A 57671-nucleotide genomic window follows, 5' to 3' on the forward strand; every position below is an offset into this window, starting at 1 on the left:
CCCGCACTGTGCCGCGGCTGCGAAACCCCATCACCGAGGAGCACCCGTCGTGAGCTTCAACCGCACCGAGCTCGTCCAGGCCGTCGCCGAGAAGGCCGGACTGACCAACGCCGACACCGACAAGGCGCTCAAGGCCCTGCAGGAGGTCGTGGTCGAGCAGCTCGCCGCCGGCGGCAGCGTCTCGATCCCCGGCTTCCTGGCCGTGGCCCGCGCCGACCGCGCGGCGCGCACCGGCGTGAACCCCCAGACGGGCGAGAAGCTGGAGATCCCCGCGGGCTACCGCGTGAAGATCACGGCCGGGAGCGCCCTCAAGCGCGCCGTCCAGGGCTGAGTCGACCGACGGCCCCGTGCCGCACCTGCGAGGGTGCGGCACGGGGCCGTCGTCGTTCCCGCCTCAGACGGTGCGGTCGTCGCCGTCGGGGTCGGCGCGCTGGGCGATGACGTGGGGGAGCACCAGCCAGGCCACGACGATCGTGAGCAGCACCGCGCCACCGGCGACGATGCCCGCCGTGCGGGTCAGCACGACGTCGAACAGCAGCATCGTCGCGCCCGTGAGGACCAGCGCCAGGGCCGCGAGCCCCGCGCGGGCGAACCAGTGGCCCGCGTCGACGAGCTGCGGCTTGAGACGACGTCGGAACAGCAGCCGGTGCAGGCTCACCGGCGCGACGATGAGGATCGTCGCCAGCACGGCCAGGAGCACCAGGACGAGGAACACGTCCTGCTGGTACGCGTCGAGGTCCGAGAAGCGGGCCTGGAACGGCAGGGTCAGCAGGAAGCCGGTGAGGATCTGCGCGCCGGTCTGCGTCACCCGCAGCTCCTGCAGCAGCTCGGCCCAGTTGCGGTCCATCCGCTCGACGAACGTCTCGTTGCGGTCGTCGTCGGTCGCTCCGGTCGGGGCGTCCGACGGCCGGGCGTCTGCAGGCCGGGCGTCGTCGCCGGTGCGGTCCATGTGGGGTCTCCTGTCGGTCGGCTGCACGGATCATGCCGCTCGCCGGCCCGTCCTGCACGACGAGGACCCTCGAGGGCGACCGGTCGGCGAGACTGGGGACGTGACCGAACAGCACGCTCCCGTCGTCCACCACTTCGCCTCGGACAACTACGCCGGCGCGCACCCCGAGGTGCTCGCAGCCGTCGCCGCGGCCAACGTCGGGCACGTGCCCGCCTACGGCGACGACCCGTGGACCGCGCGCCTGCAGGACGTCGTGCGCGCCCAGCTCGGCGACCAGGCCGTCACCTACCCCGTGCTCAACGGCACGGGCGCCAACGTCCTCGCACTCCAGGCCATGCTGCCCCGGTGGGGGGCCGTGATCTGCACCGAGGCGGCGCACGTGCACACGGACGAGAACGGTGCGCCCGAGCGTGTCGGAGGGCTGAAGCTGCTGACCGTCCCGGCCCCCGACGGGCGCCTGACACCCGAGCTGGTCGAGCGCCAGGCCTGGGGGTTCGGCGACGTCCACCGCGCGCAGCCCGGCGTGGTGTCCCTCACGCAGGCCACGGAGCTCGGCACGGTGTACACGCCGGAGGCGGTCCGGGAGCTGTGCGACCAGGCGCACGCCCTGGGCATGCGCGTCCACATGGACGGGTCACGGCTCGCCAACGCCGCCGCCCACCTGGGCCTGCCGCTGCGCGCCCTCACGACGGACTGCGGCGTCGACGTGCTCTCGCTCGGTGGGACCAAGAACGGCCTGCTGCTGGGGGAGGCCGTCGTCGTCCTGGACCGGGAGGCGGTCACGGGCGTGGAGTACCTGCGCAAGGCGGACATGCAGCTGACGTCGAAGATGAGGTTCGTCTCCGCCCAGCTCGTCGCGCTGTACGAGGGTGACCTGTGGCTGCGCTCGGCGGGACGCGCGAACGCGATGGCCGCACGGCTCCGTGCGGGCATCGACGCGATCGGGTCCCTCGAGGTCGTGCAGCCCACCGAGGCGAACGCGGTCTTCGTCCGCCTGCCCGCGCACGTGGCGGCAGCCCTGCGGCGGCGGTGGCGCTTCTACGACTGGGACGCGACCGACGGCACCGTGCGCCTCATGTGCGCGTTCGACACCACGGAGCAGGACGTCGACGAGCTGCTCGCAGCCCTGGCCGAGGCCCTGGACGACGCGTCGGCCCTCGACGGCGGGGCGCCCACCCCGGCGTGAGCACGCCCGGCCGCCGTCCCCGAGGAGGGAACGGCGGCCGGACGTCATGGTGTCGGGTCAGCCCACCGTGCAGGGAGCACCGTTGAGCGCGAAGCCGCTCGGGGTGCCGGCCGTGCCCCCGTGCGACGCGTTGAAGCCGATCTCCGCGGTGCCGCCCGCGGCGAGGTTGCCGTTCCACGCGGCGTTCGTCACGGTCACGGCGGTCCCCGACTGGGACCACGTCCCGCCCCAGCCCTGCGTGACGCTCACCCCGGCCGGTGCGGTGAAGGTGAGCTTCCAGGACGTGAGCGTGCTCCCGGTGTTGGTCAGGCGCACCGAGCCCGACAGGCCCGAGCTCCAGGAGCTCGCGGTGTAGGTGACGGCGCACGCACCGACCGCGGGACTCGCCGTGGCCGACGGCGTGACCGACGGCGTCGCACTCGGTGTGACCGTCGGGGTGGCGCTCGGCGTCACGCTCGGCGTGACCGACGGCGTCGGGGTGGCGGTGGGGGACGGGGTCACGGTCGGGCCCGCGCCGTTCACCTGCGACAGCGACGTGCCGGTGGTGCTGCCCACGCCACCGAGGGGGACATCGTGGTCCAGACCGACGAACTTGCCGCCGTCCTGCCACAGCGCCGGCTCGAGCAGCGCGTACTTCTCCTCGTCCCAGGTGGCCCAGTCGTAGCCGAGCAGGCCGCCCGTGTCACCCGAGTTCGGGTTGAGCACCCAGAAGGTGTGGCTCAGACGGCGGTCGGTGATGAGGTCGCGCAGCGCGAGCATCCACTTCTCGTTCGGCCCGCCGTCCATGAAGCCGCCCCACTCGCCGATGAGCAGCGGAGCGGTGTTCTCCTTGTGCAGGTACAACCAGTTCGGGTCCCACACGTCGCGCTCGAGGCTCGCCCGGTCGAAGTCGCCCTCGAACCACGGCTGCAGGTGCACGAGCGGTCCGTAGTCGTGCGGGGAGTACACGAGCTGGTCCTGGTTCGCCCCCAGGTCGATCGGGAAGTCGCGCACGCCGCGCAGGTTCCCGCCCCACCACATGGTGTGGTAGTCCGTGAGTCCCGTCGAGGTCCAGGAGACCCCCTCCTTGGGGTAGACCTCGATGCCCTCGACGAAGACGAGCCAGTTCGGGTTGATCGCGAGGATCTTGCGTGACGCCGTCTCCGCGAAGTGCTTGAAGTTGTCCTTGTCCGTCGAGCCGTCCCACTTGGCGCGCTCGGTGGACCCCTGCGTGCCGTGGGGCTCGTTCTTGATGTCCGCGCCGATCATCGTGTCGTTGGTCCGCCAGCGGGTCGCCGCCCACTCCCAGCCCTCGTACACGTCCTCGGTGGTGATCGACCCCTTCCACCACACCGGGTGCACGTGCCCGGAGTTGTCCGCCTCGGCGCTGTGCACGTCGAGGAAGACCTTCAGGCCGTACTCCTCGCACATCGCGAGCCACTTCTCGAAGATCTGCAGGCTGTTGAGACCCGCGAGCTCGGGGTTCGCGAACTCGTTGACGTTGGGCTTGGTGAACGTGCCGGCCTTCCACTCGAGCAGCAGCTCGGTGGAGATCGGCACCCGCACCACGTTCATGCCGCGGTCGGCGATGCCCTTGGTGAGCGTGCGCATGTCGGCCGACCACAGCCCGTGGAAGATGCGCTCGTCGGCGTTGAAACCGAACCAGTTGACCCCCGTGAGCCACACCTCCTTGCCGGAGGAGTCGACGATCTTGTTGCCCTGCACGTGCAACCAGTCCGGGGTGGGCGCGGCCTGGGCGGGTGCTGCGGACAGTGCGAGGGGCAGTGCGAGGGCACCGGCGGCGACGACACCACCGAGTGCTGTGCGCAGACGGCGCACGTGCGAGCTGGACACGGTTCTCCTGGTTGGTCGGGCGTGAAGGGGTGGGGGAGCGAGGGGTGGTGGGCCGACGAAGGGGCCCTCCCGGACTGGTCCAGGAGGGCCCCTTCGTCACGTCAGGCGTTCACGACGCCCGGATGGTGCACCTCAGGAGCAGGTGGCACCGTTCAGCGTGAACGACGTCGGGGCGTTGTTCGTCCCGGAGTGCGAGCCGTTGAAGCCGATGTCCACCGAGCCACCCGGTGCCAGCGTGCCGTTCCAGGCCGCGTTCGTGGCCGTCACGGTCGAGCCGGACTGCGACCAGGTCGCGCTCCAGCCCTGCTGGACCTGCTGGCCGTTGGCGAACGTGAACTTCAGGTTCCAGCCGCTCAGCGCGGTGGTCCCGCGGTTCGTGACCTTCACCGAGGCCGTGAAGCCGGTGTTCCAGCTGTTCGCCGTGTAGCTCACCGAGCAGGACGCCGTGGGGTTCTGCGTCGGCGTCGGGCTCGACGTCGGCGTCGGCGTGACCGTCGGCGTGGGCGTCACGGTGGGCGTCGGCGTGACCGTAGGAGTCACGGTCGGCGTCGGCGTCGCCGTGGGCGTCGCGGTGGGCGTCGGCGTCGGCGTCGTGTCGCTCGTCGGGATCGCCGGGTAGGCGTTCTTCACCAGGGTGACGAACTGCGTCTCGAACCACTTGCCGGAGACCGGCGCGTCAGGGGTCGCGCCCGTCAGCAGGTTGGAGAGCTTCGGCGAGTTGAACGTCGGGTCGCACATGCGGTCGAAGCTCTTGCCCTCGTCGTTCGGGATCTCCTTCGAGGCCCCGTCCGACTCGCCCGGGGGCTTGATCCAGACGTACGCGTCCAGGTGCGACGCGGACGGAGCGCCGGCCGGCGTGGCCACCGGGAGCTCACCGATGCCCGCACCCAGCGGGTTGCACCAGGCGCCACGGTGCGTGCGCCGGTCGATGCGCGACTCGTCGACGTACGTGTCGACGTTCGTGCTCGTCGAGGCGGCCGTCGGACGGTTCGGGCCGCCCCAACCGTTGCGCGAGGTGTCGATCAGCATGCCGGTCGAGGCAGGGAAGCCCTCGGCGACGAGCAGGCGGTGCAGCTGCGCCGTCCACGCGTGCTCACCGAAGTCGGTGTTCCACTCGTAGAACTTCGACGAGCGGACCGGGACGCCCCCGACCTGCTGGTTCGGGTCCGTCAGGAACGGCTCGGCGAGCGGCGTGGTGTTCGCCGTGTTGGTGACGAAGCCGTCGATCGACGCGAAGCCCTTCTTCGTGGTCTTGGCGACCTCCGCGAAGAGCTTGGCCGCCGGGCCCGCGTTGGTCTCCCACCCGAGCCAGCCCGAGTGGGCCGCGTCGATGTAGGTGTAGACGTTGTCCAGCGTCTTCAGCTCGTCGAGCGCGTACTTGACGCCCTCACGGTAGAAGGGGCCGGCCGTCTGGCAGGCAGCCTCGGAGTTGTTCGTGATGAGGTTCGGCAGCGAGTCGGGCTCGATCGTCGCCGCGATCCGCAGGCCCTCGTACTTCGAGTCCGACAGCAGGTCGACGATGGGGTCGATGTACTCGGTCTGGTACCGGGTGAGGCCGGCGGCGGTGGCGGGGAGCTCACCGTTCGACGCGAGCGCGTAGCAGTCGCGGCCGGGCAGGTTGTAGATGACGAGGTTGAAGACGAGCGGCGTGCTGCCGGTCTTCTGCTTGAGGGCCTCGTCGAGGTGGAACTTCAGGCCGGGGCCGTCCGCGTTGCCCGTGATGGCGCTGGTGCGGTCCATCCAGACAGCGGTCGGCTGCTTGGCGACCGTGCGCATCCGGGCCGCGAGGGTCGGGTCACCGGCACGTGTGGCAGCGCTCTCAACCGTCGCTGCCCAGTTCGGGTTCACGTACTGCTTGGCGCCGGCGTAGGGGTTGTCGACGTGGGCCTCGGCCGCGGTCGCGGTCGAGCTCATGAGCGTCATCGGCACTGCGACGAGCGCCGTTGCCGTCGCGGCGGTCGCGACGGCGCGCAAGCGCCGCCCGGCCGTTCGATTGCCGTGTGTGGACACGGGTGTCCTCCGGGGGGTCGGTCGGTCGTACCCGGCCCTCGGCGGCGACGGGTACGAGCCGCCGGGGACTCCAGTCCTCGACGACTGCTGCGGAATCCATCACGGTCCGTCTCCCAGCGGAGCGGGGCAAATCGTTTAGGCCCACCCCCGTTACCGAATCGTGACCTTCTCACGAGCCTGCCATCGACGGTGAAATGCCTGGTCACGGCCATGTGGCCCGACGGCCGGGCGTCTCGGCGACCGCAGTCCGCCCCGGGGCCGAGGCGCGCCTCGCGGCCTCACCGCGAGCGCGGCCCGGTGCTGCCGCGCACCGCCAGTCCGCCCACCTCGATCTGGCGCACGGGGGTCGGCTGCGAGTCGAGGATCGTCAGGACGGCCTCGCCCACGGCCGTCCCGAGGTCGGCCTGCACGGACGGCAGCGCGGTGATCGAGGGGGTCGCGAGCCGGCAGAGCGGGGAGTCGGACAGCGCCACCACCGACACGTCCCAGGGCACCGCCAGACCCGTGCGCCGCGCGACGTCGAGCGCCGCGACCGCCATGTGGTCCGTGTCGAACACGACGGCCGAGGGCGGGCGGTCACCGGTCAGCAGGCGCCGGCAGGCCGCCGCGGCCTCCTCCGGGGAGCCGCCGGTCGGCTCGTGCACGAGGGTCGCGCCGCCGGTGTCGAGCGCACGCTCCATGCCGGCGATGCGGGACCTGGTCCGCTGGAGCGATGCCGGTCCTGTCACCGAACCGACGTGCCGGTGGCCGAGCTCGATGAGATAGCGCCCCACCCGCTCGGCCGCCTGCTCGTCGTCGACCCGGACGTTGGCGACCTCACCGGGCACGTCGCCGGCGCCGACGACCACGGCCGGGATCCGCAGCCGCCGGAGCGCGTCGAGCCGGGGGTCCTCGGTCCGGACGTCGGTGACCACCATCACGTCGAAGCGACGCTCGGCCCACCACTCGCCGTAGAGCGTCACGGCAGCCGGGAGGTCGTCCACCACCTGCAGCACCAGCGCGAGGCCGCGCGTCGCCAGGACGTCCTGGAGCGCGACGACGAACTCCAGGACGTGGGCGCCGTACCCGACCGCCCCGGTGAGCCCGCGGTCCACCACGAGCCCCACGGCGCGCGGCCCGCTGCGCATCGAGCGCGCAGCGGCGCTCGGTCGCCAGCCGAACTCGTCGGCGACGCGCAGCACCCGTTCTCGGGTCGCCGCCGAGACGCCGGGACGGCCGTTGAGCGCGTAGGACACGACGGCGATGGACACCCCCGCGGCCTTGGCGACGTCGGTGATCGTCGGTCGGCGGGCGCCAGGGCCGCCGAGGACGGGCTGGGCTCCGGTCGTCGGAGAGACAGCATCTTTGCCTGTGTCATGTGCAGGAGTGACCACGATCACCTAGTGTTGCGCCCGATGTGGGTGAAATGCATCAGCTCGACTCCGACGGCGTGGGCGAGGTGTGGAAAATGATGACAGTCCGACGCGGGGTACCCGCCACGGTGCGTCGGACGATCGGCGTCCTGTCCCCGGTGGTCGGGGGCTTCTACTTCGGTGCAGTGATCGCCGGTGTGGCGCGTGCCGCACGCGGCGTGGGGCACCGGGTGGTGGCGGTCCAGACGTACCCGGCGGGGCTCGACCGCGAGCGCTACCCCGAGGAGTCGGTGCTCGACACGCCGGTCGCGCTGGGCGCGGTCGACGGCCTCGTCGTGATCGGCAAGGCCCTCAGCCCCGAGCGGCTCGCCGCCGTCCGGGAGTGGGGCGTGCCGGTCGTGCTCATCAGCGAGGACCCGGCGCACCCCGACGACCCCGTGGTGGTCCCGGACAACGTCGGAGGCGTCCGGGCCGCCGTGGAGCACCTCATCTGGCACGGCCACACCGCCATCGGCTTCCTGGGCAACCTCGGTCAGCGTGACATGCGCGAGCGCTTCGCGGCGTACCGCACCACGTTGGCCGAGCACGGGATCGAGTCCGACGACTCGTGGTGGTACGAGGCGTCGGACAACCAGGAGCAGGGCGGCGCCGACGCCGCGGGCCGCATGCTCCAGGCGGGCACCCCGACGACGGCGGTCATCGCGGCGACCGACCGCAACGCCGTGGGCTTCCAGCGCGCGCTGCGCTCGCACGGCCTCGTCCTCCCGCGCGACCAGGCCGTCGTGGCCTTCGATCACGCCGACTCCGGCGCGCGTGTCAGCCCCCGTCTGTCCACGGTCGACGCGCACTTCGGGCGTGTCGGTGAGCACGCCGTCGGGCTGCTGCTCGCCCGCATGCGCGGTGACGACGTGACGCCGGGCGAGCACCGCGTGCCCTCGTCGCTCGTCGTCCGCGAGTCCTGCGGCTGCACCGAGATCACGTCGCCCGGGGGTGACCTGGTCAGCGGGGACGTCTCGGGCGTCGAGCTGCTGCGCCGGCTGGCGGAGTCGGCCTTCGCCGGCCCTGCCGGCTCTGCGGTGTCGCGGCGCGCCGGACCGGACGCTCGCGAGGCGTGGTGGCGTGCGGTCGAGGAGCCGATGGAGGTCGCCGCGGAACGGGGGATCTCACCGGCACCCGCCGCGCTCGGACGGCTCTCGGACCTCACGGCCGCGCTGCAGCCGCACCCCGAGGCGCTGGAGCAGATGGTCGCGGTGCTGCGGACGGTCGAGTCCCGCCGGGTCGAGCAGCTGGTCGAGGGTCGGGCCGCGAACGCCGGTGCCGTCCGGCGCGCCGTGACGGACGTCCTGCTGGCCGTGACCAAGGGCTGCACGCGCGCCATGCTGGCGCGCAGCGGGCAGCTGGAGCGCACGATCGTCGACCAGTACGAGGTCGACATGGACCTGCTGCGGGGTGACGGGGCGAGCCCGCGGGCGCTCGGTTGGCTCCCGCGCGGCGTGCGCGGGCACGCGTGCCTGGGGCTCTGGGTGGGCAACGACCGCGGACCGGGTGACCGTGAGATGGAGATCGTCGGCGTCCACGACACCAGCGGGACGCTGTCACGGCTCGTCGGTCTGCGGACGACCGCCAGCCAGTTCCCGCCCGCCGCACTCACGCGAGCGGGCACGGTGGGCTCCAACGAGCTCACCTTCGTCGTGCCCGTGACGTTCGGGGGCAGCGACTGGGGGCTGCTGGCGATCGACGGGACCGTCGAGACGCGCGCCACCCAGCCGCGTGACCGTTTCAACCACTGGGCGGCGCTCCTGGCGGTCGCGCTGGACCAGGAGCGCCTGCTGGGCTCGCTGCGGGAGCAGCGCAAGGCCCTCGAGCAGGCGGCGGCGCGCGAGCGGGCGCTGGCGGACACGGTCCGTGAGAGCGAGGAGCGGTACGCACTGGCGTCGATGGCCGCGCACGACGGCACGTGGGACTGGGACGTGTCCGCTGGTGCGGTGTACTACTCGCCGCGCTGGAAGCAGACGCTCGGCTACGCGGAGGACGTCATCGGTGACCAGCCCTCGGAGTGGCTCGAGCGTGTCCACCCGGCCGACCGCGACGAGCTCTCGGCGGCGATCGCGGCGCAGCTCGCCGGGTGCGGCGCACCGCTCGAGCTCGAGCACCGGGTCCGCACGCAGTCCGGTGACTACCGCTGGATGATGTGCCGGGCCGTGACCGTCCTCGACGACGCCGGTTGTCCCGCACGGCTCGTCGGCACGCTCGTGGACGTGACGGAGCGCAAGGAGGCGGAGATCGCGTTGCAGCGCGACGCGCTGCACGATCCCGAGACGGGCCTCGTCAACCGGCTGCTCTTCCTCGACAGGCTGGGGGCGGCGCTGCTGCGCTGCCGACGCTCGTCGGGGTACGACTGCGCGGTGGCGCTGGTGCGTGTGGTGGACGGTGGCGCGCTCTCACGGGACGACGACCACGCGCCGGACGTGCACCGCGAGGTCGTGCGCCAGCTGCGCCGGCCGCTGCGTGAGGGTGACACGACGGCACGCACGGGGGAGGACGACTTCGCGATCCTGGTCGACGACGTGGGGCCCGGGGGGATGCCGGACCGGTTGACGGAGCTGCTCGAGCGTCTGCGGCGCGAGATCGGCCCGCGCATCTCGATCGGCGTGCTCGGGTCGATCCGTGGCATGAGGGACGTCAGCGAGGTGCTGCGGGAGGCCGACATCGTGCTCCTGCGCGGACAGACGCGCAGCGACCCGCGGAACACAGCCGTGCGCTGAGAGGCACCGGGGACGACGAGAGGGGCACCACCCCGCAGGGTGGTGCCCCTCTCGTCGTGCGGACTGCGGGACGGTCAGGCGTGCGCGCGGTGCACGCGCTCGCCGCGCGACGGACCACGCGAGGCCTGCGGGCCGGTGTCGAGCCGGATACGCAGCGGGCGTCCTGCGACACGGGTGCGTCCGAGGCGGTCGACGACCTCGGCGGTCAGGCCGTCGGGGATGTCGACGAGCGCGAAGCTGCCGAAGATGTCGATCTTGCCGACGTCCTTGCCGGTGAGGCCGCCCTCACCGGTCAGGGCACCCACGAGGGCGCCGGGCTGGAGGCCGTCACGCTCGCCCACCGAGACCCGGTAGCGCGGACGCCCGCTGGGACCCGTCGTGCCGGGCCGTCGGCGGTTGCCGGCGACCTGACCGCCGCGGGTGTCCTCCGCGCGGGTCTCCCGCGCGCGGCGCACCGCGTCGTCGAGGTCCTCGACCTCGGAAGCCGCGCCGGGGCCGTCGTCGCCGACGGCGAGCGCGGTGACCGCGGTGAGGAGGTCGATCGGGTCGAGCTCGGGGTGCGCCGCGAGGTGCTCGCGCACGGCGTCCCGCACGACGTCGAGCCGGCCGGCAGCCATGCGCTCGTCGGTCCGCGTGAGCAGCGCCGTCGCGCGGTGGGCGCTGACCTGCGCCGGCGTGGGGATGGCGATCTCGATCAGCGGCGTGCGCGTGGTGCGCTCGATCTGCCGCAGCCGGGGGCGCTCGCTCGGCGTGACGAACGTGAGGGCCTCGCCCGACCGGCCGGCGCGGCCGGTGCGTCCGATGCGGTGCACGTAGGCCTCGGGCTCGCGCGGCAGGTCGAGGTTCACGACCAGTCCGATGCGCTCCACGTCGAGGCCGCGCGCGGCCACGTCGGTCGCGACCAGGACGTCGAGAGCGCCGGACCGGAGCCGCTCGACGATCCGCTCACGGTCGGACTGCGCGACGTCGCCGCTGATGTGCGCGGCCGCGATGCCGCGCTGCACGAGCGCGTTGCCGATCTCCTCGGCCGCCTCGCGGGTACGGACGAAGACGATGGCCGCGTCGGCGTCGCTGACGGCGAGCACCCGCGCGAGCGCGCCGGCCTTGTGCCGGTAGGGCACGACGGCGAAGGTCTGGCGCACGGACTCGACGGTCGAGGACTGGCGCGTCACGGAGACCGACACGGGGTTGACGAGGTGCTGGTCGGCGACGCGCCGGATCTGGCTCGGCATGGTCGCGGAGAACAGCGCGACCTGGCGGCCCTCGGGCGTGCCCGAGAGGACCTTGTCGACGTCCTCGGCGAATCCCATCCGCAGCATCTCGTCGGCCTCGTCCAGCACGAGGAAGCGGACGTCCTGCAGCCGCAGGGTGCGCCGTTCGATGTGGTCGATGACGCGTCCGGGCGTGCCGACGACCACCTGTGCGCCGCGCGCGAGCGCCCGCTGCTGGGGGAGGTACGGCGAGCCGCCGTAGACGGGCACGACCTGCAGGCCCGGCATGTCGGCCGCGAACGTGGTGATCGCGTCGGCGACCTGCATGGCGAGCTCACGCGTCGGCGTCAGCACGACGACCTGCACGGCCGCGATGGCGGGGTCGATCGACTGCAGCAGCGGGAGCCCGAAGGCCGCGGTCTTGCCGGTGCCGGTCTGCGCGACGCCGACGACGTCGCGACCCGCGAGCAGCGCGGGGATCGTCTGCGCCTGCACGGGGGTGGGGGCCGCGAAGCCGAGGCGCTGCACGGCGGAGAGGATCTGCGCGCTCAGGCCGAGGTCGGCGAACGTCGTCGCGGCGGCGTCGGGGGTCGTGGGCAGGGCAGCAGGCAGGGGGGTGGGCATGGATCACCGTTCGGTGGCAGCGGGGGAGAGCCGGGACGTCGGTACGACGACCAGGACGTCGCTCACCCCGAACCAGACCACGCACCGTCGATGACGGCGCACGCAATGTGCACGAGAAGGCAGGTGGTTGCCGGACGAACCGGCTGACCGCCCTACGAGAGGGGATGCGACACGACTCCAGATGTCCTGGACACCCTACCCGCTGACGCGCCCGGCGGGGCGGCGCCGAGGCGTGACCTCCCGCACACGGAGGTCGGACCGGCCGGGTACGACCTCTCACCCCAGGCCACGCGCTCGTCCCTCGATCACCGGGCACGTGTCCTGCACGACGACGAGGCCGGCTTGTCGGGCACGGGCCACCGCCTCGTCGTCGTGCACGCCGAGCTGCAGCCAGACGGCACGCGCACCGACGGCGATGGCCTCGTCGACGACGGCGCCCGCGCGGGAGCTGTTGACGAACACGTCCACGACGTCGGGTGCCTCGGGGAGGTCCGACAACCGGGCGTAGCCCGGCGCGCCGTGGACGGTGTCCGCGCCCGGATGGACCGGCACGATCGTGTGCCCGAGCTCCTGGAGGTAGGCCGACACCCCGTACGCCGCCCGGGCCCGGTTGCCGGACAGCCCGACGACCGCCCACGTCGCGGGCGTGCGCAGCAGCGCGTCGATCACACCGGACTCGTCCATGGCACGAGGCTGCCACCACTCGGCGGCCGCGTCGCGGGACGCACGTCCGGGTGACAGGTGGAGCGCGGGCCGCGTCGCGACCGGGCCGGCCGCAGCGCGCGACATAGGATCGCCGCCAGGACGACGACGGGGGAGGGTGTGGTTCAGGACGTGGTGGTCAGCTCGCGCGTGCTCACCGTGCCCAACGCCATCAGCCTCGCGCGGCTGCTCATGGTGCCGGTGTTCGCGTGGCTCGTCGCGCAGGGGCACGACGCGTGGGCTCTCGCGGTGCTCCTGCTCTCGGGTGCGAGCGACTGGCTCGACGGCGTCCTGGCGCGGCGGATGCACCAGGTCACGCGCCTGGGCCAGATGCTCGACCCCGCCGCGGACCGGCTGTTCATCCTGGTCACGCTCGTGGGCCTCGCGTGGCGCGGTGTGGTCCCGTTGTGGCTCGTGGCGGTGCTGGTCGCCCGGGACGTCGTCCTCGCGGCGATGCTGTTCGCACTCGCGCGGTCCGGGTACCCGCCGCTGCGCGTGCACCTGGCGGGCAAGGCCGGCACCTTCGCCATCATGTACGCGTTCCCGCTCCTGCTGCTCTCGGAGTGGCCGGCGCCCGTGGGCGTCGTGGCCGGTGTCCTGGGGTGGGCGTGCGCCCTGTGGGGGGTGGCCCTGTACTGGTTCGCGGGCGTGCTGTACCTCACCCAGGCGGCGTCCGTCATGCGCCGCGACGCGCGGGCGGCACGCGCGGCGGAGGTGGCGTGAACCCGCGGCACGCCGTGCCCGTGCCGGCGCGCGCGGCGGACGAGTCGATGACGCTCATCAACGAGGTGTACCGCCAACCGCTCGAGCCGGGCTACCGGGAGGTCGCGGAGCGCCGTGCGGCGGGGACCGCACCCCCGCGCACGATCCGGGGAGGCGCTGCGCTGCTCGTGCTCGCCCTCCTGCTCGGGGCGTTCGCGACGACGTCAGCCGTCGCCCTGCGGCGCCCGGTGCCCGCTGCTCTGGAGGCCCGCGCACTGCTCGAGGCGGAGATCCGTGAGGGCACCGCCCGGGCGGACGAGCTGAGGCACGCGAACGCGGCCATGTCCGCGCAGATCGCCCAGCTGCAGGGTGACGCGGCCTCCACGGACGACCCCGAGCTGTTCGCCCAGCTGCAGAGGGACGCGGTGGCGGCGGGTGTCGTCCCCGTGACCGGCCCCGGTCTGCGTCTGGTGCTGACCGACGGTGACCCCTCCGACGGCACGGCTCCGGACGACGGCAGCGAGCTCGTCCAGGACGCCGACCTCCAGGTCCTCGTCAACGGCCTGTGGGCTGCCGGCGCGGAGGCTGTGACCGTCAACGGCGAGCGCCTGACCTCCACCACGGCCATCCGCAGCGCCGGCGACGCGGTCCTGGTCGACAGCACCGCGCTGAGCAGCCCGTACACGGTCGAGGCGATCGGGGACGCCGCGACGATGCAGACGCGGCTCGCGCGGATGTCGGCCGGGCAGCACCTCGCGTCACTCGCGCAGTACGGCATCGAGGTCCGCGTGAGCGCCCAGCGCGAGCTGCAGCTGGCCGGCCGCGGTCAGCTCACGCTGCGGTCGGCACAGGTGCTCGGTGCCCCAGCGGCGGACGTCGAGTCGGCGGCCGGCTCCGGCGACGCGTCGTCCGCAGCCACGGCGCCGGACGGGCAGGTCCTTGGGACAGCGACGCCGGATGTGGCAGGGTCAGGGCGACACGACGGAGAGGAGTCCCGGTGATCGCAGTGATCGGGCTCGTGCTCGGCGTGCTCGCAGGGCTGCTCATCGAGCCGACGGTCCCCGCCAACCTCCAGCCGTACCTGCCCATCGCCGTGGTCGCCGCGCTCGACGCGCTGTTCGGCGGGTTGCGCGCGTACCTCGACGGGATCTTCGACGAACGGGTCTTCCTCACGTCGTTCCTGTCCAACGTCGTCGTGGCGGCGCTCATCGTGTTCCTGGGCGACCAGCTGGGCGTCGGTTCGCAGATGACGACGGCCGTGATCGTCGTGCTCGGCATCCGCATCTTCTCCAACGCCGCGTCGATCCGCCGGCACCTGTTCAAGGCATGAGCAGCGCCGACGGGCCCCGTCCCGACCCGTCGGGAACTCCGGGCACCGACGCAGAACCCGGTGACGGCCCGGTGATCGACCCCCGCGACCCGCTGGGTCTGGGCGACCTGCCGCTCGACGACGTGGACGCCGGCGAGCGGTCCGCTCCGCAGGTGGCCCGCGAGACGACGGACGAGCAGGACGCGCCGGTGCAGGACGTGCCGGCGGTGCAGGATGTGCCGCAGTCCGACCAGCCCGGCGAGCCGCCGGAAGGCGACGGACGCGACGACCGCGCGCAGGACGACGACCCCTCCGAGCCGGCACCGGACCACGACGCGGTCGACGAGCCCGCTCAGGCGCCCTCGTCCGCAGACTCGTCGGCGCGTCCGGCCCGGTCCGGCTGGGCACGGCTCGGGCACGCGATGCGACCCCGCACGACGCAGGGCCAGCTCATCACCGCGGGCCTGTGCGCGCTGCTGGGCTTCGCCCTGGTGGTCCAGGTGCGGCAGGCCACCGACACCCAGCTCGGTGCGTTGCGCCAGAACGACCTCGTCCGGCTCCTGGACGAGACCACCACACGCACCGACGAGCTCGAGCAGGAGTCGCTCGACCTGCAGCGGGAGCGCGACGAGCTGCTCTCGGGGTCCGACCGGCAGCAGGCCGCCCTCGACGCCGCCCGTCGCACGGCCGCGATGCAGGGCATCCTCACGGGGCGGCTGCCCGCGACCGGACCCGGGGTGCGCATCACCCTCACGGAGCCGGACGGGGAGATCCGGCCCGCCACCATGCTGCACGTGCTCGAGGAGCTACGGAACGCGGGCGCCGAGGCGATGGAGCTCAACGGGCACCGCATCACGGCGAGCAGCGCCTTCACGGGCAGCCGTGGCGCGGTCGAGCTCGACGGTGTCATCATCCGGGCCCCCTTCCGGTGGTCGGTCATCGGCGACCCCGACACGATCGCGCCGGCGCTGGAGATCCCCGGCGGCGCCCTGGTGCGGGTGCGGGCCGACGGCGGCCGCGGCACCGTCGAGAAGTCCGACCGGGTGGACGTCACCGCAGTCCTGACCCCGCACGAGCCCGTGCACGCCTCCCCGGCGTCCGACGAGGGGTGAAGTTCCTGCGTCGGCGGGACGTCGCGTGGGGGAGGGGCACGCTCCGGCCGAGGCCGTGTCACCCGACCAGCGGTGTGCGCGTGCTGCGGATGCCCGCCGACACCGCATAGGGTGAGTCCCGCAAGGCTGGGTCGACGGCGAGCGCGCTCGCACGGGGTGCCCGCGACCGACACGGGAGGTGCGCATGAGCGACGATCGAGGGGCGCCGGACGGCGGTCTGCCGGCCTACCGGGGCGACGGTCCGGACACGACGGTCAGCTTCGGCTCGTTGGAGCCTGCGGAGTCCGAGGCGCCTGCGGTCGGTCTGAGCAGCGACGAGGCCGCGGCGGTGCAGGCACTGCCCCCCACCTCCGCCCTGCTGCTCATGCAGCGCGGGCCGAGTGCGGGCGCGCGCTTCCTGCTCGACGCGGAGCGCACGACGGCGGGGCGCAGCACCAGCGCCGACATCTTCCTCGACGACGTCACCGTGTCACGCAAGCACGCGGAGTTCGTGCGTGACGGGCAGCAGTTCGTCGTGCGTGACATCGGCTCGCTGAACGGCACGTACGTCAACCGGACGCGTATCGACGCGGTCGCGCTGCGCCCCGGGGACGAGGTGCAGATCGGCAAGTACCGGATGACGTTCCACCCCAGCCCTCACCGTGCCGCCTCCTGAGCGCGCCGTGAGCGCAGCGGCCGAGCAGGTCCCTGTCGCGACCACGCCCGAGCCGTGGCCCCGGGGGATCTCGCGTCGCGCCTCGATGCGCATCTCGGACGTCCTGGCGGCCCTGCGCATCGAGTTCCCCGCGGTGACGACGTCGAAGCTGCGCTTCCTCGAGGAGCAGGGGCTGGTCGACCCGGTGCGCACGCCCGCGGGCTACCGGCAGTACTCGCCTGCGGACGTGGAGCGGCTGCGCTTCGTCCTGGTGCAGCAGCGGGACCGCTACATGCCGCTCAAGGTCATCGGGGAGCGTCTGGCCGCGCTCGACGCGGGGGACGACGAGGAGTCGCCGTCGCGCGCCCGTCTCGCGACCCGCGACGGCGTCGCGCCGACGGCCGACCCGCTGACCGCCGAGCGGCTCGCGCACGATGCCGGCGTGGAGGTCGAGCTCGTCGCCGAGCTCGTGGCGCAGGGCGTGCTGCGGCCGGGGCCGCGCGGCGTGTTCGACCCGTGGGCCCGCGAGGTGGTCACGGTCGCGGCGTCGCTGGCCGACCACGGCATCGACCCGCGCCACCTGCGGACCTTCCGGGCGTCGGCGGACCGGCAGGCCGACCTCGTCGAGCAGGTCGTCGCGCCTTGGCGTGGGCAGCGCAGCGTCTCGTCGCGCGCGCGTGCGGGCACCCTCGCGGCCGAGGTGGGGGAGCTGTGCGCGCGGATGCACACCGCGCTGATCCGGTCGGCGGTCCACGACCTCACCCCGTGACGGTCGCCAGGGGTGCCACATGCCACCGGACGGGCTCCCGGCAGACGCCGCGCCCCGAGCGACGTAGCGTGTCCGTGTGGGCGTAGAACCCGAGATGGTCCCGGTGGAGGTCGTCGGTGTGCGCACGCACCTGGCCGACGACGAGATCGTCGTGCTGCTCCTGGATCCCGACGCCGCTCTGCTGGTGCCGATCCTCATCGGCCCCTCGGAGGCGTCGGCGATCGCCTCGGCGCAGGCAGGGATCGTCCCGCCGCGGCCCATGACGCACGACCTGCTGCGCGACGCGCTGCAGGCGGCCGGGGCACCGGTCGACCACGTCGAGATCACGCGGCTCGAGGACGGGGTGTTCCACGCCGCACTGGTCCTCGCGTCGGGCCGCCACGTGGACGCGCGGGCCTCCGACGCCATCGCGGTCGCGCTGCGGTTCGCGTGCCCCGTGCTGTGCTCGGCCGAGGTCGTCGCACTGGCCGGCGTCGAGATGCGGCCCGCGGCGAGCGAGGACGACATCTCCCAGTTCCGTGAGTTCCTCGACCACGTCTCCGCCGAGGACTTCGAGACCGGGCAGGACCCGGGACCGGAGGGTGGCCCGCGAGACGTCTGATCCGATCGGGTGAAGAAGCTCGATCTCCACCTGAAGGTGAGACACCACGCACGACACGCCGGGCCGCGTTCGTTGCGCCCCCGACCGCGCAGGCCTAGCGTGGCGGAAGAACCAGCAGAGTGCGGCCGCCTCACGGCGCCGTCGAGGGAGGGCCCCGTGATCCGCAACGAGAGTGCCGACGACTCCGGCACGATCCCGCAGCACGCGCAGGGCCTGCTGTTCGACGACGACCTGCCGGACCTCGACGTCACGACGGGGTACCGCGGTCCCACGGCGTGCCGCGCGGCGGGCATCACCTACCGGCAGCTCGACTACTGGGCCCGCACCGGGCTGGTCGAGCCGTCCGTGCGCCCTGCGACGGGTTCCGGTACGCAGCGGCTGTACTCGTTCCGCGACATCCTCGTGCTCAAGGTCGTCAAGCGGCTGCTCGACACGGGTGTCTCGTTGCAGCAGATCCGCGCAGCGGTCGGGCACCTGCGTGAGCGCGGGGTCGAGGACCTCGCGCAGATCACCCTGATGTCCGACGGCGCGAGCGTGTACGAGTGCACCTCGCCGGACGAGGTCATCGATCTGGTGCAGGGGGGCCAGGGCGTGTTCGGCATCGCGGTCGGGCGCGTCTGGCGTGAGGTCGAGGGGACGCTCGCGGAACTCCCCAACGAGCGGGCCGACGACGACGCCGCCCCGGTGGCGTCGTCCACGCACGACGAGCTCGCGATCCGACGCCAGGCCCGCACCGCCGGCTGACGCCGAAGGCGGGGGACCGCTCCGCAGGGAATCCTGCGGAGCACCTGACGCACGCCTGGCCGGGATCACGTCAGGGCGACGTGGGCGACAGGTCGTCAGCGACGCGGCGCGCGCATCGCCCGGTCGAGCAGCTGGTCGAACACGTCGGCGAGCTCGGCGGCTGCGGCACCGGGCCAGACGTGGACCGGCTGTGCGGCGCCCTGCGCCTGCTGCAGCGCGGCACGCTCCGGGATGCTCGGGGTCAGCACGAGCGGGCCGTAGAGCGTCTGCAGCTCCTGCAGGCGGTACGCCTGCTCCACCGAGCGCGCCCGCACGCGGTTCACCACGATGCCCAGCGGCTGGAGCGACGGCGCCGGGCCGCGACGCAGCTCGTCGATCGTGCGCATCGCCCTGCCGACCGCCATGACGGCGAACAGGCCGGGCTCCGTCACCACGACCGCACGGTCGCACGCCGTCAGGCCCGTGCGCGTCAGCCCGCCCAGCGACGGGGGACAGTCGATAAGGACGAGGTCGTACCCGTCCGCCCACGACAGCGCCTGGCGCAACCTGTCGGCGTCGGAGTCGTCGATCCGGTCGTGCAGCACGGAACGCTCGGACCCGACGAGCACGTCGAGCCCGTGGTCCGCCCAGGACGACGGCGCGGTCGCCGCCTCCACCGCCTGCGGCGACGGGGCGTCGAGCACCATCGACACGTCACCCCGGCTCGCCGTGGTCCCCAGGGCCATGGTCGAGTCCCCTTGGGGGTCGAGATCGACGACGAGGGTTCGCAGACCGCGTTCCAGGGCCGCCGAGGCGAGCCCGAGAGTCACGGAGGTCTTACCCACGCCGCCCTTGAGGCTGCACACACCGACGACCAGCACGCGGACACCGTAGTCGGATGAGGTGCCGCTCACGAAACGGGCGCCCGACACGCGGACGGCGAGGGTCCGATGCGTGCGCTGCGGGCGCCTCGTGTGTCCTGATCTGCGGCGGGATGGCCGATTCGGCGCCCAGGAGGCGGTCGGCCCTCGCGCCGGCACGACCGGCCGGTCGCCGGGACACGTGCCGCGGGCTAGCGTGGTCGCGCCGTGAGGAGGCCGACATGACCGAGTCGTTCGATGGCGCGCAGGTGCCGGAGCTCGAGTACGACGAGACGATCCCGCCGCGACCCGAGGAGGACGTCGCCGACGCCGCGCGGGCCACCCCGGACCGGGCGGGGCACGGGGGAGACGGAGCTCTCTCGCTGGGCGACGACGTGCTGCAGGCCGACTCGCGCGGCGCCGCGGACGAGTGGCCGACCGGGCACGGGGTCGCCTGAGGCGCGTCGCGCCGGGCCCCGTGGGGCAGATGCGGCATGCTGGTCCGGTGCTGATCCGACACGTCGACGAGGACGACTGGCCGACCGTGCGTGACGTGCGCCTGCGGGCCCTGCGCGAGTCGCCGGACGCCTTCGGGTCGTCGTTGGCGCGCGAGGAGCGGTTCGCCGAGTCGCACTGGCGGATGCGGCTGCGCACCAGCACCACCTGGGTGGCGCTGGACGACTCAGGGGAACCGCGCGGTCTGGTGACCCTCATCCAGGAGCCGGGGTCACCCGAGGACGACCGGCACGTCGTGTCGTTGTGGGTCGCGCCCGAGGTTCGCCGGCAGGGGATCGGCTGGTCCCTGCTGGACGCCGCGGTGCGCGGGGGAGCGGCGCAGGGGGCGGCGACGGTCTCCCTGTGGGTCGTCGACGACAACGCGTCCGCGGTCGACCTCTACGTCCGGGCCGGCTTCACGCGCACCGGTGAACGGCAGGTGCTGCCGCGGGACCCCGACCGGACCGAGGAGCGCTACGTGCGCCACACCGATCCCGGGGGCCTGGCCGGCTGACGGCTCAGGCCGGACGGCTGGCCCCGGCCGCGCCGATCGCGCGCCCGAGGTCTCGCCGTCAGCGGGCCGAGCGGTACTGCTCCGTCAGGGGGCACTGGAACGGGTCGCGCGCCGCGAGGCCGACCGCGTTCAGGTGCCGGATGACGATCCCGTACGACTCCAGCAGCGACGTCTCGGTGTAGGGGATGCCGCGCTCGGCGCAGAACGCCCGGACCGTCGGCTGCACCTTGCGCAGGTGCGGGCGCGGCATGCTCGGGAACAGGTGGTGCTCGATCTGGTAGTTGAGGCCACCCATGAACAGGTCGGTCAGCCGGCCGCCGCGCACGTTGCGGCTCATGAGCACCTGACGGCGCAGGAAGTCGATGCGCGAGTCCCGCGGCACGATGGGCATGCCCTTGTGGTTGGGCGCGAAGACGGCGCCCATGTAGAGGCCGAACAGCCCGAGCTGCACGCCGAGGAACGCGAACGCCATGCCGACGGGGAGCACCCAGAAGACGAGCGCGAGGTAGCCGCCGATGCGCGCGGTGACGAAGGCGATCTCCACGGGGCGCCGCTTGACGGGCCCGCGTCCGAAGATCGTCTTGACGCCTGAGATGTGCAGGTTCAGGCCCTCGAGCAGGAGCAGCGGGAAGAACAGCCAGCCCTGGCGCTGCGTGAACCACCCGACGAGCCCGGAGCGCGGCTCCTTGAGGTCCTCGGTGTGGAAGACGAGGGCACCGGTGCCGATGTCGGGGTCCGCTCCGACCTGGTTCGGCTTGGCGTGGTGCCGGGAGTGCTTGTGCTGCCACCACCCGTAGCTCATGCCCGCGTACAGGTTGGCGATCACCAGGCTGGCCCAGTCGTTCCAGCGCCCGGAGTCGAAGATCTGCCGGTGCGCGGCGTCGTGGCCGAGGAACATCACCTGGCCCAGCACGACCGCGAGGACCGCGGCCGTGACGAGCTGCCACCAGGACGGCCCTCCGATCACGAGGGCCGCGACCAGGCCGGCCAGCAGCAGGGTGAGCACGACGAACCGCGTCCAGTAGTAGGCGTGCCGTCGACGCAGGAGTCCCGCGGCCTCGACGGTGCGGGTCAGCGCGGTGAAGTCGCTGACGACGCGATCACGGACCCGTCCACCCTCGCGGACCGCGGTCGCGGGCAGCTGCTGCATGTCCACGGCGCCTACCTCGTCCAGGTCATCGTCGCGGGGCCGCCGAGGCGTCCGGGGGCGGGGGAGCACTGGGCAGGCATGAAGCCCTCCTTCGGGTGCGCGATGCGGGTCCGCGGGACGGTCGTCGTCCTGGACGGGCCCGATCGTACGGGTGCGTACGGCAAACCGCCCACAGGGTCCGGTGGATTCACTCGGGTGTGGCAGGGGCGGCCGTGACGGCCCGCGCCGCGCCGTCACCCCGCCGCGCGCGTGCGGCAGACGACGAGGTCACCGGGCGTCGTGGACCGGGCGATGCCGCCACCAGGAGACTGCCTCAGGACGCGACCGGCAGGGGTGTGCAGGCTGCAACCGGCACCTCGGGGTGCCAAGGTCGGTCGTCCTCGCGCGGTGAGCCAGCGCGGCGGCGTCAGCCCGCACGTGCGGGCTGGCCCGGGCCGTTGCTGAGGCGCTCCCGCGGCGCCTGCCGTGGCCGCGGTCGTCCAGCGCGTGGAGCGACTCTCGTCCTCACGCAGGCCGTGACCCATCTCGGCTGGTGCACCGGGGAGTGGGTGGTCGACCCCGTCGTGGCGTCGGGTGCACCGAGCAGGCACCGTTTTGACATAATGCACATTATCGGCGTTGGGGACGTGCGTCCGGGAGCGGTGACGCTACAGCCGCACAGGACCGCTAGAGCGCCGCAGCGAGCGCCCTGGCGCGCTCGGCGATCGCGTCGACGTCGGCCGGCAGTCCCGGTTCGAACGGCAGCGCGAGCCGGTCCTTGCTCTTGTCGCGGTAGCGCGGGATCACGTGCAGGTGGAAGTGGAAGACGGTCTGCCACGCGACGGGCCCCGAGCAGTTGAGCAGGTTGACGCCGTCGGCGCCGAGCTCGGACAGGACGGCCCGGGCGATCCGCTGCGCCGCCAGCGTGGTGGCGGCAAGGTCCTCCGCGGGGATGTCCAGCAGGTCCACGCTGTGCCGCTTCGGGATGACCAGCAGGTGGCCGTCGAGCCCGGGTCGATGTCCATGAAGGCGAAGGTCGTCGCGTCCTCGGCGACCTTCGCGCACGGGACCGTCCCCGCCACGATGCCGCAGAACACGCACTCGGGCGTCGATCCAGTGGTGTTCGTCACGTCAGGGATGCTAGCGGGCCGACGTTCCCGTGGGGTGGCCGTCTGTGCTCGCCGACCCGCGTCGCGGCGACGCGTGCAGCACGGGACGACCTGCGCGGTGAGCCGACCACAGGCCAGCCCTGCGAGGGGCGCGCCCACAGATGTGGCGGAGACCCACCGCGGCCTGCCCGTCGGCCAGCACCCTCGAGTCATGGACAGCGACGACTCCCCCGGCTGGGCCGCACCGGGGCCGGACGACGACCTCCCCGCACTGCCGACGCACCCGTTGCGCGACGTCGACGACATCCTCCAGGTGATGCTGTCGCTCGTCGGTCCGGAGCGTGCCGGTCCCCCGGCGCTCTGGCTCGTGCTGCTCGACGTCCACGGCATGATGCTGCCGGTCGTGCTGCCGCTCGTCGGTATCCCGCTGCAGCCGGACCCTGCCCAGGTGCGTCAGGTGCTTCTCGCGATGAGCGACATCCTGACGCACGACGCCCCCGGCGGTTCGATCGCCGTCGCGATCGTGCGTGCCGCCGGGGGTGATCGGGGCGCGTTCGAGCGCGCGTGGGAGCACGCGCTGCGTGCCGCGAGCGACGACCGTGGTCTGCGGGTGAGCGCCGTCGTGGCGATCGGTGAGCACCGCGCACGCGTCCTGCCACCGTGAGCGTCCAGGTGCGACGGCTCCCGCCCGCTACCCGGCGTCAGACCGGCCCGGGCGACGCGTCGTCGATGGCGGCGAGCTGCTCGAGCGTCGGCTCCCACAGCGCGGCCGCGACGTTCGCGCGCACCTGCTCGGGCGTGCGCGCACCGGAGATGATCGACGCGACCCCCGGCTGTGCCGCCAGCCCACCGAGCGCGACGGTCGGCAGGTCGACGCCCCAGTCGTCGGCCAGCGCGGCCAGCGCCTCGATGCGGTCGAAGTCGGCGGCGGCGAGTCGGTGCGGCATGCGCGAGAGCCGGCTGCCCGCGGGTGCGTCCTGCCCCCGTCGGTACTTGCCGGTCAGCAGGCCGGAGGCGAGCGGGACGTACGGCAGGATGCCGACGCCCACGTGCTCCGCGGCGGGGACGAGGTCTGCCTCGACGCTCCGGTCCAGCAGGTTGTACCGGTTCTGCGCGGAGACGAACGGCGACGTCCCTGCCGTGCGGGCCGCCCAGTCGGCGTCGACGACCTGCCAGGCCGCGAGGTTCGACGAGCCGAGGTACCGGACCTTGCCCTCCACGACGAGCTCGTGCAGCGCTGCGAGCGTCTCCTCGACCGGGGTCGCCGGGTCCGGGCTGTGCAGCTGGTAGAGGTCGACGTGGTCGGTGCCGAGACGACGCAGCGATCCCTCGATCGCTCGTCGGACGTACCGGCGTGACCCGCGCGCACCCCAGTCGGCGCCGTTCAGTCCCCCGGCGTCGAGACCGAACTTCGTCGCGACCACGACGTCGTCGCGACGACCCTTCAGCGCGGCGCCGAGGAGTTCCTCGCTCTGCCCGGGCACTCCCCCGTACACGTCGGCGGTGTCGAAGAGCGTGACGCCCGCGTCGAGCGCCGCGCCGACGACCTCGCCCACCTGTTCGGGTGGGAGCGTTGCGCCGAACGTGTTGCACCCCAGGCCGGCCGTCGAGACGGCCAGACCGCTGTCGCCGAGCCGGCGGATCGTCATGGTCATGCGCACCAGCCTAGGCAGACGGGATGACGTGGCACTGCCGCTCACCCGTGCGGACCACGGCACGGACCAAATCCCTGTGAGTGGGGCTCCCCTCCCCCGGCCTGGCGCGCGACCGGTCCGCGTTCCTGCCACAGTGTGTGTTCACCAGACCTTCACGGCGGGACGGAACATCGCAGTCCCCGACCACGTTGGAGCATCAGGCAGCAGATCGATTCGATTCACGACCCGGCACGGCTCGGCACCCCGAGCCGACGGGACGACACGGCACGGAGGTCCACCATGGCCAACAGGTCCCTGCGCGGCATGCGCATCGGGTCCCACAGCATGGAGACCGAGGAGGGCGTCGACTTCGCCCCTCGGCTCCAGGCTCACTACGACTGCCCCAACGGGCACACCATCATCCTGCCGTTCTCGGTGGAGGCCGACGTCCCCGTCGTGTGGGAGTGCCGCTGCGGTGCCGAGGCTCTCCTGCGGGACGCCGACCAGCCCGAGGCGAAGGCCGGCAAGCCGCCGCGTACGCACTGGGACATGCTCCTGGAGCGCCGCACGGTCAACGAGCTGCAGGAGCTGCTCGACGAGCGTCTCGGCCTGCTGCGCGCCGGCAAGCTGCGCCGCAGCGCCTGACGCACGGGCTCGCGCCCGCTGGAACACGACGACGCCCCGGTGGTCAGCCACCGGGGCGTCGCTCTGCGTGCAGGCTGATCCCCTGCCGCCAGGTTCTCCTGCGACTCAGGCGGGGCCGTCGGGACGCTGGTCGCGCGGCAGCCGCGCCGCCCCCACGATGCCCGCCAGGACGATCCACACGGCCAGCACGTCGGCCGTCAGCGCGGGCCAGTCCCCCGCTCGCGTCGCGGGCGTCAGCGACTCCCGCAGCGGCAGCGAGGCCACCATCTGGTCGGCCGTGAACAGCTCGGTGCGCTGCATCACGGCGCCGTTGGGGGCGATCATCGCGCTGACCCCGACCGTCGAGATCTGCACGGTGGCGCGACCATGCTCGATGGCCCGGAGCCGCGACATCGCCAGCTGCTGCGTCGACTCGTCCGACCACCCGAACGACGCGTTGTTGGTCTGCACGACCAGCAGCTCACCGCCCTCGGCCACCGACTCCCGGACGATCGCGTCGTACGCCACCTCGAAGCAGATGACGTCGCCGATCACGACCGTGCGCCCGAGGCGGGGCGAGTCGACCGGCACCACCCCGGGTTCGGTGCCCGGCAGCATGTCGCGCGTGACGAGGTCGACCGCGTCGGAGAAGTGGCGCACGAACGAGCGCATCGGGATGTACTCGGCGAACGGCGCGGGACGTTGCTTCGAGTACGTCGCGACGGGTCCCACGCCCGGCTCCCACAGGACGGCGGTGTTGTAGCGGCCGCCGGACTCCGGGTACTGCACGGTGCCCACAAGCAGCGGTGCGGCGACCTCCTGCGCGACGCCGTCGATGAGGCCGGCGGCCTCCTCGTCGACCTGCGGGTCGATGTCCGTCCCGTTCTCGGGCCACAGGACGACGTCGAGGTCGCCCGGCGCCACCTGGTCCAGCAGCGCGCGCGTCCCGGCGACGTGGTTGTCGAGGACCTGGCGCCGCTCGCCGAACGCGTCGAGCCGCCCGGGGTCGGGGACGTTGCCCTGGACGGCACCGACACGAAGCGTCCCTGTCTGCGCGACCGTGTCGAGCGGGATCAGCAACGAGGCCAGGATGACGCCGCCTGCGGCGGCGAGCGCACCCAGGGTCCGCCCCAGCGCGAGCTGCCGGGCGGCCAGCACCGCCCTCGCCAGCAGCACGCCGAGGGCCGCCACGACGCCGGAGAGCAGCGGGGTCCCTCCCAGCCACATGAAGGCGGCGAGCGGCGAGTCCGCCTGGGAGAAGGCGAGCCGCCCCCAGGGGAAGCCTCCGAACGGCCACGTCGAGCGCAGCTCCTCGGCGCCGACCCACAGCAGCACGAACGCGAGCAGCTGCCACGCGCCGCTGCGCCACACCGCGTGTCCCCTGCGGGCCCACGCCCAGGCGGCGCCGAACAGGGCGACGTACGACGCCTCGAGCACGGTCAGGGCGAGCCACGGGACGGGTCCCACGGCGTCGTCGGCCCAGGTGATCATCGGGCCGAAGCAGGCCAGTCCCCAGACGAGTCCCACGAGCGCGTTCCAGCGCGCCGAGTCCCGGCGCAGCGCGAGGTAGAGCAGGGCCATGCCCACCGGGGCGAGGGCCGGCCACCCGGGGTCCGGGAAGGCCAGCCGCGTGACCCAGCCGCCTGCGGCGGCGAGCACGAGCGTCAGCCAGCGTGCGGACGGCGGGAGGGGCACCGCAGCAGGTTACGTCAGCGACAGGCTGAGTCGGGTTGGCGGACTGCGGCGCGCTGTCCGGGAACCCCGGCGCACCGCGGCACGACCGTGTGGACCGCGGCGTGCACCGCACTGGACGCGCCGACGGCGGTGCCGACTGCCTCGCCGGACCGACCTGCCGGACCGCACGGCCGGCCCGACCGACCGGCCCGCGCGCCCTTCGTACCGGCGAGGACGAGTCCTGCCGTTTTCTGTTGAGCGCGCGGACCCGGTCGGAGCTCGGACCGTGCGACACCGGTCAGCGGTACGTGTGGATCCCCCGGTGCCCGCAACGACGGGCCACTGCGAAACTACCCCCCTGGCCCTTCGTGTCAAGGGGACGTCCGGCCTGGTCAGGAGGATCGACCCAGGCCACAGCGTCCGCTTCGACCGATCAGGGGACTCTTCACCCGGCGTGTCGTCCGCGTGTCGCGATTCGGTGCGACCGGGACGATTCGCCACCGCCCGCGATCGCCGCCGATATTTCACCCGCCGTCCGGCGAGCGGCGCACGTCAGGCCAGCACGTCGTGCAGGACGACCCCGGCGCGCACGGTCCGCAGGCACCGGGGCGCGGGCTCGTCGGGGCCCAGGTCCGGCAGCAGGGGGCTGCCGGCACGCGGGTCCGCACTCCACGTCGAGGTCCGCGACGCCTGGACGACGAGGTGCTCCGCCTGCCACACGGCGAGGTGCGCCGGCGCACCGACCCGCAGCTCGCCGGCGCCGCTGTGATCCAGCCCGGCGAGCCGCCACCCACCACGGGTCGCGGCGCGGAACGCTGCCCGGACCGAGATCCGCTGGTCGGCCTCGTGGTGCGCCGAGGCGCCACGCACACCGGCCCACGGGTCGAGCGGCGTCACGGGCGCGTCGGAACCCAGTGCGAGGGGCACACCCGCCGCTGCCAGGTCCGCGAACGGGTTGAGGGACGCGGCCCGCCCGCGACCGAGCCGCCTCGCGTACGTGCCGTCCGGCCCACCCCACAGGGTGTCGAAGGCAGGCTGCACGGACAGTCGCAGGCCCAGGAGCACCATCTGCGCCAACGAGTGCGCGTCGACCATCTCGGCGTGCTCCACGCGGTGACCCGCGGCCGCGATCGCCGCCGTGCCCTCGACGTCCGCAGCGGTGCGCATCCCCAGCAGGAGCTCGTCCAGCGCGCGGTCGCCGATGACGTGGAACGCCGCGTGGCTCCCGGCGCGCGTCACGGCCGTGACGTGGTTCGCGATCTGCTCGGCCGACAGCTGAAGCGAACCCGAGGTGCCGGGCGCGTCGGCGTACGGCTGGCGCAGGGCGGCGGTCCGTGAGCCGATGGACCCGTCGACGTTGAGGTCGCCCCCGATCCCCGTCAGGCCCGGCAGGTCCGCCAGGAGCGCGCGGGCGTCGTCCACCGTCACGCACTGCTCGGCGCGGTACCCGATGACGAGCGGCAGCCCCGAGGCGGCGTCCGCGGTGGTCGTCAGGAGCTCACGCAGCCCGTCGCGGGTGTCGACGTGGGGGGCGGACTGCTCGTGGACGGAGACGATGCCCTGCGCCGCGGCCCGTGCGAGGGCGTCGCGGTACAGCTCGCTGCGTTCGTGGGGGCCGACGGCCCGCGCCACGTCGCGCGCGGCGTGGTGCGCGGCACCCGTGACGCGGCCGTCGTCCGACCAGCCGGGCAGGTGCCGCAGCCCGGCGAGGTCGGCCAGCGCGCTGGAGACCACGGCGGAGTGCACATCGACGCGCGCCAGGTAGACCGGCAGGCCCTGCCCGGCGACGTCGAGCTCCTGCCGGGACGGGGGCCGTCCTTCGGGCCACGTGGTCTCGTCCCACCTCGTGCCGTGCACGACGCGGCGGTCCCCCGGGGCGCGGGTCGCTGCCACACGGGCGACGGCGTCCAGCGCCGCGGCCGCGCTCGATACTCCCCCGGCCGCCGTCAGGTCCAGCCCCGCAGCGGCCAGGGCGGTCTCGAGGAGGTGCACGTGGGCGTCGACGAACCCGGGCGCCACCAGCGCGCCCCGCAGCTCGACGACCTCGTCGACGCCGGCGACGAGGCCGTCAGCGGTGTCGTCCGAGCCGAGCCAGGCGATCACCCCGTCGTCGACGAGCAGCGCCTCGGCGAAGGGGTCCGTGGGAGAGTGCACGACGCCGTGCCGGTAGAGGGTCGAGGTCACATCGGCCCACGATAGAGCCACCCGGACGCTCGTGGCGTGCGCGGGTCGGACAGGTGTCCGACGCCACTTTCCCGCTCAGACCGCCGAGTACGCCACGACGCCGCGGCGCAGTGCGGTCACCGCGCGGTCGGCCGTGGTGCGGAGCCGGGCCGTGGGCGCCGCGCCCGAGATCTGGTCGAGGACGTCGATCACCTGCTTGCACCACCGCACGAAGTCCCCGGCAGCGAGGTCGGACCCGCGCAGGACGGCGTCGAGGCTGCGACCCGCGGCCCACCGGTGGATCGGTTCGACGAGCCCGAAGTCGAGGGGCTGGATCGTCTCGAGCCGCGCGTCGTGCTCGAGGTCCTCGAGCTCCGACCACGCCCGGACCGCGGCGTCGAGCGCCCGCCCGAGCCTGCTGTCCGGTCCGCCGGGCACCCGCGCCTCGGTGTCGTCGTCCCGACGCGACCGGTACACGATCGTGGAGACCGCCGCGGCGAGCCCGGGCACGTCGAGCTCGTCCCACACGCCGCGGCGCAGGCACTCCGCCAGCACCAGGTCGTTCTCCGCGTACAGGCGGCGCAGCCAGCCACCGTCCTGCGTGACCTGCAGCGCGCCCGACTCGTCCGTCGTGAGGTACCCGAGCGTGCGCAGCACGTCGCAGATGCGGTCGAACACGGCCGCGATGGAGCCGGTGCGTCCCGCGATCCGCCGCACGAGGGCGGCGTGCTCGTCCCGCAGACGGGCCCAGCGCTCGGCCCACCGCGCGTGGTCCTCCCGCTCCGGGCACCGGTGGCACGGGTGCGCGCGCAGCTCGCGACGCAGCGCCTCGAGCTCGGCGTCGTCGGCGGCCGCCGACCTGCGTTCCGCGCGCCGGCCGGCCGCGCGCGCGGGTGCCGGCGCGAGGTCGAGCTCGTCGAGCCGGGAACGCAGCCGCGCCGCCAGGTCGCGCCGCGCTGCGGGCACCCGGACCTCGAACCGGCCGGGGACCTTGAGCCGTCCGACGGTGCGCAGGCCGGTCCCCACGTCCGCGACGGTCAGCCGGCGGACCTGGCGGTCCGTGGTCAGGACGGTCGGGCGCGGCCCGTCGAACCCGCCCTTGCCGCCGGGGTCGACGACGACCGCGTGCTCCGGGCGCCGTCCGGCGGGGATCTCCACGACGTCACCGACGCGCAGGCCCTCGAGGGTGCGGGCGACGTCGGCGCGCCGTGTCGCGGCCTGGGCCTTCGCCAGGCCGCGCTCGCGGTCGGTGATCGCCCGGCGCAGGTCCATGTACTGGCCGAAGTCGCCGAGGTGGCACGACATCGCCTCGGCGTAGCCCTCCAGCGCTTCGGCGTGCGTCTGCGCCTGACGTGCCAGCCCCACCACGCCGCGGTCCGCCTGGAACTGCGCGAACGACGTCTCGAGGACGTCGCGGGCCCGCTCGCGCCCGACCTGCGCGACGAGGTTGACGGCCATGTTGTAGGTGGGGCGGAACGAGGAGCGCAGCGGGTACAGGCGCCGTGAGGCGAGCCCGGCGAGCTGCACGGGGTCCAGGGCGCCGTGCGCGACGACGACGGCGTGCCCCTCGGTGTCGATGCCGCGACGGCCCGCGCGGCCGGTGAGCTGGGTGTACTCCCCCGGCGTCACGTCGACGTGCTGGCTGCCGTCCCACTTCACGAGCTTCTCGAGCACGACGGAGCGGGCGGGCATGTTGATGCCGAGCGCGAGGGTCTCGGTGGCGAACACGACCTTCACCCAGCCGCGGGAGAACAGGTCCTCCACCGTCTCCTTGAACAGCGGCAGCATGCCCGCGTGGTGTGCGGCGACGCCCCGCACGAGCCCTTCGACGAACGCGTCGTAGCCGAGGATCTCGAGGTCCTCCGGCGGGATCGCCGCGCACCGCTCCTCGGCGACGCGCCGGATGTCGGCCCGCTCCGCAGGGGTCGTCAGACGCACGCCGGCGGTCAGGCACTGCTGCACCGCGGACTCGCAGCCCAGGCGCGAGAAGATGAAGACGATGGCGGGCAGGAGGCCGGCCTGGTCGAGCTCGTCGACGACCACGAAGCGCGGCGCGGGGCGCACGCCCGTGCCGGGCCGGTGGCCGCCGCGTCCGCGGTCCCCGCGGTCGCGTGGCCCGCGGCGCTCCCGCTCCCCCGGCGGCTGGCGGCGCAGCAGGTGGGTGAGGTCGGGGTTGATGGGCGGGTCCACGCCCGGTGCGGTGGGGTCGACGTGCCCGGCGTACAGGTCGAGGAGCCGGTCGCCCACCAGGACGTGCTGGCCGAGCGGGACGGGACGGTGCTCGCTGACCACGACGGTGGTGTCGCCCCGCACCGTGGCGAGCCAGTCGCCGAACTCCTCCGCGTTGGACACGGTGGCGGACAACGAGACCAGCTGCACGTCGTCGGGCAGGTGGATGATCACCTCCTCCCACACGGGCCCCCGGAACCTGTCGGCGAGGTAGTGGACCTCGTCCATGACGACGTACCCGAGCCCGTCGAGCGCCGCGGAGCCGGCGTACAGCATGTTGCGCAGCACCTCGGTGGTCATCACGACCACGTCGGCGTCGCCGTTGACGGTGGTGTCCCCGGTCAGAAGCCCGACTCGTTCGGCGCCGTGCAGGCGGGCCAGGTCGGCGTACTTCTGGTTGGACAGCGCCTTGATGGGCGTCGTGTAGAACGCCTTGCGGCCGGACGCGAGTGCCAGGTGCACGGCGAACTCGCCGACGACGGTCTTGCCGGCGCCCGTGGGTGCGGCGACGAGGACGCCGCTGCCGCGTTCCAGTGCGGCGCACGCCTCGATCTGGAAGTCGTCGAGGGGGAAGTCGAGCCGTGCACGGAACTCGGCGAGGCGGCCGCGGTCGGCGGCGGCACGGCGTCGGGAGGCGGCGTAGCGCTCGGCGGGCGACGGCTCGGACGGCGACGGCGGCGGGGCCGGCTCGGGCGCGTCGGGCACGACGCGTGGGGTGCTGCGGCGACGTGAGGGCACGGGACAACCCTAGGCACGTGGGATCACCCGGGCACCCGACACGTCGCTACCCGAGCAGAAGGAGCGCCCCCGGGACGACCTCGACCAGCAGGGGCAGGCTGCCGAGGCGCTCACCGTCCGCGAAGGCGGCGGGCGGTGGCGGGCCCAGGTCCGGTGCGGGCTCGACGACGACCCGGCGCCCGCGCAGGACACGCACCCGCGGGTCGTCGACGTGCCGGCCGCGGTAGATCCGCGGGAAGATCCCGACGGCCTCCCTGCGTGAGAACGGGCCGGCCAGCACGACGTCGAGCAGCCCGTCGTCCGGGACGGCGCCGGGCGCGATCGGCAGCCCGCCGCCGAACCACGGGGTGCTCGCCACGGCGACCAGGGTGCCGGCGGACTCCCACGTGGTGTCGTCGACACGGACGCGGTACCCGTACGGGCGGAACGCCGCGAGCTCGGGCACCAGCGCACGCAGGTAACGGGCGTGCCCGTGCGGCCACGTCAGTGCGTTCGCGCGGGCGTTGACGGCGGCGTCCAGACCGCAGGACAGGACACCGGCGTACCACCGCGCCGTCTCGCCGTCGGGTGGGCCCGCGCGGACGGCGTCGACGCGTCGGGGCCCGGCACGCAGCGCCCTGTCGACCACCGCGACGGCGCGGTCGACGTCGCCGCGGGGCAGGCCGAACGACCGTGCGACGTCATTGCCGGTGCCGACCGCGACGATGCCGAGCGGCAGGTCCGTGCCCGCGACGACCCCGACGCCGAGGTGCACCATGCCGTCGCCCCCGACCACGACGAGGGCGTCCAGGCCGTCGGTCGCGGCCTGCCGCGCGCGGTCCGTGGCCAGTGCGAGGGTGGGCGCGGACAGGTCGTGCACGTCGTGGCCGGCACGACGCAGGAGCCGGTGCGCGCGGCGTCCGACGCTTCCGCCGCGCCCCGTGCCGGCGACCGGGTTCACGACGAGCCCGACGGTGCTCATGCGGTGCCCGGTGCGGCGGTGTCGTCGCCGGCCATCGTGCCGTCGAGCCGCGGCAGGCCCTGGGCGACGAGCTTCCGGTCGATCCGCCGGTCGTGCAGCACGCACACGCCGAGAGCGGCGAAGAAGAGCAGGCACATCGGTATGGCGACGGCCAGCATGGTCATCGCGTCGGGTGTCGGTGTCGCGATGGCGGCGAACACGAACGCGACGAGGACGGCCCAGCGCCACCCCGCGAGCCACGTGCGGGCGCGGACCAGGCCGACCAGGTTGAGGGCGACCATGACGACGGGGAGGAGGAACCCGACGCCGAAAGCCAGGACGACCCGCATGACGAAGCTCAGGTACAGCTGCGCGTCGACCCAGTTGACGGTCTCGGGCGGGACGAAGTCGGCGAACAGGTGCACCGCGTTGGGCAGGGCCCACCACGCGAGTGCCGCACCGGCGAGGAACAGCGGGACGGCGACGGCGACGAACCCGACCGCGTAGCGACGTTCCTTGGACGTCAGCCCCGGGGTGATGAAGGCCCACAGCTGGTAGATCCACCAGGGGGCGGTGAGGAGCACACCGAGGAACAACGAGACCTTGACCTGCATGTCGAACGCGGTGGCCACGCCCTGGAAGTTCAGGGCGACCTGCCGCCCGCGTGAGTCGGCGATCTCGACGATCGGCTGCTGGAGGAGGTCGAACACGGGCTCGTACAGGAACCAGCCCCCGACGCCGCCGACGACCAGTCCGAGCGCGATGAGCACGACGCGTCGGCGTAGCTCGCGCAGGTGCTCGCGCAACGGCATGCGGCCGTCGGGCTCGGCGCCGCGCCGGGGCTTCCGGCTCACGCGCGACTCAGGGACGCGGCGGGGCGGGCGGCCCGGCCGGCGGCGGCGGCGGCACGTCGGTCCCGGGGCCGGCCACGGGACCCGGGCCGGCAGCGGGGTCATCACGCTTGCCGTCGTCGGTGAGGTCCTTGACCTCGTTCTTGAAGATCTTCATGGACTGGCCGATGCTCTTCGCCAGGCCCGGCAGGCGGTTCGCCCCGAACAGCAGCAGGACCACCACCAGGACGATGATCACGTGCCAGGCACTGATGTTCCTGCCCATGACGACCCCTCTGTGATCCGGTGTGTTCCTGTGCCCGCGAGTCTATGTCGTCGCTCCGGCGTGCCGGAGCACCTCACCTCGCGGGAAGGCCGCGGCGGCAGGTCCGCCGATATCAGCCGAGCCAGCGGGTGGACGCGTCAGCGACCGTCGCACGGTGCCTGTCGCGACGCCGTGCGCGTCGCTCGCGTCGAGCGGCGCGCAGCTGCTCGACGCGGTCGCGCAGCGCGTCGGCGTCGGCGCCCAGTGCCGGGCGCACCTCGAGGTGGGCCGCGCGCGCCTGCTCCTCGAGCTCGGCGGCGCGGTTCGCGAGCCGCTGTGCGGCGTCACCGGCCCGGACCAGCTCGTGCCCGAGCGCGACCGCCGAGCGCCAGAGCCGCCGCCCCACCAGGAACGCCCCCGCGAGGGTCGCCAGCACCAGGACCGTCCACACCGTGAACCAGAGCACGTCAGGACTCCCCCGTCGTCGTGCCGAGCAGCGGGCCGTACGCGTCGAGCGCCGCCCGCGCCGTGGCGGCCGTGTCCCGCGCGACGTGCGCCGGGCGGACCTCGAGGACCTCGTCGGCGACCTGCAGGAGCAGGTGCCGCAGCCACGCGGGCTGCACGACGCGCAGGTCGACCTCGAAGGCCCCGTCGTCGAGCTCGCGCGTGCGCTCGACGGGCACGGTCTCGGCGACCCACCGAGCCCGTCCCGCCAGCCTGACCGTGACGAGGTCGCCCGACGCGTCGGGCTGGAAGTCGACGTCGTCGTCGGCGAGCGGGTGCTCGTCCGCAGGGGTGTCCAGGACCGTCGCCTCGACGATGCGGTCGACGCGGAACCTGCGCTCGGCGTCCGCAGCCAGGGACCAGGCCACCAGGTACGAGTGCTCGTCCCGCGTGACCAGCCGGACGGGGTCGACCTCGCGCTCGGTGAGGACGTCGGACGCGTCGACGTACCGCAGGCGCAGCCGGTGACGGCCTGTCAGGGCGGTCCCGATCGCCGCAGCGACGGCGGGCACGGCGCCGACCTGGAGCTCGACGTCGACCGGTGCCCCGGCAGCCGCGTCACCGGTCGCGGCCTGCACCTTGGCGAGCACCGAGTCGAGCGCCGCGGCACGCTCCGCGTCGAGCGTCGGGCGCAGCGCCGTGAGCGAACGCAGCGCCGCGAGGAGCGCGACACCCTCCCGCGGCCCCAGCCGCAGGGGCCGGGTCACACCACGGCCCTCCGTGAGCCGGACGACACCCTGCTCGTACGACGAGGCGTCGAAGTCGATGAGGTCGTCGGGCAGGTAACCGGGCGTGCCCGTGACCCACAGCGTGTCGATGTCGGCCATCACCTGCTCGGGCGTCACGCCGAACTGGGCCGCGACCTGGTCCACGGGAACGTCCTCGTGCCGCTCGAGGTAGGCGATCATCCCCAGCATCCGCACCAGGCGGTCGCTCGCGCGCTCAGGCACCCCGGGCCTCCTCGACGTCGGAGTCACGGCGATCCGTGGGGCCGGCCGCGTCGGTGCCCGGTGGCCGCAGCGCGTCCAGCGTCGCCGCGACGCGCAGCATCCCGACGACCGCGTCGCGCACCTGCGGCGGGTCGAGGACGACCACGGCGTCCCCGTAGGCGACGACCTCCTCGGCCAGCTCCCAGTCCAGGCGGTAGGGCACTGCCACGAGATCACGGCCCTCCAGGACGAGGTCGGCGCCGGCAGGCAGCGGGCGGTCCGTCGGGACGGGTGTGGCACGTGCCCGCAGCGCCTCCGCCCGGTGCGGTGTCACCGCGAGCAGGGCCGTGCGCTCCGGCCCGTCGCCCATCCACGCGTGCGACGCGTCGGCCAGCTCCTGCGCGGTCGGTGCGTCGAACGCGCCCGGGCCGCCCAGGGGCCGGACGGCACCGCGGATGCGGCTGAGCCGGAACGAGCGGCTCGCGTCACGGTCACGGTCCCGCGCGAGCAGCACCCAGCCCCCGCGGCGGGCCAGCAGCTTCCACGGCTCGACGCGCCGCTCGCGCACCTCACCGGTCGTCGCTGCGTGGTACGTGAACCGGACGGCCTGCCGGTTCTGCACGGCGTCCACCAGGGGCGCGAACGCGTCTCCCCCGGCCCGCACGCGCGGGGCCAGCCCGGCCACGAGGTCGTGCACCTCGGGGGCCGCGCCCACCGCGCGCAGCTTGGTCAGGGCGCGCGTCGAGTCCGCGCGCAGCGACTGGTCCTGCCACACCTGCGCCGCCAGCGCCAGGACGCCCAGCTCGGCGGCCGTCAGCTCGATCGCGGGCAGCGACCAGCTCGCCGTGTCGATGCGGTACCCGATGTCGTCACCGTGCCCGGCGTGCGTCACGGTCAGGACCGGGATCCCCAGCTCGCGCAGGGTGTCCTTGTCCCGCTCGAACATCCGCTCGAAGGCCTCGTCCGAGCGGGCGTCCCCGTACCCGGCGACGGAGGTGCGCACCTGCTCCTTCGTCATGCGGCCAGGGGTGTTCACCAGGGCGATGACGAGGTTGAGCAGGCGCTCGGCGGGCGGGATCGCGGGAGGCATCGAGCACCACGGTAGTCGTCACCGGTGCCCTCGCGGGCGCGGACGGCGCACGGCACGCCGGTAGCGTGGGCGCGTGATCGCATGGCGTGCGGGAGTGGTGACGGAGTGCCGGGCCCGGTGGGACGGTGCCTGCGAGTCGACGGTGGCGCTCGACGGTGAGGACCGCACGGTCCGTGCGCTGTCCTACCCGCACCTCGTGGGCGAGGTCGTCCCGGGTGCGCACGTGCTCCTCAACGCGACCGCGCTCCTGCGAGGACTGGGCACCGGGGGGTACGCGCTCGTCGTGGCACGCACGGACGCGCTGGTGCCCGACCCGCTGCCCGGCCCGGGCCACCTCGTCAAGGCCCGCTACACCCCGCTGCAGGCCATGGTGCTCGGCGTGGACGACCAGGAGTCGCCGCACCACGACGTGCTGCGCGACGCCGACGACCTCGCAGGGCTGCCCGTGGTGGTCGCGGACCTGCACTCGGCGCTGCCTGCGGTGATCGCCGGCGCCCGTGCCGCGGCCGCGCGCCTGGGCCGGGAGGCGCCGCGTGTCGCGTACGTCATGACCGACGGAGGTGCGCTGCCCGCGTGGTTCTCGCGCGCGGTGGACGGCCTGCGCACCGCCGGGTGGATCGCGGCGTGCGTGACAACGGGTCAGGCGTTCGGCGGCGACCTCGAAGCCGTCACGGTCCACACCGGGCTGCTCGCCGCGCGGCACGTCGTCGGCGCGGACCTCGTGGTCGTGGCGCAGGGCCCGGGGAACCTCGGCACCGGCACGCGGTGGGGCTTCTCGGGCGTCGCGGCCGGCGAGGCCCTCAACGCGGCGGGCGTGCTCGGGGGGCGTCCCGTCGCGTCCCTGCGGGTGTCCGGGGCCGACGCGCGCGAGCGTCACCTGGGCGTGTCGCACCACTCCCTGACGGCGTACGGCCGGGTCGCGCTGTCCCCCGCCGACGTGGTCGTCCCGGTGTTCTCCGGCGACCTGCCCGGCACGCCGCAGGACCTCACAGCCGATCCGGAGCCCGCCGCGTGGACCGCGCTCGCGGACCGCGTCGCCGGTCAGGCCGCCGCGCTCGCGGTGCCGCAGGGCCGCCACACGGCCGTGGCCGAGGTCGCAGGCACGGACCTGCTCGACGCGCTGCGGAGCTGCCCGGTGCGGCTGTCGACCATGGGGCGCGGCCTGGACGCCGACCCCGCGGCGTTCCTGGCGGCCGCCGTCGCGGGCGTGCACGCCGTCACGGCCGACTGACGCGCCCTTCCTTGCGGGGTCGCGTCGCGGCACGTGCCCGTCGCGCGCCGTGCGCTGCCGTCAGTCGTCGGCGGCGGTCGCGGTGCGTCGGGCGACGAGCGTCGCGAGCCGACGCGCCTCGCGCTCGGCGCGCTCCCCGTCGGAGCGCTGCACGCCCATGACGGCGATGGTGTCGCCGTCTGCCAGGTCCAGCTGGACCCAGGGGCGCCCCTGACCGAACCGCACGGAGACCACCTGCGCCCACGCGACGTGCGTGGTGATCAGCAGGTTGCGCACCCGCAGGCCGGTGTCGTCCGGGACGGCGCTCACCGACGCCTGCCGCCAGCAGAACCAGGCGATCGCCAGGGCGAACAGCATGAAGCCGATCTGGTCGAGGGTCGCCAGGCCCGGCATCGTCGCGACCAGCACGAGCGTCAGCACGACGACCGCGGCCGCCACGGCGAGCGACACGACCCGTGCGAGGCGGGGTCGGAACGGGGCGGCGAGGTCGTCGTCGGCCGTCATGTCAGACCCGGCACGCCAGGATCGAGGTGACGAGGATCGCGCGCGCGCCGACGTCGTACAGGGAGTCCATGACGCGGTTGGTCTGGCTGCGCGGCACCATGGCACGCACGGCGGCCCACTGCCCGTTGTGCAGCGGTGACACGGTCGGCGACTCCAGGCCCGGGGTGATGGCCACGGCCGCCTCGACGAGCTCCAGCGGCACGTCGTAGTCCATGAGGACGTACTCGCGGGCCGTGAGCACGCCCTGCAGCCGCCGCGTCAGGATGTCGAGGCCCGCGGGCTGGTCGACGTCGGCGCGGCGCACCAGGACGGCCTCGGAGCGCAGGATCGGCTCGCCGAAGACCTCGAGCCCGGCGGCGCGCAGCGTCGACCCGGTCTCGACGACGTCGGCGATGACGTCCGCGACGCCGAGCTGGATGGCGGACTCCACGGCTCCGTCGAGCCGCACGATGGCCGCCGGCTCGATGCCGCGCTCGCGCAGGTAGGCGCCGACGAGCTCGGAGTACGAGGTGGCGACCCGCAGGCCGGCCACCTGCCGGGCGTCGGTCAGGCGCCCGGCGGTGCCGGCGAACCGGAACGTCGAGCGGGCGAACCCCAGGGGCAGGTGCTCGACCGCCGACGACGCGGAGTCGATGAGCAGGTCCCGGCCCGTGATCCCGACGTCGACGGTCCCGGCGCCGACGTACACGGCGACGTCGCGCGGACGCAGGAAGAAGAACTCCACGTCGTTGTCCGGGTCCGGCAGAACCAGCTCACGGGAGTCGCGGCGCTGGCGGTAGCCCGCCTCGCGCAGCATCTCGCAGGCGGGCTCCGACAGGGAGCCCTTGTTGGGGACGGCGATCCTCAGCACGGTGTCCTCGGTGGTTCGGTGGTGGCGGTCGGGGGCGTGACGGTCGGCGGCGCCGTCACAGGTGCGTGTACACGTCCTGCAGCGTCAGGCCCTTGGCGAGCATGAGCACCTGCAGGTGGTACAGCAGCTGCGAGATCTCCTCGGCGGCACGCTCGTCGGTCTCGTGCTCGGCGGCCATCCAGACCTCGGCGGCCTCCTCGACGACCTTCTTGCCGATGGCGTGGACACCGGCGTCGAGCTCGGCGACGGTACCGGACCCCGCGGGGCGGGTGGCGGCCTTGTGGGACAGCTCGGCGAACAGCTCCTCGAACGACTTCACGCGCCGAGCCTAGACGCCCGTCCGACCGCCGGTGCACACGCGTCCGTCACGCGTCACCCCAGGTGCGCAGGGTCAGGGCGGTCGCGACCGCCGCCTGGGCCGCCTCGGCACCCTTGTCCTCGTGCGACCCGGGCAGGCCGGCACGGTCCAGCGCCTGCTGCTCGTCGTCGCACGTGAGCACCCCGAAGCCCACCGGCACCCCGGTGCGCAGGGCGACCTGCGTCAGACCCCAGGTGGCGGCCTGGCACACGAAGTCGAAGTGGGGGGTCCCGCCGCGGATCACCACGCCGAGCGCGACGACCGCGTCGGCCGTGCCCGCGGCGCGCTGCGCGGCCACGGGCAGCTCGAACGAGCCGGGGACGCGCACGGTCGTGACGTCCTCGACCCCGGCCTCGGCCAGTGCGCGCTGCGCACCGGCGACCAGTCCGTCCATCACCTCGGTGTGCCAGCTGGCCGCCACGACGACGACCCGCAGGCCGCGGCCGTCCAGGTCCAGGGTGGGTGCGCCTGCGCCGCTCATGCCAGCTCCTCCAGAGGGTCGAACGTGTGGTCGGTGGTGTCGGCCCCCGCGGGTGCGGGAGCAGCCAGGACAGGTGCCACGTGCACGGCCGGCTCGAGGCGCGTGCCGCCGTCGAGGTGCAGCACGTGACCCATGCTGGTGGCCTTGGTGCGCAGGTACGCCTCGTTGTGCGGGGTGCGACCGACCTCGAGGCCACGGACCTCGGTCACGTCGATGCCGTGCGCGCGCAGCCCCGCGACCTTGGCGGGGTTGTTCGTCAGCAGCCGCACCCGGCGCACACCCAGGTCCGCGAGGATCGCGGCCGCAGCACCGTACTCACGACGGTCCGCGGGCCACCCGAGGTCGATGTTGGCCTCCACGGTGTCACGGCCGTCGTCCTGCAGCGCGTACGCGGCGACCTTCGCGAGCAGACCGATGCCCCGGCCCTCGTGCCCGCGCAGGTACACCACGGCCCCGCCCTCCGCGGCCGCGATCTCGAGCGCTGCGTCGAGCTGCGGGCCGCAGTCGCAGCGCGCCGACCCGAACGCGTCGCCCGTGAGGCACTCCGAGTGCACCCGCACGGTCGGCTCGTCGACGAGCCCCGCGGTCGACACGAGCGCGACGTGCTCGTCACCCGTGCGCAGGTCGCGGAACCCGTGGATGCGGAAGTCACCGTGACGCGTCGGCAGGTACGCGGTGTGCGTCGGGTGGACGCGAGGCGCCGTGCCGAGCTCGGTGGGAGCGGCGGGTTCGAGGTCGTCGTTCGCGGTGCGCCAGGCACGCAGGTCCGCGATCGTCAGGAGCACCAGCCCCGCCTCGGCGGCGATGTGTGCGGCCTCCGGCAGCCGGACCATCTGCCCGTCGTCCCGCACGAGCTCGGCGATCCCGGCCACGGGCTCCAGACCCGCAAGACGGCACAGGTCGACCGCCGCCTCGGTGTGCCCAGCCCGGTGCAGCACCCCGCCCGGGACCGCGCGCAGCGGCAGGACGTGCCCCGGGCGGATCAGGTCGTTGTGGCCCGCCGCCGGATCCGCCAGCACACGCAGCGTGCGCGCCCGGTCGGCGGCCGAGATGCCCGTGGACACCCCCGTCGCGGCGTCGACCGTCACGGTGTACGCCGTGCGGCGCGGGTCCTGGCTGTGCGGCACCATCAACGGCAGGTCGAGCGCGTCGGCCCGTGCCGCCGTCATCGGGGCGCACAGGTAGCCCGACGAGTGCCGGATCGTCCAGGCCACCCACTCGGGCGTCGCGGACTGCGCCGCCAGCACCACGTCGGCCTCGTTCTCCCGGTCCTCGGAGTCGGCGACCAGCACCGGCCGCCCCGCGCGCAGCGCCTCGAGGGCCTCCTCGACCGTCCCCAGCCGGATCTCCCCGCTCACCGGGTCACCCCCGCGGTGGTCAGGAGCCGCTCGGTGTACTTCGCGAGCACGTCCACCTCGAGGTTCACCTGCGCACCGGGCGCGAGCGAACCGAGGGTCGTGGCCTGCAGGGTCGTGGGGATCAGTGACACGCCGAAGACGTCGTCGCCCACGTGCGTGACCGTGAGTGACACGCCCTGCACCGTGATCGAGCCCTTCTCCGCGACGTAGCGCGCGAGCGACCGGTCCAACGCGATCTCGATGTCGTCCCACCGCGGCCCCGGGCGGCGCGACCGGACCACGCCCACGCCGTCGACGTGGCCCTGCACGACGTGCCCGCCGTACCGGCCCCCGACGGCCAGCGCGCGCTCCAGGTTCACGGAGTCACCCTCGACGAGGTCGCCCAGCGCCGAGCGGCGCATCGTCTCGGGCATGACGTCCGCGACGAACGTCCCGTCGCCCGGCAGCTCGGCCACGGTCAGGCACACGCCGCTCACCGCGATCGAGTCGCCCAGCGACGCGTCCGACGTGACCAGCGGCCCGCGGACCCGCAGGCGCGCGTCGGCCTCGTCACCGTCCCCCGGCACGAGTGCCACGACCGTGCCCATCTCCTCGACGATCCCCGTGAACATCAGCTCTCCTTCTCGGTGGACGTGCGTGCGATCGGCTCCGCGGTGCCGCGCGGTGGGTGCTCGGGGGTCGCGACGACGAGCACGTCGGCTCCCAGCGGCAGGACCTCGGTCGGCACCAGCCGCAGCGCGTCCGAGATCGTCGTGATGCCGAGGTCCCCGATGGCGCCCGCACCGGCCCCCAGCAGGACGGGCGCCACGTACGCGTGGACCTCGTCGACCAGACCCGCCGCCAGGAACGCGGCCGCGAGCGTCGGGCCACCCTCGACCAGGACGTGACGGACCTCACGCTCCTGCAGCGCGGCCAGGACCCGGGCCGGGTCGTGCGTGCGGACCTGCACCAGCTCGCCGCCCGGTCCGCGCAGCCGCGTACCCGGCGGCACGTCCCGCGTCCCCACGACGACCCGCAGCGGCTGCTCGTCGACCATCGACCCGTCACCCCTGCGCGCCGTCAGGGACGGGTCATCCACCAGGGCTGTCCCCGTCCCCACGACGACCGCCCCGACCTGCGCGCGCAGCGCGTGCGCGTGCCGCCGCGCCACCTCCGAGGTGATCCAGCGGCTCGTGCCGTCGACGGCCGCGACCCGCCCGTCGAGCGTCGTGGCGATCTTCAACGTCACGAACGGCCGCCCACGACGCACCGCCGGCAGCCACGGCCCCAGCGCCGCCGCGCCCTCGTTCGCCAGCACACCGGTGACGACGTCGACCCCCGCCGCGCGCAGCCGGTCCGCTCCCCCGGCCGCCACCGGGTTCGGGTCGCTCACCCCGACCACGACTCGTGCGACGCCCGCCGACAGCAGAGCCACCGAGCAGGGGCCGGTGCGTCCCGTGTGGTCGCACGGCTCGAGGGTCACGACCGCCGTCGCCCCGCGCACGTCGGCCCCGCGCTCGCGGGCGTCGGCGAGAGCCGCGACCTCGGCGTGCGGCGTCCCTGCGCCCTGGTGCCACCCCTCACCGAGCGTCCTGCCGTCGGGGGCGAGCACCACGCACCCCACCTGCGGGTTCGCGCCGCGGGGGCCGCGACCGGCGAGCTCCAGGGCGCGGCGCATCGCCGCGAGCTCCTGCAGGGAGACGCCAGGCACGGCCGGGTCGGGTCCGGGCACGGACGTCGCACTCGTCGTCGTGCTCATCGCCCTGCACCTCCGTCGCCTCGAAGGCTCCGGGGTCGCTCGGGCGGCATGCCGCACCGGCACGGCACGCCTGGGGCGCACCGCGCACGCGTCTCCTCCCATCCGGACTTTCACCGTCGGTCCTGGAGTTCCACCAGGTCAACCGCTCACCCCTCGCGGGGCTCACGGGTCGCGGACTGTCACCGCCGGCTCGGACTTTCACCGACCCCGGAGCACGTGTGTGTTCGTCAACGATGATGCCACAGCGCGCATTCCGGGACGTCGCACGTCCACGCCGAGCAGGGGCGGCTCATGCCTCCGTCGTCGGGTGCTCCGCGAGGCGCCGCAGTGCCGCGATCTCCCCGGGGACGTCCTGCGCCCCGTACACCGCGGACCCCGCGACGAACACGTTGGCGCCCGCTCGTGCGATGCGCCCGATCGTGTCGCGCGACACCCCGCCGTCGACCTGGACCCAGGTGGCGGCACCGGCTGCGTCGATCGCGGCGCGGGTCCGCCGGATCTTGGCCAGGGTCCCCTCGATGAAGGCCTGACCTCCGAAGCCCGGTTCGACCGTCATCACCAGCACCATGTCGACCTCGGCCAGCAGGTCCAGGAACGGCTCGACGGGTGTCGCGGGGCGCAGCGCCACCGCCGCGCGCACACCGCCCGCCCGCAGCTCCCGCGCGAGCCGCACCGGTGCCTGCGTCGCCTCCGCGTGGAACGTCACCGACGCCGCGCCCGCCGCGGCGTACTGCGGCGCCCACCGGTCCGCGTCCTCGATCATGAGGTGCACGTCGAGCGGCACCGGGCTGACGTCCGCCAGCCGACGCACCACCGGGAGCCCGATCGTCAGGTTCGGCACGAAGTGCTGGTCCATCACGTCCACGTGCGCGTAGTCCGCAGAGGCGATCACCTGCAGGTCCCGCTCGAGGTTCACGAAGTCTGCGGACAGGATGCTCGGGTTGATCAGCACGGGAGCCACGTGCCCACGCTACCCAGCCGACGCACGCAGGCGCGCTCCCGCCGTCAGACGCGCCGCAGCAGCGTCAGGTGCATCGCGTCCGTGCCGTGCACGTGCGGCCACAGCTGCACGTCCGTGCGCCCTGCGACGGGTTCCCACGACGGCGCGACCTGGCCCATCACGGGCGTCGCGTCCACGACCTCGACCGACGTCCCTGCGCGCGCCGCTGCGCGCACCGCGTCGAGGACCACCAGCTGCGTCTCCGCGAGGTGCGGCGAGCACGTCACGTACGCCACCACTCCCCCCGGTCGCACCGCGGCGATGGCCGACGCCAGGAGCTCACGCTGCAGCCCGCTGAGCGTCGCCAGGTCCGCCGGCGTGCGGCGCCACCGCGACTCCGGGCGCCGCCGCAGGGCACCCAGCCCGGTGCACGGCGCGTCCAGCAGCACGCGGTCGTACGCCCCGGGCTCCTGCTCCCCGACCTGGCGTCCGTCGCCCGTGCGCACCGCCTCGACCGCTGCGGGCGGGACCGCTCGCAGCGCCTGCTCGACCAGGCGCGTGCGGTGCGGCTGCACCTCGTTCGCGACCAGTCGCGCGCCCCGCTGCGCCGCCAGCGCGCCGAGGAGCGCTGCCTTGCCCCCCGGGCCCGCGCAGAGGTCGAGCCAGCGCTCGTCCTTCCCCTCGACGGGTGCCGCCACGAACGCCAGCGTCACCAGCTGCGAGCCCTCGTCCTGCACCCCCGCCAGACCGTCCCGCACGGCCGGGACGTCGCCCGGGTCACCGCCGGCCATCACCAGGGCGGTCGACGCGAGCCCCGCGGGTCGTGCCCCCGTCTGCTCCGCGAGCTCCTCGGGTGACACGAGCCCCGGGCGCGCGACGAGCGTCACACGCGGCGCCGCGTTGTCGGCCGCCAGCAGCGACGCCAGCTCGTCCGCCGACCGCCCGGACCCCACCAGGGACTCGCGCATCGCGCGCACCACCCAGGCCGGGTGGCTCTCCACGGCCGCCAGCCGCGCCACCGGGTCGTCACCCCGGGGGTCCGCGGCGTCACCGATCCGGGTCGACCACTCGTCGAGCGACCGCTCGGACACCCTGCGCAGCACCGCGTTGACGAACTGCGCGGCACCGGCACCCACCCGCTCACGCGCCAGCCCCACGGTCTCGGACACGGCGGCGTGCGCGGCGACGCGCATGCCGAGCAGCTGGTGCGCCCCCAGGCGCAGCACGTCGAGCACAGGGGGGTCGATCTGGTCGAGCGGTCGCGACGCTGCCTGCGCGAGGACCGCGTCGTACCGCCCCTGCAGTCGCAACGTCCCGTAGGCCAGCTCCGTGGCGAACGCCGCGTCCCGCCCGCCGACGCGGCGCTCGCGGAGCAGGGGCGGCAGCACGAGGTTCGCGTAGGCGTCCGACCCCGCGACGGCCCGCAGCGTGTCGTAGGCCGCGCCGCGCGCGGGATCACCGGCGCGCGCCCGCTGGGCCGGTGCCGCGGTGGTGCGTGCGGCCCTGCCCTCGACGCGGGCCTCGCCACGCTGACGTCCGCGGGCGTCACGGCGGGCGTCGCCCCCGCGCCCGCCCCGCCCGCGCGCCTCGTCGCGGCTCATCGGGCACCTGCCGTCGCTGCGTCGGCGTCCTGGGTGTCGTGGCCCAGGACCGTCCCGGCGGCGGGACGCGCGCCGCGCGCCCAGTCAGCGGCCGGCATCGGGCGCCGGCCGGGTGGGGTGACGTCGCCGAGGCGCACCGCTCCGGCCCCGGTGCCCACGAGGACGTCGCGCCTGTCGGCGCGGATCTCACCCGGGCGCAGGTCGGTCACGTCAGGGACGGGCCGGACGGGACCGAGCCCGAGCCGCTGGCCGTCCGGCAGCGTCGTCCACGCGCCCGGGGCCGGGGTGCAGCCGCGGATCCGGCGGTCGACGGCGTACGAGGGGTGGCTCCACCGGACGCGTGCGTCCTCGCCCGTGAGCTTCGGTGCGTGGCTCACGCCGTCGGTGGGCTGCGGGACGGGCTCCAGCACCCCGTCCTCGAGCGCGTCGAGCGTGCGCACCAGCAGCTCGGCACCGGCGGTCGACAGGCGACCCAGCAGGTCTCCGGACGTGTCGGTCGGCCGGATCGTCTCGGTGAGCGTGCCGTACACCGGACCGGTGTCGAGCCCCTGCTCCAGGCGGAACGTGGAGGCGCCCGTCACCTCGTCCCCCGCCATGATCGCGTGCTGGACGGGCGCTGCACCACGCCAGGCGGGCAGGACGGAGAAGTGCAGGTTCACCCAGCCGTGCGGGGGCACGTCCAGCAGGTCCGCGGGCACGAGCACCCCGTACGCCACGACGGGCGCCGCGTCCACGTGCAGCTCGGTGATCTGCGCGACCGCGTCGGGGTCCCGCAGCGTCCGGGGTGTCAGGACGGGCAGGCCACGGTCGTGCGCGACCGCCCCGACGGCCGAGGGCTGCAGCGTCCGTCCCCGCCCCACCCGGGCGTCCGGACGGGTCAGGACGGCGACCACCTCGTGGCGGGACTCCAGGAGTGCCTCGAGGGACGGCACGGCGGCCGCGGGGCTTCCCGCGAAGAGCAGACGCATGGACTCGATCCTAGGTCGCGTCGACGGGACCTCAGCACGTCACAGCAGGTCGGTCGGGTCCACCTGGGCGCGGACGGTGCCGCCCTCACGCCGCGCGCTACGGATCGCCAGCGACGCGGCGACGGCTCGCGCGAGCGTCGCGCCCTGGGCCGGAGGCACGCGCAGGAGCGCACGCACCTCGGGCTCGAGCGCGGGCCCCCGTTGCTCGTCGACCGGCTGCGGCACGGGGCCGAGGACCTCGAGCGCGGGAACCTCGACACGCGCGACGACCGCCGCCACCGCGTCACGGGTGCCCGTCAGGGCTGCGACCCGCACGGCGGGCGGCAGCCGCAGCTCGGTACGTTCGTCGAGCTCACGCTCGGCGAGTCCGGCGGGGTCCCACCGGACGAGCGCCTGCGTGGGGCGCGCCGCCCCGTCACCGACCAGCAGCACCTGACCCCCGTCGCCGGCGGGTCGGACGAGCGCGGCCGCGGCCAGCCAGCGCCGCAGCGCGTCCACCTCGGCGCCCAGTCGCTCACCGGCGCTCGCGACCGCGGCGTCCAGCAGGACGGCCGCCGCGTAGCCCGACGGCGCGTACGGTTCGGCACCCGGGGTCGCGACGACCAGCGCCGGCCGGTCCGGCACCTCCGCGAGGACTCCCCCCTCGACGCGGGCACCCGAGACCCGGACGGTGGTGCCGGGGAACGCACGCCCGAGCTCCTCGGCGGTGCGTTCCGACCCGACGCGCACCGAGCGCAGGCCCGAGGCGCCGCACTCGTCGCACCGCCGGTCGGTCGCGAGACGTCCGCACCAGCCGCACGCCGGCGGACCGTCGCCACGCGTCAGTCCCAGCGGTCCGTGGCACGCACCGCACCGAGCAGGCGTGCGGCAGCGGACGCACGCGACGACGGGGACGTAGCCCGCACGTGGGACCTGGACCAGGACGGGACCCACAGCCAGCGCGTCGCGCAGGACGCGCCAGGCCGGCGCCGGCAGCCGCGCGGCGGCGGCCGGGCCCTCCCGCGCGAGCTCGACGCTCGTCAGCGCGGTGACCCGCGGCGTGCACGCCCGGACGACCGCACGGTCCGCCACCACCTCGCGCGCCCACCCGGAGACGACGAGCTGCTGCGCCTCGACCGTCCGGGCGTGCCCACCGACGAGCAGCGCGGCGCCCTCGAGCTCCGAGCGCAGCGCGAGGACGTCCCTGACGTGCGGGTACGGCGCCCGCGGCTCGGCGTGCTGCAGGTCGCCGTCGTCCCAGCAGACCGCCAGGCCCAGGTCCGCGACGGGTGCGAACGCCGACGCGCGGGTGCCGACCACGACGCGGGCACGACCCCGCAGCGCCGCGAGGAACGCGCGGTACCGGGCCGCGGGACCGTCGTCGGCCACGAGCCGCGCGACCACGCCGCCGTCGGCGACGTCCAGGAGGTCCACCTCCCTGAGCGCCGCGCACACCCGGTCGACGTCACGGCGGTCGGGCAGCACCACGAGCGCACCACGTCCGCCGTGGACGCACGTCGCGACCGCCTGGGCGAGCGCCGCCGCCCACCGTCGGTCGCCGGTGCCGGGCAACGCCGTCCACACGGCGCGCGGGGCGCCCCCGGCGTGCACGTGGCGCAGGAACGCAGGACCGCCGCGGTAGGCGTCCCACCCCGGTGCGTCGGGCCGCCCGGCGCCCCGGGGGGCGTCGCCGGGCGCGGCCGGGACCACGACCGGCGCGGCGGTGTCCGCGCTCTGCACGGCGGTGTCCGCGCTCTGCACGGCGGCGTCCGCGGTCTGCGCTGCCGCGTCCGACGTGCTCTCGCCCTCGACGCGCGCGTGCCGGGGCGGGACCGCGAGACGTAGCACGTCGGCGAGCGTGCCCGCCCAACGGTCGGCGACCGCCCGCGCCAGGACCGCGACCTGCGGCGTGACGACCGGTTCGCGCGACACGACGCGCCGCACCGGCAGCAGACGACCCTCGTGCTCGGCGTGCTCGACCCGGTCGAGCAGCCAGCCGTCGACGTCCTGTCCGGCGAACCGGACCTTGACGCGGACGCCTGGCCGGGCCGCCGCGTCCAGGGTCTGAGGGACGACGTACTCGAACGGCCGGTCGAGGTGTGCCGGCGCGAGGTCGACGCACACACGAGCCACGGGGAGCCGCGCGGCGGGGCCCGGCGGCGCGGCGACACGTCGCCGACGCGCCGGCGGCACCTCGAGCCCCGCCAGGGCGGGCTGCTCGGGAGGGGTACCGGTCACGGGGCACATCCCACCACGGAGCGCGGACGTCCTGCCGTCACGGGCCCCTCGTCGTACCGAACCCGAGGGCGCAGCGTCAGCCGACGGCCGAGAGCAGCGCGGCCGTGCGGTCCGTCCGCTCCCACGTGAACTCGGGCAGCTCGCGACCGAAGTGCCCGTAGGCGGCCGTCCGCCGGTACACAGGGCGCAGCAGGTCCAGGTCGCGGATGATCGCGGCCGGCCGGAGGTCGAACACCTCGCGGATGGCGGCCGTCAGCGCGTCGTCGGAGACGGTCCCCGTGCCGAACGTCTCCACGTACAGGCCGACGGGGTGCGCCTTGCCGATCGCGTAGGCGACCTGCACCTCGCAACGGCGCGCGAGTCCGGCGGCCACGACGTTCTTGGCGACCCACCGCATGGCGTACGCAGCCGACCGGTCGACCTTCGACGGGTCCTTGCCCGAGAAGGCCCCGCCACCGTGGCGTGCCATGCCCCCGTACGTGTCGACGATGATCTTGCGTCCGGTGAGCCCGGCGTCGCCCTGAGGGCCGCCGATGACGAACTGCCCGGTGGGGTTGACCAGCAGGCGGTGGCCGGACGTCTCGATACCGGCGTCCGCGAGCACGGGTGCCACCACGAGCTCGGCGACCTGGGCTGCGAGGGTCGACTCGGCGAGGTCCGGCTCGTGCTGCGTGGACAGCACGACGGTGTCGAGCGAGACAGGCGTGTCACCGTCGTAGCCGACGGTCACCTGCGTCTTGCCGTCGGGGCGCAGGCCCTGCAGGGTGCCGTCCTTGCGCACCTGCGCGAGCCGCTCCGCCAACCGGTGCGCCAGCCAGATCGGCAACGGCAGCAGCGAGGGGGTCTCGTCGCTCGCGTACCCGAACATCAGGCCCTGGTCGCCGGCCCCCTGGAGGTCCAGCGGGTCGAGGTCCCGGTCGTCCTGACGGACCTCGATCGCCTTGTCGACGCCCGCCGCGATGTCCGGCGACTGCTGGCCGATCGACACCGAGACGCCGCAGGAGTCACCGTCGAAGCCGATGAGCGACGACGTGTATCCGATACCGCGGACCACCTCGCGCACGATCTGCGGGATCTCGACGTACGCGCTCGTCGTCACCTCACCGGCCACGTGCACGAGGCCGGTGGTGACCATCGTCTCCACCGCCACCCGGGCGCTCGTGTCCTGCTCGAGGATCGCGTCGAGGATCGCGTCGGAGATCTGGTCACAGATCTTGTCGGGGTGACCCTCCGTCACGGACTCCGAGGTGAACAGGCGGAGAGGCGTAGAGGTCATGCGTGAAGGGTAGCGGCGTCGTCGGGCCTTGCTGCACGACCGTCCACGACCGGGACTGCGACGTCCCAGATCGCGTGTCCGACCTCGAGCTTGGTGCCCTGTGCCGTCGTGAGGACGGCGCCGTCCGCGTCGAGGACGGTGATCTCGTTGGTGGTCGTGCCGAATCCACGCCCGCCACCGACAGGGTTCACGACGAGCAGGTCCGCGCCCTTGCGTCGGGCCTTGGCGCGCGCGTGGTCGAGGACCGAACCGTCGGTGTCCCCCGTCTCGGCTGCGAAGCCCACGACGACCTGACCGGGCCGCGGCGGGTCGGTGACCAGCTCGCGCAGCACGTCGGTCGTCTCGACCAGTGTCAGCGTGGTGGAGTCCCCGGTCTTCTTCAGCTTGGCGTCCGCCGTGGTGGCCGGACGGTAGTCGGCCACGGCGGCGGCCATGACGACGACGTCGGCGAGCCTGGCGGCCGCGCGGACCGCGGACCGCAGCTGCTCGCCGGTCTCGACGGGGACGACGTCGATGCCGGGGCCCAGCCCGGCGAGCACCTCGCTCCCGACGTTGGCGGCGACGAGCGTCACCAGCGCTCCGCGTTCCTCCGCGGCGTGGGCCAGCGCGACACCTTGGCGGCCGGACGACCGGTTCCCGAGGAAGCGCACCGGGTCGAGGGGCTCGCGGGTCCCGCCGGCGGACACGACCACGCGCCGGCCGGACAGGTCGGCCGGTCGTCCGGGCGCCAGGAGGGCGAGGGCCGCGTGCGCGATCTCCTCCGGCTCCGGGAGCCGACCGGCCCCGGAGTCCTGACCCGTGAGCCGACCGGTGGCGGGCTCCAGGACGTGCACACCGCGGGCGCGCAGCGTCGCCACGTTGGCGGTCGTCGCCGGGTGCTCCCACATCTCCGTGTGCATGGCGGGCGCGAGCAGCACGGGGCAGCGTGCGACCAGCATCGTCGCGGTCAGGAGGTCGTCCGCCCGGCCCGCCGCGGCGCGGGCCAGGAGGTCGGCCGTGGCGGGCGCCACGACGACGAGGTCCGCACCCTTGCCGACGGCCACGTGCGCGACCTGGTCGACGTCCTCGAAGACGTCGGTGGTGACGGGCTCCCCTGACAGGGCCTCCCAGGTCGCCCGCCCGACGAACTCCAGCGACGCGCGCGTCGGCACCACACGGACGGCGTGACCCTGCTCGCGCAGGAGCCGGAGCAGCAGCACCGCCTTGTAGGCGGCGATGCCGCCCGCGACGCCGAGGACGATGCGCATGGGTCGAGGCCTCAGGCCTCCGGGACCGACTCGGACGTCAGCAGGCCCGCGTCGATCTCGCGCATCGCGATCGACAGCGGCTTCTCCTGGGGGCGCGTCTCGACGAGCGGCCCGACGTACTCGAGCAGGCCCTCGTTCAGCTGCGCGTAGTAGGCGTTGATCTGCCGCGCGCGCTTGGCGGAGAACAGCACGAGCGCGTACTTGGAGTCGGCGCGCTCGAGCAGGCGGTCGATCGGCGGGTCGGTGATGCCCGTGGGGGCGGCAACGGTTCCGGACACGGAGGACTCCCGTCCTGTCGGAGAGTGGTGCGAATTCGCAGGCGCCGCGGGCTGTGGCCCGTGGTCCAGATCGGGCAGCGCGCGGCGCAGTCGAGCCCTATGGTACCCGGTCCGGGGTACCCGGCGGGTGCGTCGTCAGACGCGGACGCCCATCAGGCGCACGATCTCGTCCGTCGCGCGGTGCACGTCGTCGTTCACGACCACGTGGTCGAACTCGGACTCCGCCGCGAGCTCCACCCGGGCGGTGGCGAGGCGGCGCTCCCGCTCCTCCTCGCCCTCGGTCCCCCGTCCGACGAGCCGGCGGACCAGCTCGTCCCACGACGGCGGGGCGAGGAACACGAAGCGCGCGTCCGGCATCGACTGCCGTACCTGCCGCGCACCCTGCAGGTCGATCTCCAGCAGCGCCGGCTCCCCGGCCTCGAGCCGCTCGACCACGGGCCGCCGCGGTGTCCCGTAGCGGTTGCGACCGTGCACCACGGCCCACTCGAGCAGCTCGCCCCTCGCCGCCATCTCGTCGAAGCGTTCGGGGGTCACGAAGTGGTAGTGCAGCCCGTCCACCTCTCCGGGTCGCGGCTCGCGGGTCGTCATCGACACGGACAGCCAGACCTGGGGGTACCGGGCGCGGATGTCGGCCGAGACCGTCCCCTTGCCCACGGCGGTCGGTCCGGCGAGCACGGTGAGCCGTGCCGGCGTGGTCGTCATGGGTGGTGCACCGCTCCAGATCCGGGGTGAGCTGTCCGGACGGCTCCGGACACGCAAGCGGCGCCCCGTCCGGGCTCGGACGGGGCGCCGTGGACTTACGGGACGCTCAGCCGAACCGGTCGACGAGCGCCTTGACCTGGTGCGGGCCGAGGCCACGCACCCGGCGCGTCTCCGAGATGCCGATCTCGGACATGATCGCACGGGCCTTGACCTTCCCCACACCGGGAAGCGACTCCAGCAGGGCGGCGACCTTCAGCTTGCCGATCGTCTCGTCCTGCTGGCCCTGCTCGATCACCTCCGAGAGGGAGCCCTGCGAGTACTTCAGGCGGTTCTTCACCTCGGCGCGCGCATGCCGCGCGACCTTGGCCTTCTCGAGCGCGGCGGCTCGTTGTTCGGGAGTCAGCGGAGGAAGAGCCACGCGCGTCACCTTCTCGTCACTGGGCCGGAGATCCTTGTCGCCGATGCGCGGGATCTGAAGACGAAACTAGCGACGAGGATGCCGCTCGGCAACGCGGGAGGCCGCGTGTCGTCGCGCGACCTGCGCCGACGCCGCTCCGTAGGGCCGTCCCGCGCCCCACGGCGAGGGTGCGACGGGACCGGTCGAGACCGTCACGGAAGGGCCGCCGGCTCCGGCGCGAGGGCGCGGACGTGGGCCACTGTGCAGCTGCGCAGCCGGGCGTCGTCGTCGACCAGGGCGGCGACCACGTCCTGGAACGCCTTGCGCAGCCCGCGCCCCGTGATCGGCATCCCCACCGCGGCGACCACCCCGGTCCGCGGGTGGACCGAGGGGTGCGCGCGCACCCAGAGCTGGGGCGGCGGGCTGCCCTGCAGCGTCGCGACGAGGTCACGACGGGATGCGAGCCAGGCGGCCATGGCGTGCCGGGTCGGCTCTCCGAGGGCGTAGCGCGTCCCGGCGAGGGTCAGGCTCACCTGGTCCTCCCCCAGGTCGGCGAGGCGTGCGGACCCGAGGTCGCGCTCAGGCGCGCCCGTGTCCGCGAGGGCCAGCACGTGCGCCCGGAAGCGGACCCAGACGTGCCACGACACCCCGTGAGGGCGTCTGCCGGCCGCCCGCGCGAGGAGCAGACGGGCCGGTGCCGTGTCGCGCAGCACGGGCGGCGTCGCGGGGCGGCGCAGCGCCCCCTGTGCGACGTCCGCGGTCGCGGGGTCGAGCAGCCGGGCCTCGACCGCGAACCGCACGAGCCCGCGTGCGGCGGTCGCCCGCTGCCGCACGGACGCCGCCGAGGGCTCGCGCCCGCTCCCGGTCGGCGACGTGAGCCACAGGCCCAGGCCGTCGCCCCCCGTCACAGCGCCGAACGCTTCGTCCCCCAGCGTGTCGGCCAGGTCGCGCAGCGCCCAGCGGTAGGCGCGCGCCGTGCTCGGGTGCCGGTCCCCCAGCGCGCCGAGGTACCGCCCCACGGCCTGCCCCACGGTCACGTCCACCACGGCCCGCACCTTAGCGACCTGCACCGACACCCCGTCGCCGGCGGTCTTCGAGGCCGGGCGCCGTGAGGCGCCCCTCCGTGGCGTGAGGGGCGCGATTTGGTGGCGCTAGGTTCCGTTATCTTTCGCTGGAGAGGCGCCACCGAGCCGGCCGTGGTCACGGTCGCGTCCTCACCACGGCCCGTGGCCGCGCCGACCTCAGCGCAGCGCCGACCCCGCGTCGACGCCCGCCCGCAGCGCCGCTGCCCGCAGCGCACCGACGTCAGGCCCGGCACGCAGGACTCCCCTGCTGGACGAGGCGAGCACCTGCCGCCTGGCAGCACCGAAGACCTGCGCCAGCTCGGCGCTCCCTGCGCCCTGCGCGCCGACGCCCGGGGCGAGCAGCGGCCCGTTGACACCGAGCAGGTCCACGCCGGCCCGTGCCGCGGCGTCGCCCACCGTCGCACCGACGACCAGCCCGACCGAACCGAGCGGCGACGCGTCCGCGTTGATCGCCGCTGCCCGCGCCGCCACCATGGCCGCGACGCTCGCGCCGTCCTGCATGCGGGCGTGCTGCACCTCGTGGCCCTCCTTGTTCGAGGTGAGGCACAGCACGAACAGGCCCCGGCCGGTGGCCAGTGCGAGGTCGACCGCCGGATCCAGGGACCCGAAGCCCAGGTACGGCGAGACGGTCAGGGCGTCGCCGGCAAGGGGCGAGCCGTCCCGCAGGAACGCGTCGGCGTACGCCCCCATCGTCGAACCGATGTCCCCGCGCTTGGCGTCCACCACGACCAGCGTGCCGGTCTCGCGGCCCGCGGCCACGACCTCCTCCAGCACGGCCACCCCGGCCGATCCGTGGCGCTCGAAGAAGGCCGCCTGCGGCTTGACGGCCGCCACGCGTCCCGCGACGGCGTCCATGACCCGCAGTGCGAACTCCCGCACCCCCGCGGCGTCGTCGGGCAGGCCCCAGTCCGCCAGGAGCGACGCGTGCGGGTCGATGCCCACGCACAGGGGCCCGTGGGCATCCATGGCTGCGGCCAGGCGAGCGCCGAACGCGACCGCGGTCACACGACCACGTCCGCGCTCCGCGCGGCCCGCCGTGCCGCCGCCGCGGCGTCGTGCTCCTGCAGGCTCGTCACGGTGAAGGGACCCGCCTGCCGCGCCTCGATCGCCTGCACGGCCGCGCCGAGCTGCTGCACGGTCGTGACGATGGCCTTGTCGGCGGCCGTGGTGGCCGCCCGGATCTCGTAGCCGTCGGCGCGCGTTCCCTGACCCGACGGGGTGTTGACGACCATGTCGATCTCACCGGAGGAGATGAGGTCCACGACGGTGGGCTCACCGTCCGGCCCCCGGCCCGCCGAGTGCTTGCGCACGATGCGGGCCACGATGCCACTGCGCCGCAGCACGGCGGACGTGCCCTCGGTCGCCAGGATCTCGAACCCGAGCTCCACCAGCCGCTTCACGGGGAAGACGATGGAGCGCTTGTCGCGGTCCGCGACCGAGATGAAGACCCGGCCACTGGTCGGCAGTCCCCCGAACGCCGCCGCCTGCGACTTCGCGAAGGCCGTCGGGAAGTCGACGTCGAAGCCCATGACCTCGCCCGTCGAGCGCATCTCCGGACCCAGCACGGTGTCGACGACCGTGCCGTCCGCGGTGCGGAACCGCTTGAAGGGCAGCACCGCCTCCTTGACCGCGATCGGCGCGTCGAGGTCGACGACGCTCGCGTCCTCGACGGGCAGGACCCCGTCGGCCCGCAGCTGGGCGATCGACCGTCCCGTCATGACCAGCGCTGCGGCCTTGGCGAGCGAGACGCCCGTGGCCTTGGAGACGAACGGCGCGGTGCGCGACGCGCGCGGGTTGGCCTCGAGCACGTAGAGCACGTCGGACACGAGCGCGAACTGGATGTTGAGGAGCCCGCGCACCCCCACGCCGCGCGCGATCGCCTCCGTGGACTCACGGATCCGGGCGAGCTCCGCCACCGACAGCGTCACGGGCGGGAGCACGCAGGCCGAGTCGCCGGAGTGCACCCCGGCCTCCTCGATGTGCTCCATCACGCCGCCGAGGTAGAGCTCGGTGCCGTCGTAGAGGGCGTCCACGTCGATCTCGATGGCGTCGTCGAGGAACCGGTCGATGAGCAGCGGCGGCAGGCTGCCGCCGCGGTCGCCGCCCAGCTGCTCGGCGATCGCGCGATCGACGTACTCGGTCAGCTGCGCCTCGTCGTAGACGATCTCCATCCCGCGCCCGCCGAGCACGTACGAGGGCCGCACGAGGACGGGGTACCCGATGCGCCGCGCCGTCTCACGCGCCGCCTCCAGGTTGGTCGCGGTACCGAACGCGGGAGCAGGAAGGCCCGCGGCCGCGAGCACCGCACCGAACTCCCCCCGGTCCTCCGCGGCGTCGATCGCCTCCGGCTGGGTGCCCAGGATCGGCAGGCCCGCGTCGGACAGGCGCTGCGCGAGCGACAGCGGCGTCTGGCCGCCGAGCGTCACGATGAGCCCCGCCACCGGGCCGGCCGCGAGCTCGGCCTCGTAGACCTCGAGGACGTCCTCGAACGTCAGCGGCTCGAAGTAGAGGCGGTCGGAGGTGTCGTAGTCCGTCGAGACGGTCTCGGGGTTGCAGTTGACCATGACGGTCTCGTACTCGCCCTTGAGCGCCAGCGCCGCGTGCACGCACGAGTAGTCGAACTCGATGCCCTGCCCGATGCGGTTCGGGCCCGAGCCCAGGATGAGGACCGCCGGCCGCTCACGGGGACGCACCTCGGTCTCCTCGTCGTACGACGAGTAGTGGTACGGCGTCCGCGCCTCGAACTCGGCCGCGCACGTGTCGACCGTCTTGTAGACCGGCCGCACGCCCAGCGCCCAGCGCGTGCGCCGCACCGCGTCCTCGCTGGACTGCCGCAGCGCCGCGACCTGCGTGTCCGACAACCCGTGCCGCTTGGCGTGCGTCAGCACGTCGGCCGTGAGCGCGGGCGCGTCGGCGGTGGCCCGCGCGACCTCGTTGACGAGCTGCACCTGGTCGAGGAACCACGGGTCGATCCCCGTGCGCGCGTACACGTCGTCGACCGACACGCCTGCCCGGAGCACCTGCTGCACGTCGACGAGGCGGTGCTCGGTGGGCCGCGAGATCGACGCGACCAGCGCCTCGAGCTCCTCACCCGTCGCGGGCTCGCCGTCCCAGTGGAACGTCGAGCCGCTCTTGTCGAGCGACCGCATCGCCTTGCCGAGCGCCTCAGTGAAGTTGCGGCCCATCGCCATGGCCTCGCCGACGGACTTCATGGTCGTCGTCAGGGTGTCGTCCGCGGCCGGGAACTTCTCGAACGCGAAGCGCGGGACCTTGACCACGACGTAGTCGAGCGTGGGCTCGAACGACGCGGGCGTCGAGCGCGTGATGTCGTTGGGGATCTCGTCGAGCGTGTACCCGATCGCCAGCTTCGCCGCGATCTTTGCGATCGGGAAGCCCGTCGCCTTCGACGCGAGCGCCGAGGACCGCGACACGCGCGGGTTCATCTCGATGACGATGACGCGCCCGGTGTCGGGGTGCACCGCGAACTGGATGTTGCAGCCACCGGTGTCGACGCCGACCTCGCGGATCACCGCGATGCTGATGTCGCGCAGCCGCTGGTACTCGCGGTCGGTCAGCGTGAGCGCCGGCGCGACCGTCACCGAGTCCCCGGTGTGCACACCGACCGGGTCGACGTTCTCGATGGAGCACACGACCACGACGTTGTCGTGCTTGTCGCGCATCAGCTCGAGCTCGTACTCCTTCCAGCCGAGGATCGACTCCTCCAGGAGCACCTCGGTGGTCGGCGAGTAGTGCAGCCCCTGACCGACGATGCGCCGCAGGTCGGACTCGTCGTACGCGAGCCCCGAACCCAGGCCGCCCATCGTGAACGACGGCCGCACGACCATCGGGTACCCGAGGTCCTCGGCCGCGAGCAGCGCCTCGTCGACCGTGTGGATGATCACCGAGCGCGCGGACTCCCCGCCGGAGACCGCCACGACCTCCTTGAACGCCTGGCGGTCCTCACCCTTCTGGATCGCCGCGATGTTCGCGCCGATGAGCTCGACGTCGTACTTCTCCAGGACGCCGGCCTCGTCCAGCGCGATCGCCGCGTTGAGCGCAGTCTGCCCGCCCAGGGTCGGCAGGATCGCGTCCGGCCGCTCCTTGGCGATGATCGTCGTGAGGACCTCGGTCGTGATCGGCTCGACGTACGTCGCGTCCGCGAACTCGGGGTCGGTCATGATCGTGGCGGGGTTGGAGTTGACGAGGACGACCCGCAGGCCCTCCTCCTTCA

The 57671-nt window shown here is 74.0% G+C and carries 54 protein-coding genes and 1 riboswitch (1 of these 55 only partly in view); of the genes, 16 read left to right on the top strand and 38 right to left on the bottom strand.

Annotation, left to right across the window (positions count from 1 at the left end; all coding sequences use genetic code 11):
* Positions 1-49: 49 nt before the first annotated feature.
* Positions 50-331, top strand: a complete 282-nt coding sequence (locus IR158_RS07170; protein WP_227575409.1) for an HU family DNA-binding protein — start codon at positions 50-52, stop codon at positions 329-331.
* A 63-nt stretch (positions 332-394) separates the two neighbouring features.
* Here IR158_RS07170 and IR158_RS07175 read toward each other — a convergent pair whose 3' ends face one another.
* Positions 395-949 (bottom strand): DUF6328 family protein, encoded by a 555-nt coding sequence (locus IR158_RS07175; protein WP_291811337.1) that lies wholly within the window; start codon positions 947-949, stop codon positions 395-397.
* Here IR158_RS07175 and IR158_RS07180 point away from each other — a divergent pair.
* A complete protein-coding gene (locus IR158_RS07180; protein WP_291811340.1) occupies positions 948-2135 on the top strand; it encodes a low specificity L-threonine aldolase in 1188 nt (395 codons plus the stop codon). The genes IR158_RS07175 and IR158_RS07180 overlap by 2 nt on opposite strands.
* 57 nt (positions 2136-2192) lie before the next feature.
* Here IR158_RS07180 and IR158_RS07185 read toward each other — a convergent pair whose 3' ends face one another.
* The 3 genes from IR158_RS07185 to IR158_RS07195 all read right to left on the bottom strand — a co-directional run bounded on the left by IR158_RS07185 (position 2193) and on the right by IR158_RS07195 (position 7357).
* Positions 2193-3968: a cellulase family glycosylhydrolase gene (locus IR158_RS07185; RefSeq protein ID WP_291811342.1), complete on the bottom strand. Its 1776-nt coding sequence runs from the start codon at positions 3966-3968 to the stop codon at positions 2193-2195.
* Positions 3969-4100: 132 nt separating this feature from the next.
* The gene (locus IR158_RS07190) at positions 4101-5891 is read right to left on the bottom strand and encodes a glycoside hydrolase family 6 protein (protein WP_291811344.1); all 1791 of its coding nucleotides are present in this window, start codon (positions 5889-5891) and stop codon (positions 4101-4103) included.
* Between the two features lie 365 nt (positions 5892-6256).
* Positions 6257-7357 carry a LacI family DNA-binding transcriptional regulator gene (locus tag IR158_RS07195; RefSeq protein ID WP_366928413.1) on the bottom strand — a complete coding sequence of 367 codons (1101 nt, stop codon included), beginning with the start codon at positions 7355-7357 and terminating at the stop codon, positions 6257-6259.
* Between the two features lie 68 nt (positions 7358-7425).
* On the opposite strand from IR158_RS07195, the gene IR158_RS07200 reads away from it, so the two are divergent.
* Positions 7426-10095, top strand: coding sequence for a substrate-binding domain-containing protein (locus tag IR158_RS07200; protein WP_291811351.1), 2670 nt, complete (start codon positions 7426-7428; stop codon positions 10093-10095).
* Between the two features lie 74 nt (positions 10096-10169).
* Here the strand turns inward: IR158_RS07200 and IR158_RS07205 are convergent, their stop codons facing one another.
* Both IR158_RS07205 and IR158_RS07210 read right to left on the bottom strand, forming a co-directional pair.
* Positions 10170-11930 (bottom strand): DEAD/DEAH box helicase, encoded by a 1761-nt coding sequence (locus tag IR158_RS07205; RefSeq protein WP_291811354.1) that lies wholly within the window; start codon positions 11928-11930, stop codon positions 10170-10172.
* Positions 11931-12206: 276 nt separating this feature from the next.
* Positions 12207-12614, bottom strand: coding sequence for a CoA-binding protein (locus IR158_RS07210; RefSeq protein WP_291811357.1), 408 nt, complete (start codon positions 12612-12614; stop codon positions 12207-12209).
* A gap of 150 nt (positions 12615-12764) precedes the next feature.
* Between IR158_RS07210 and IR158_RS07215 the strand changes: the two genes are divergently transcribed.
* From IR158_RS07215 to IR158_RS07250, 8 genes are all read left to right on the top strand, one after another.
* On the top strand, positions 12765-13355 hold the full coding sequence (locus IR158_RS07215) for a CDP-alcohol phosphatidyltransferase family protein (RefSeq protein WP_291811359.1): 591 nt from the start codon (positions 12765-12767) through the stop codon (positions 13353-13355).
* Positions 13352-14335 carry a DUF881 domain-containing protein gene (locus IR158_RS07220; RefSeq protein ID WP_291811363.1) on the top strand — a complete coding sequence of 328 codons (984 nt, stop codon included), beginning with the start codon at positions 13352-13354 and terminating at the stop codon, positions 14333-14335. Before IR158_RS07215 ends, IR158_RS07220 begins: the two co-directional genes overlap by 4 nt.
* Positions 14332-14664, top strand: a complete 333-nt coding sequence (locus tag IR158_RS07225; protein ID WP_191779508.1) for a small basic family protein — start codon at positions 14332-14334, stop codon at positions 14662-14664. Before IR158_RS07220 ends, IR158_RS07225 begins: the two co-directional genes overlap by 4 nt.
* Positions 14661-15755, top strand: a complete 1095-nt coding sequence (locus IR158_RS07230) for a DUF881 domain-containing protein (protein WP_291811374.1) — start codon at positions 14661-14663, stop codon at positions 15753-15755. Before IR158_RS07225 ends, IR158_RS07230 begins: the two co-directional genes overlap by 4 nt.
* 184 nt (positions 15756-15939) lie before the next feature.
* On the top strand, positions 15940-16410 hold the full coding sequence (locus tag IR158_RS07235) for an FHA domain-containing protein (protein WP_291811377.1): 471 nt from the start codon (positions 15940-15942) through the stop codon (positions 16408-16410).
* Between the two features lie 7 nt (positions 16411-16417).
* A complete protein-coding gene (locus IR158_RS07240) occupies positions 16418-17158 on the top strand; it encodes a MerR family transcriptional regulator (RefSeq protein WP_291811380.1) in 741 nt (246 codons plus the stop codon).
* Between the two features lie 94 nt (positions 17159-17252).
* Complete coding sequence (locus IR158_RS07245; RefSeq protein ID WP_291811632.1) at positions 17253-17759, top strand: bifunctional nuclease family protein; 507 nt, start codon at positions 17253-17255, stop codon at positions 17757-17759.
* A gap of 156 nt (positions 17760-17915) precedes the next feature.
* Complete coding sequence (locus IR158_RS07250; RefSeq protein ID WP_291811383.1) at positions 17916-18503, top strand: MerR family transcriptional regulator; 588 nt, start codon at positions 17916-17918, stop codon at positions 18501-18503.
* Positions 18504-18598: 95 nt separating this feature from the next.
* On the opposite strand, the gene IR158_RS07255 is transcribed toward IR158_RS07250, so the two are convergent.
* Positions 18599-19363, bottom strand: coding sequence for a ParA family protein (locus tag IR158_RS07255; RefSeq protein WP_291811386.1), 765 nt, complete (start codon positions 19361-19363; stop codon positions 18599-18601).
* A 221-nt stretch (positions 19364-19584) separates the two neighbouring features.
* On the opposite strand from IR158_RS07255, the gene IR158_RS07260 reads away from it, so the two are divergent.
* Together IR158_RS07260 and IR158_RS07265 are read left to right on the top strand one after the other, a co-directional pair.
* Positions 19585-19800, top strand: coding sequence for a hypothetical protein (locus IR158_RS07260; protein ID WP_291811388.1), 216 nt, complete (start codon positions 19585-19587; stop codon positions 19798-19800).
* A 47-nt stretch (positions 19801-19847) separates the two neighbouring features.
* Complete coding sequence (locus tag IR158_RS07265; protein WP_291811390.1) at positions 19848-20351, top strand: GNAT family N-acetyltransferase; 504 nt, start codon at positions 19848-19850, stop codon at positions 20349-20351.
* Between the two features lie 58 nt (positions 20352-20409).
* On the opposite strand, the gene IR158_RS07270 is transcribed toward IR158_RS07265, so the two are convergent.
* Both IR158_RS07270 and IR158_RS07275 read right to left on the bottom strand, forming a co-directional pair.
* Entirely contained in the window at positions 20410-21501 is a 1092-nt protein-coding gene (locus IR158_RS07270) for an acyl-CoA desaturase (RefSeq protein ID WP_291811635.1), read from the bottom strand.
* 666 nt (positions 21502-22167) lie between these two features.
* Positions 22168-22449 (bottom strand): HIT domain-containing protein, encoded by a 282-nt coding sequence (locus IR158_RS07275; RefSeq protein ID WP_291811392.1) that lies wholly within the window; start codon positions 22447-22449, stop codon positions 22168-22170.
* A 351-nt stretch (positions 22450-22800) separates the two neighbouring features.
* Here IR158_RS07275 and IR158_RS07280 point away from each other — a divergent pair, with 351 nt between their 5' ends.
* Positions 22801-23253 (top strand): hypothetical protein, encoded by a 453-nt coding sequence (locus tag IR158_RS07280; RefSeq protein ID WP_291811395.1) that lies wholly within the window; start codon positions 22801-22803, stop codon positions 23251-23253.
* Positions 23254-23290: 37 nt separating this feature from the next.
* On the opposite strand, the gene IR158_RS07285 is transcribed toward IR158_RS07280, so the two are convergent.
* The gene (locus tag IR158_RS07285; RefSeq protein WP_291811638.1) at positions 23291-24238 is read right to left on the bottom strand and encodes an aldo/keto reductase; all 948 of its coding nucleotides are present in this window, start codon (positions 24236-24238) and stop codon (positions 23291-23293) included.
* A gap of 285 nt (positions 24239-24523) precedes the next feature.
* Here IR158_RS07285 and IR158_RS07290 point away from each other — a divergent pair, with 285 nt between their 5' ends.
* Entirely contained in the window at positions 24524-24868 is a 345-nt protein-coding gene (locus IR158_RS07290; protein ID WP_291811398.1) for an RNA polymerase-binding protein RbpA, read from the top strand.
* Between the two features lie 105 nt (positions 24869-24973).
* On the opposite strand, the gene lnt is transcribed toward IR158_RS07290, so the two are convergent.
* From lnt to IR158_RS07335, 9 genes are all read right to left on the bottom strand, one after another.
* A complete protein-coding gene (gene lnt, locus IR158_RS07295; protein WP_291811401.1) occupies positions 24974-26542 on the bottom strand; it encodes an apolipoprotein N-acyltransferase in 1569 nt (522 codons plus the stop codon).
* Positions 26543-27073: 531 nt separating this feature from the next.
* Complete coding sequence (locus tag IR158_RS07300; RefSeq protein WP_291811402.1) at positions 27074-28705, bottom strand: amidohydrolase family protein; 1632 nt, start codon at positions 28703-28705, stop codon at positions 27074-27076.
* A 75-nt stretch (positions 28706-28780) separates the two neighbouring features.
* The gene (locus IR158_RS07305; RefSeq protein ID WP_291811640.1) at positions 28781-31618 is read right to left on the bottom strand and encodes a DEAD/DEAH box helicase; all 2838 of its coding nucleotides are present in this window, start codon (positions 31616-31618) and stop codon (positions 28781-28783) included.
* 79 nt (positions 31619-31697) lie between these two features.
* Positions 31698-32612 (bottom strand): diacylglycerol kinase family protein, encoded by a 915-nt coding sequence (locus tag IR158_RS07310; RefSeq protein ID WP_291811404.1) that lies wholly within the window; start codon positions 32610-32612, stop codon positions 31698-31700.
* Positions 32609-33403, bottom strand: coding sequence for a twin-arginine translocase subunit TatC (gene tatC / locus IR158_RS07315; RefSeq protein ID WP_291811643.1), 795 nt, complete (start codon positions 33401-33403; stop codon positions 32609-32611). The genes IR158_RS07310 and tatC overlap by 4 nt, the downstream gene beginning before the upstream one ends.
* A 49-nt stretch (positions 33404-33452) precedes the next feature.
* The gene (tatA, locus tag IR158_RS07320; RefSeq protein ID WP_291811406.1) at positions 33453-33707 is read right to left on the bottom strand and encodes a Sec-independent protein translocase subunit TatA; all 255 of its coding nucleotides are present in this window, start codon (positions 33705-33707) and stop codon (positions 33453-33455) included.
* A 112-nt stretch (positions 33708-33819) separates the two neighbouring features.
* Positions 33820-34152: a hypothetical protein gene (locus IR158_RS07325; RefSeq protein WP_291811408.1), complete on the bottom strand. Its 333-nt coding sequence runs from the start codon at positions 34150-34152 to the stop codon at positions 33820-33822.
* A gap of 1 nt (position 34153) precedes the next feature.
* Entirely contained in the window at positions 34154-35140 is a 987-nt protein-coding gene (locus IR158_RS07330) for a WYL domain-containing protein (RefSeq protein WP_291811409.1), read from the bottom strand.
* Complete coding sequence (locus IR158_RS07335) at positions 35133-36209, bottom strand: WYL domain-containing protein (RefSeq protein WP_291811411.1); 1077 nt, start codon at positions 36207-36209, stop codon at positions 35133-35135. Before IR158_RS07335 ends, IR158_RS07330 begins: the two co-directional genes overlap by 8 nt.
* A 73-nt stretch (positions 36210-36282) precedes the next feature.
* On the opposite strand from IR158_RS07335, the gene IR158_RS07340 reads away from it, so the two are divergent.
* A complete protein-coding gene (locus IR158_RS07340; protein ID WP_291811414.1) occupies positions 36283-37440 on the top strand; it encodes a DUF3866 family protein in 1158 nt (385 codons plus the stop codon).
* A gap of 60 nt (positions 37441-37500) precedes the next feature.
* Here the strand turns inward: IR158_RS07340 and IR158_RS07345 are convergent, their stop codons facing one another.
* The 19 genes from IR158_RS07345 to carB form a co-directional block, all read right to left on the bottom strand.
* The gene (locus tag IR158_RS07345) at positions 37501-37944 is read right to left on the bottom strand and encodes a PH domain-containing protein (protein WP_291811417.1); all 444 of its coding nucleotides are present in this window, start codon (positions 37942-37944) and stop codon (positions 37501-37503) included.
* Between the two features lies 1 nt (position 37945).
* On the bottom strand, positions 37946-38794 hold the full coding sequence (gene hisG / locus IR158_RS07350) for an ATP phosphoribosyltransferase (RefSeq protein WP_291811420.1): 849 nt from the start codon (positions 38792-38794) through the stop codon (positions 37946-37948).
* 55 nt (positions 38795-38849) lie between these two features.
* Positions 38850-39113, bottom strand: a complete 264-nt coding sequence (locus tag IR158_RS07355; protein ID WP_227578732.1) for a phosphoribosyl-ATP diphosphatase — start codon at positions 39111-39113, stop codon at positions 38850-38852.
* 46 nt (positions 39114-39159) lie between these two features.
* Complete coding sequence (gene ribH / locus IR158_RS07360) at positions 39160-39633, bottom strand: 6,7-dimethyl-8-ribityllumazine synthase (RefSeq protein ID WP_227578731.1); 474 nt, start codon at positions 39631-39633, stop codon at positions 39160-39162.
* The gene (gene ribB / locus IR158_RS07365) at positions 39630-40991 is read right to left on the bottom strand and encodes a 3,4-dihydroxy-2-butanone-4-phosphate synthase (protein WP_291811428.1); all 1362 of its coding nucleotides are present in this window, start codon (positions 40989-40991) and stop codon (positions 39630-39632) included. Before ribB ends, ribH begins: the two co-directional genes overlap by 4 nt.
* Positions 40988-41602 (bottom strand): riboflavin synthase, encoded by a 615-nt coding sequence (locus IR158_RS07370; protein WP_291811431.1) that lies wholly within the window; start codon positions 41600-41602, stop codon positions 40988-40990. Before IR158_RS07370 ends, ribB begins: the two co-directional genes overlap by 4 nt.
* A complete protein-coding gene (ribD, locus tag IR158_RS07375) occupies positions 41602-42648 on the bottom strand; it encodes a bifunctional diaminohydroxyphosphoribosylaminopyrimidine deaminase/5-amino-6-(5-phosphoribosylamino)uracil reductase RibD (protein ID WP_291811645.1) in 1047 nt (348 codons plus the stop codon). Before ribD ends, IR158_RS07370 begins: the two co-directional genes overlap by 1 nt.
* Positions 42649-42815: 167 nt before the next feature.
* A riboswitch (FMN riboswitch) is annotated at positions 42816-42949 on the bottom strand.
* A 69-nt stretch (positions 42950-43018) separates the two neighbouring features.
* Positions 43019-43690, bottom strand: a complete 672-nt coding sequence (gene rpe / locus IR158_RS07380) for a ribulose-phosphate 3-epimerase (protein WP_291811434.1) — start codon at positions 43688-43690, stop codon at positions 43019-43021.
* A 44-nt stretch (positions 43691-43734) separates the two neighbouring features.
* Positions 43735-45270, bottom strand: coding sequence for a transcription antitermination factor NusB (locus tag IR158_RS07385; RefSeq protein ID WP_291811437.1), 1536 nt, complete (start codon positions 45268-45270; stop codon positions 43735-43737).
* Positions 45267-46238: a methionyl-tRNA formyltransferase gene (gene fmt, locus IR158_RS07390; protein WP_291811439.1), complete on the bottom strand. Its 972-nt coding sequence runs from the start codon at positions 46236-46238 to the stop codon at positions 45267-45269. Before fmt ends, IR158_RS07385 begins: the two co-directional genes overlap by 4 nt.
* A 39-nt stretch (positions 46239-46277) precedes the next feature.
* Positions 46278-48464: a primosomal protein N' gene (locus IR158_RS07395; RefSeq protein ID WP_291811442.1), complete on the bottom strand. Its 2187-nt coding sequence runs from the start codon at positions 48462-48464 to the stop codon at positions 46278-46280.
* Positions 48465-48531: 67 nt separating this feature from the next.
* Entirely contained in the window at positions 48532-49731 is a 1200-nt protein-coding gene (metK, locus tag IR158_RS07400) for a methionine adenosyltransferase (RefSeq protein ID WP_291811445.1), read from the bottom strand.
* A complete protein-coding gene (coaBC, locus tag IR158_RS07405; protein ID WP_291811447.1) occupies positions 49728-50978 on the bottom strand; it encodes a bifunctional phosphopantothenoylcysteine decarboxylase/phosphopantothenate--cysteine ligase CoaBC in 1251 nt (416 codons plus the stop codon). The genes metK and coaBC overlap by 4 nt, the downstream gene beginning before the upstream one ends.
* Positions 50979-50989: 11 nt before the next feature.
* Positions 50990-51256 (bottom strand): DNA-directed RNA polymerase subunit omega, encoded by a 267-nt coding sequence (gene rpoZ / locus IR158_RS07410; RefSeq protein ID WP_291811449.1) that lies wholly within the window; start codon positions 51254-51256, stop codon positions 50990-50992.
* A gap of 135 nt (positions 51257-51391) precedes the next feature.
* On the bottom strand, positions 51392-51958 hold the full coding sequence (gene gmk / locus IR158_RS07415) for a guanylate kinase (protein WP_291811451.1): 567 nt from the start codon (positions 51956-51958) through the stop codon (positions 51392-51394).
* 106 nt (positions 51959-52064) lie between these two features.
* Positions 52065-52376, bottom strand: coding sequence for an integration host factor, actinobacterial type (gene mihF / locus IR158_RS07420; RefSeq protein ID WP_227578720.1), 312 nt, complete (start codon positions 52374-52376; stop codon positions 52065-52067).
* Positions 52377-52567: 191 nt separating this feature from the next.
* Complete coding sequence (locus IR158_RS07425; protein WP_291811454.1) at positions 52568-53401, bottom strand: hypothetical protein; 834 nt, start codon at positions 53399-53401, stop codon at positions 52568-52570.
* A gap of 195 nt (positions 53402-53596) precedes the next feature.
* Entirely contained in the window at positions 53597-54445 is an 849-nt protein-coding gene (pyrF, locus tag IR158_RS07430) for an orotidine-5'-phosphate decarboxylase (RefSeq protein ID WP_291811456.1), read from the bottom strand.
* Positions 54442-57671, bottom strand: the 3' portion of a protein-coding gene (carB, locus tag IR158_RS07435; protein ID WP_291811458.1) for a carbamoyl-phosphate synthase large subunit. 109 nt of this gene lie beyond the right edge of the window; only the last 3230 of its 3339 coding nucleotides appear in the window; its start codon lies beyond the right edge, outside the window; the stop codon is at positions 54442-54444. The genes pyrF and carB overlap by 4 nt, the downstream gene beginning before the upstream one ends.

Source organism: Cellulomonas sp. (assembly GCF_015234515.1).
GTDB lineage: Bacteria > Actinomycetota > Actinomycetes > Actinomycetales > Cellulomonadaceae > Cellulomonas.

Bases quoted from the DNA above. Each gene is read 5' to 3' on its own strand.
- IR158_RS07180 (WP_291811340.1), top strand. From the start codon at position 948: ATGTGGGGTCTCCTGTCGGTCGGCTGCACGGATCATGCCGCTCGCCGG.
- IR158_RS07175 (WP_291811337.1), bottom strand. From the start codon at position 949: ATGGACCGCACCGGCGACGACGCCCGGCCTGCAGACGCCCGGCCGTCG.
- IR158_RS07190 (WP_291811344.1), bottom strand. From the start codon at position 5,891: ATGACGCTCATGAGCTCGACCGCGACCGCGGCCGAGGCCCACGTCGAC.
- IR158_RS07200 (WP_291811351.1), top strand. From the start codon at position 7,426: ATGATGACAGTCCGACGCGGGGTACCCGCCACGGTGCGTCGGACGATC.
- IR158_RS07205 (WP_291811354.1), bottom strand. From the start codon at position 11,930: ATGCCCACCCCCCTGCCTGCTGCCCTGCCCACGACCCCCGACGCCGCC.
- IR158_RS07210 (WP_291811357.1), bottom strand. From the start codon at position 12,614: ATGGACGAGTCCGGTGTGATCGACGCGCTGCTGCGCACGCCCGCGACG.
- IR158_RS07230 (WP_291811374.1), top strand. From the start codon at position 14,661: ATGAGCAGCGCCGACGGGCCCCGTCCCGACCCGTCGGGAACTCCGGGC.
- IR158_RS07235 (WP_291811377.1), top strand. From the start codon at position 15,940: ATGAGCGACGATCGAGGGGCGCCGGACGGCGGTCTGCCGGCCTACCGG.
- IR158_RS07245 (WP_291811632.1), top strand. From the start codon at position 17,253: ATGGTCCCGGTGGAGGTCGTCGGTGTGCGCACGCACCTGGCCGACGAC.
- IR158_RS07260 (WP_291811388.1), top strand. From the start codon at position 19,585: ATGACCGAGTCGTTCGATGGCGCGCAGGTGCCGGAGCTCGAGTACGAC.
- IR158_RS07270 (WP_291811635.1), bottom strand. From the start codon at position 21,501: ATGCAGCAGCTGCCCGCGACCGCGGTCCGCGAGGGTGGACGGGTCCGT.
- IR158_RS07280 (WP_291811395.1), top strand. From the start codon at position 22,801: ATGGACAGCGACGACTCCCCCGGCTGGGCCGCACCGGGGCCGGACGAC.
- IR158_RS07285 (WP_291811638.1), bottom strand. From the start codon at position 24,238: ATGACGATCCGCCGGCTCGGCGACAGCGGTCTGGCCGTCTCGACGGCC.
- IR158_RS07290 (WP_291811398.1), top strand. From the start codon at position 24,524: ATGGCCAACAGGTCCCTGCGCGGCATGCGCATCGGGTCCCACAGCATG.
- IR158_RS07310 (WP_291811404.1), bottom strand. From the start codon at position 32,612: ATGAGCACCGTCGGGCTCGTCGTGAACCCGGTCGCCGGCACGGGGCGC.
- tatC (WP_291811643.1), bottom strand. From the start codon at position 33,403: ATGCCGTTGCGCGAGCACCTGCGCGAGCTACGCCGACGCGTCGTGCTC.
- tatA (WP_291811406.1), bottom strand. From the start codon at position 33,707: ATGGGCAGGAACATCAGTGCCTGGCACGTGATCATCGTCCTGGTGGTG.
- IR158_RS07335 (WP_291811411.1), bottom strand. From the start codon at position 36,209: ATGCCTCCCGCGATCCCGCCCGCCGAGCGCCTGCTCAACCTCGTCATC.
- IR158_RS07345 (WP_291811417.1), bottom strand. From the start codon at position 37,944: ATGACGGCCGACGACGACCTCGCCGCCCCGTTCCGACCCCGCCTCGCA.
- ribH (WP_227578731.1), bottom strand. From the start codon at position 39,633: ATGAGCGGCGCAGGCGCACCCACCCTGGACCTGGACGGCCGCGGCCTG.
- IR158_RS07370 (WP_291811431.1), bottom strand. From the start codon at position 41,602: ATGTTCACGGGGATCGTCGAGGAGATGGGCACGGTCGTGGCACTCGTG.
- ribD (WP_291811645.1), bottom strand. From the start codon at position 42,648: ATGCGCCGCGCCCTGGAGCTCGCCGGTCGCGGCCCCCGCGGCGCGAAC.
- IR158_RS07385 (WP_291811437.1), bottom strand. From the start codon at position 45,270: ATGAGCCGCGACGAGGCGCGCGGGCGGGGCGGGCGCGGGGGCGACGCC.
- fmt (WP_291811439.1), bottom strand. From the start codon at position 46,238: ATGCGTCTGCTCTTCGCGGGAAGCCCCGCGGCCGCCGTGCCGTCCCTC.
- IR158_RS07395 (WP_291811442.1), bottom strand. From the start codon at position 48,464: ATGTGCCCCGTGACCGGTACCCCTCCCGAGCAGCCCGCCCTGGCGGGG.
- metK (WP_291811445.1), bottom strand. From the start codon at position 49,731: ATGACCTCTACGCCTCTCCGCCTGTTCACCTCGGAGTCCGTGACGGAG.
- coaBC (WP_291811447.1), bottom strand. From the start codon at position 50,978: ATGCGCATCGTCCTCGGCGTCGCGGGCGGCATCGCCGCCTACAAGGCG.
- gmk (WP_291811451.1), bottom strand. From the start codon at position 51,958: ATGACGACCACGCCGGCACGGCTCACCGTGCTCGCCGGACCGACCGCC.